Annotated in this window: 40 protein-coding genes and 2 tRNA genes (2 of these 42 only partly in view); 21 read left to right on the forward strand and 21 right to left on the reverse strand. The window is 41.3% G+C overall.

Annotation, left to right across the window (positions count from 1 at the left end; genetic code table 11):
* Positions 1-58: the 5' portion of a hypothetical protein gene (locus ACFSJE_RS10120; RefSeq protein WP_272609718.1), read on the reverse strand. The gene continues 290 nt to the left of window position 1, outside the view; 58 of the gene's 348 nt are visible here — the first part of the coding sequence; its start codon is at positions 56-58; its stop codon lies beyond the left edge, outside the window.
* Complete coding sequence (locus ACFSJE_RS10125; protein WP_379830855.1) at positions 45-1271, reverse strand: HEPN domain-containing protein; 1227 nt, start codon at positions 1269-1271, stop codon at positions 45-47. Before ACFSJE_RS10125 ends, ACFSJE_RS10120 begins: the two co-directional genes overlap by 14 nt.
* Before the next feature lie 144 nt (positions 1272-1415).
* Between ACFSJE_RS10125 and ACFSJE_RS10130 the strand changes: the two genes are divergently transcribed.
* Together ACFSJE_RS10130 and ACFSJE_RS10135 are read left to right on the forward strand one after the other, a co-directional pair.
* The gene (locus ACFSJE_RS10130) at positions 1416-1829 is read left to right on the forward strand and encodes a helix-turn-helix domain-containing protein (RefSeq protein ID WP_379830856.1); all 414 of its coding nucleotides are present in this window, start codon (positions 1416-1418) and stop codon (positions 1827-1829) included.
* Between the two features lie 365 nt (positions 1830-2194).
* Positions 2195-4849, forward strand: coding sequence for a UvrD-helicase domain-containing protein (locus ACFSJE_RS10135; protein ID WP_379830857.1), 2655 nt, complete (start codon positions 2195-2197; stop codon positions 4847-4849).
* A 13-nt stretch (positions 4850-4862) separates the two neighbouring features.
* On the opposite strand, the gene mobB is transcribed toward ACFSJE_RS10135, so the two are convergent.
* From mobB to ACFSJE_RS10155, 4 genes are all read right to left on the reverse strand, one after another.
* Positions 4863-5885 (reverse strand): MobB family relaxase, encoded by a 1023-nt coding sequence (gene mobB, locus ACFSJE_RS10140; RefSeq protein ID WP_379830858.1) that lies wholly within the window; start codon positions 5883-5885, stop codon positions 4863-4865.
* Between the two features lie 5 nt (positions 5886-5890).
* Positions 5891-6475 (reverse strand): BfmA/BtgA family mobilization protein, encoded by a 585-nt coding sequence (locus ACFSJE_RS10145; protein WP_379830859.1) that lies wholly within the window; start codon positions 6473-6475, stop codon positions 5891-5893.
* Between the two features lie 286 nt (positions 6476-6761).
* Positions 6762-6983 carry a helix-turn-helix domain-containing protein gene (locus ACFSJE_RS10150; RefSeq protein WP_379830860.1) on the reverse strand — a complete coding sequence of 74 codons (222 nt, stop codon included), beginning with the start codon at positions 6981-6983 and terminating at the stop codon, positions 6762-6764.
* 230 nt (positions 6984-7213) lie between these two features.
* A complete protein-coding gene (locus ACFSJE_RS10155) occupies positions 7214-7876 on the reverse strand; it encodes a hypothetical protein (protein ID WP_379830861.1) in 663 nt (220 codons plus the stop codon).
* Positions 7877-8250: 374 nt separating this feature from the next.
* Between ACFSJE_RS10155 and ACFSJE_RS10160 the strand changes: the two genes are divergently transcribed.
* Both ACFSJE_RS10160 and ACFSJE_RS10165 read left to right on the forward strand, forming a co-directional pair.
* Positions 8251-8982, forward strand: a complete 732-nt coding sequence (locus ACFSJE_RS10160) for a hypothetical protein (RefSeq protein WP_379830862.1) — start codon at positions 8251-8253, stop codon at positions 8980-8982.
* A 79-nt stretch (positions 8983-9061) separates the two neighbouring features.
* Positions 9062-10243: a DUF3644 domain-containing protein gene (locus ACFSJE_RS10165; RefSeq protein ID WP_379830863.1), complete on the forward strand. Its 1182-nt coding sequence runs from the start codon at positions 9062-9064 to the stop codon at positions 10241-10243.
* Positions 10244-10432: 189 nt separating this feature from the next.
* Here the strand turns inward: ACFSJE_RS10165 and ACFSJE_RS10170 are convergent.
* Positions 10433-10506, reverse strand: a tRNA-Ile gene (locus ACFSJE_RS10170).
* A 58-nt stretch (positions 10507-10564) separates the two neighbouring features.
* Positions 10565-10972 (reverse strand): methylmalonyl-CoA epimerase, encoded by a 408-nt coding sequence (gene mce / locus ACFSJE_RS10175; RefSeq protein ID WP_379830864.1) that lies wholly within the window; start codon positions 10970-10972, stop codon positions 10565-10567.
* A 102-nt stretch (positions 10973-11074) separates the two neighbouring features.
* Between mce and rbfA the strand changes: the two genes are divergently transcribed.
* Both rbfA and ACFSJE_RS10185 read left to right on the forward strand, forming a co-directional pair.
* The gene (rbfA, locus tag ACFSJE_RS10180; RefSeq protein ID WP_379830865.1) at positions 11075-11470 is read left to right on the forward strand and encodes a 30S ribosome-binding factor RbfA; all 396 of its coding nucleotides are present in this window, start codon (positions 11075-11077) and stop codon (positions 11468-11470) included.
* 2 nt (positions 11471-11472) lie between these two features.
* Positions 11473-12684, forward strand: a complete 1212-nt coding sequence (locus ACFSJE_RS10185) for an ABC transporter permease (protein WP_379830866.1) — start codon at positions 11473-11475, stop codon at positions 12682-12684.
* Here ACFSJE_RS10185 and dusB read toward each other — a convergent pair.
* Both dusB and ACFSJE_RS10195 read right to left on the reverse strand, forming a co-directional pair.
* Complete coding sequence (gene dusB / locus ACFSJE_RS10190) at positions 12681-13673, reverse strand: tRNA dihydrouridine synthase DusB (protein ID WP_379830867.1); 993 nt, start codon at positions 13671-13673, stop codon at positions 12681-12683. The genes ACFSJE_RS10185 and dusB overlap by 4 nt on opposite strands.
* A gap of 51 nt (positions 13674-13724) precedes the next feature.
* Positions 13725-16145, reverse strand: a complete 2421-nt coding sequence (locus ACFSJE_RS10195) for an outer membrane beta-barrel protein (RefSeq protein ID WP_379830868.1) — start codon at positions 16143-16145, stop codon at positions 13725-13727.
* A 147-nt stretch (positions 16146-16292) separates the two neighbouring features.
* Here ACFSJE_RS10195 and lepA point away from each other — a divergent pair, with 147 nt between their 5' ends.
* On the forward strand, positions 16293-18089 hold the full coding sequence (gene lepA / locus ACFSJE_RS10200; RefSeq protein ID WP_379830869.1) for a translation elongation factor 4: 1797 nt from the start codon (positions 16293-16295) through the stop codon (positions 18087-18089).
* A 5-nt stretch (positions 18090-18094) separates the two neighbouring features.
* Here lepA and ACFSJE_RS10205 read toward each other — a convergent pair whose 3' ends face one another.
* Together ACFSJE_RS10205 and ACFSJE_RS10210 are read right to left on the reverse strand one after the other, a co-directional pair.
* Positions 18095-18790 (reverse strand): hypothetical protein, encoded by a 696-nt coding sequence (locus ACFSJE_RS10205; protein WP_379830870.1) that lies wholly within the window; start codon positions 18788-18790, stop codon positions 18095-18097.
* 101 nt (positions 18791-18891) lie between these two features.
* Positions 18892-20730 (reverse strand): cation:proton antiporter, encoded by a 1839-nt coding sequence (locus tag ACFSJE_RS10210; RefSeq protein WP_379830871.1) that lies wholly within the window; start codon positions 20728-20730, stop codon positions 18892-18894.
* A gap of 199 nt (positions 20731-20929) precedes the next feature.
* Between ACFSJE_RS10210 and ACFSJE_RS10215 the strand changes: the two genes are divergently transcribed.
* The 11 genes from ACFSJE_RS10215 (at position 20930) to ACFSJE_RS10265 (ending at position 33380) form a co-directional block, all read left to right on the forward strand.
* Positions 20930-21796, forward strand: a complete 867-nt coding sequence (locus tag ACFSJE_RS10215) for an MBL fold metallo-hydrolase (RefSeq protein ID WP_379830872.1) — start codon at positions 20930-20932, stop codon at positions 21794-21796.
* Positions 21797-21823: 27 nt separating this feature from the next.
* Positions 21824-23476, forward strand: coding sequence for a S8 family peptidase (locus tag ACFSJE_RS10220; RefSeq protein ID WP_379830873.1), 1653 nt, complete (start codon positions 21824-21826; stop codon positions 23474-23476).
* A gap of 3 nt (positions 23477-23479) precedes the next feature.
* Positions 23480-25330 carry a M1 family metallopeptidase gene (locus ACFSJE_RS10225; RefSeq protein ID WP_379830874.1) on the forward strand — a complete coding sequence of 617 codons (1851 nt, stop codon included), beginning with the start codon at positions 23480-23482 and terminating at the stop codon, positions 25328-25330.
* 130 nt (positions 25331-25460) lie between these two features.
* On the forward strand, positions 25461-26267 hold the full coding sequence (rnpA, locus tag ACFSJE_RS10230) for a ribonuclease P protein component (protein ID WP_379830875.1): 807 nt from the start codon (positions 25461-25463) through the stop codon (positions 26265-26267).
* On the forward strand, positions 26251-27882 hold the full coding sequence (locus tag ACFSJE_RS10235; RefSeq protein WP_379830876.1) for a S41 family peptidase: 1632 nt from the start codon (positions 26251-26253) through the stop codon (positions 27880-27882). Before rnpA ends, ACFSJE_RS10235 begins: the two co-directional genes overlap by 17 nt.
* 86 nt (positions 27883-27968) lie before the next feature.
* Positions 27969-28928: a hypothetical protein gene (locus ACFSJE_RS10240; protein WP_379830877.1), complete on the forward strand. Its 960-nt coding sequence runs from the start codon at positions 27969-27971 to the stop codon at positions 28926-28928.
* A 114-nt stretch (positions 28929-29042) separates the two neighbouring features.
* Positions 29043-29993 (forward strand): DUF2157 domain-containing protein, encoded by a 951-nt coding sequence (locus ACFSJE_RS10245; RefSeq protein ID WP_379830878.1) that lies wholly within the window; start codon positions 29043-29045, stop codon positions 29991-29993.
* Entirely contained in the window at positions 29981-31057 is a 1077-nt protein-coding gene (locus ACFSJE_RS10250) for a DUF4401 domain-containing protein (RefSeq protein ID WP_379830879.1), read from the forward strand. Before ACFSJE_RS10245 ends, ACFSJE_RS10250 begins: the two co-directional genes overlap by 13 nt.
* The gene (locus ACFSJE_RS10255; RefSeq protein WP_379830880.1) at positions 31044-31532 is read left to right on the forward strand and encodes a GDYXXLXY domain-containing protein; all 489 of its coding nucleotides are present in this window, start codon (positions 31044-31046) and stop codon (positions 31530-31532) included. The genes ACFSJE_RS10250 and ACFSJE_RS10255 overlap by 14 nt, the downstream gene beginning before the upstream one ends.
* Positions 31533-31546: 14 nt before the next feature.
* Entirely contained in the window at positions 31547-32788 is a 1242-nt protein-coding gene (gene dcm / locus ACFSJE_RS10260) for a DNA (cytosine-5-)-methyltransferase (RefSeq protein ID WP_379830881.1), read from the forward strand.
* Positions 32772-33380: a hypothetical protein gene (locus tag ACFSJE_RS10265; RefSeq protein ID WP_379830882.1), complete on the forward strand. Its 609-nt coding sequence runs from the start codon at positions 32772-32774 to the stop codon at positions 33378-33380. Before dcm ends, ACFSJE_RS10265 begins: the two co-directional genes overlap by 17 nt.
* A 129-nt stretch (positions 33381-33509) precedes the next feature.
* Here the strand turns inward: ACFSJE_RS10265 and ACFSJE_RS10270 are convergent, their stop codons facing one another.
* The 3 genes from ACFSJE_RS10270 to ACFSJE_RS10280 are packed head-to-tail and all read right to left on the reverse strand — an operon-like array spanning position 33510 to position 35311.
* The gene (locus ACFSJE_RS10270) at positions 33510-33950 is read right to left on the reverse strand and encodes a GNAT family N-acetyltransferase (protein WP_379830883.1); all 441 of its coding nucleotides are present in this window, start codon (positions 33948-33950) and stop codon (positions 33510-33512) included.
* Complete coding sequence (locus ACFSJE_RS10275) at positions 33950-34870, reverse strand: cation diffusion facilitator family transporter (protein WP_379830884.1); 921 nt, start codon at positions 34868-34870, stop codon at positions 33950-33952. Before ACFSJE_RS10275 ends, ACFSJE_RS10270 begins: the two co-directional genes overlap by 1 nt.
* A gap of 9 nt (positions 34871-34879) precedes the next feature.
* On the reverse strand, positions 34880-35311 hold the full coding sequence (locus ACFSJE_RS10280; RefSeq protein ID WP_379830885.1) for an RpiB/LacA/LacB family sugar-phosphate isomerase: 432 nt from the start codon (positions 35309-35311) through the stop codon (positions 34880-34882).
* A 593-nt stretch (positions 35312-35904) separates the two neighbouring features.
* Here ACFSJE_RS10280 and rnr point away from each other — a divergent pair.
* From rnr to ACFSJE_RS10295, 3 genes are read left to right on the forward strand one after another with little or no spacing between them, the layout of a single operon-like run.
* A complete protein-coding gene (rnr, locus tag ACFSJE_RS10285; protein WP_379830886.1) occupies positions 35905-38088 on the forward strand; it encodes a ribonuclease R in 2184 nt (727 codons plus the stop codon).
* Positions 38089-38140: 52 nt separating this feature from the next.
* The gene (locus ACFSJE_RS10290; RefSeq protein ID WP_379830887.1) at positions 38141-38818 is read left to right on the forward strand and encodes a head GIN domain-containing protein; all 678 of its coding nucleotides are present in this window, start codon (positions 38141-38143) and stop codon (positions 38816-38818) included.
* A gap of 6 nt (positions 38819-38824) precedes the next feature.
* On the forward strand, positions 38825-39493 hold the full coding sequence (locus tag ACFSJE_RS10295; RefSeq protein ID WP_379830888.1) for a LysE family translocator: 669 nt from the start codon (positions 38825-38827) through the stop codon (positions 39491-39493).
* Positions 39494-39522: 29 nt separating this feature from the next.
* Here ACFSJE_RS10295 and ACFSJE_RS10300 read toward each other — a convergent pair.
* The 6 genes from ACFSJE_RS10300 to ACFSJE_RS10325 form a co-directional block, all read right to left on the reverse strand.
* A tRNA-Cys gene (locus ACFSJE_RS10300) sits at positions 39523-39593 on the reverse strand.
* A 47-nt stretch (positions 39594-39640) separates the two neighbouring features.
* Entirely contained in the window at positions 39641-40003 is a 363-nt protein-coding gene (gene folB, locus ACFSJE_RS10305; protein ID WP_379830889.1) for a dihydroneopterin aldolase, read from the reverse strand.
* Positions 40004-40047: 44 nt separating this feature from the next.
* The gene (locus ACFSJE_RS10310; RefSeq protein WP_379830890.1) at positions 40048-41004 is read right to left on the reverse strand and encodes a PorP/SprF family type IX secretion system membrane protein; all 957 of its coding nucleotides are present in this window, start codon (positions 41002-41004) and stop codon (positions 40048-40050) included.
* Positions 41005-41029: 25 nt separating this feature from the next.
* The gene (locus tag ACFSJE_RS10315; RefSeq protein ID WP_379830891.1) at positions 41030-55303 is read right to left on the reverse strand and encodes a T9SS type B sorting domain-containing protein; all 14274 of its coding nucleotides are present in this window, start codon (positions 55301-55303) and stop codon (positions 41030-41032) included.
* Between the two features lie 2 nt (positions 55304-55305).
* Positions 55306-57381: a PorP/SprF family type IX secretion system membrane protein gene (locus ACFSJE_RS10320; RefSeq protein WP_379830892.1), complete on the reverse strand. Its 2076-nt coding sequence runs from the start codon at positions 57379-57381 to the stop codon at positions 55306-55308.
* Between the two features lie 2 nt (positions 57382-57383).
* On the reverse strand, positions 57384-57671 hold the 3' end of the coding sequence (locus tag ACFSJE_RS10325) for a T9SS type B sorting domain-containing protein (protein WP_379830893.1). Its footprint extends 1974 nt past the window's final position; the window shows 288 of its 2262 coding nt (coding positions 1975-2262); its start codon lies beyond the right edge, outside the window; it ends in the stop codon at positions 57384-57386.

A 57671-nucleotide genomic window follows, 5' to 3' on the forward strand; every position in this document is an offset into this window, starting at 1 on the left:
GATTGTTCCTCAACTGTTGAATCTCTTCCAAGGTCTTTAGCTTTTTATTCTTCTTCATAGTATGCCATTTTGGATTCATGATTGTATTTCGGTTCCGAAAGCAGTTTGCTGATCTTATCTAGAAATCTCATTTCATCATGGGGCATCATATCCAATACATATCCAAGCACTTCACGTATATTATGCTCCGGTTCTGGGACCACCCGATTGGATAACATATCGGATTCCATTGCCGTAATACATACCTTTATCAAGTTGGAAATCATGAATGAAGAGTCCAAATAGCCCTCTGTGGTGATATCTATGGTCTTGTGTCCGTTAAGGGACATCAAAGTGATAAAGTGTTCTTCCTCCCAATCTTTCAGTTTTCCCCAAAGGGATTCTTCAAGTTTATCCCCAACATTACGGGCCTCATTTTGGGTTTCATTAGTGGAACCCAAATCCTCGCCCTCTATTCGATTCATACAATGGTCATAGTGTCTCCTGTATACGGCCCATATTGCTTCAATAAATCCCCCTAGTTCGGATTGAATGGTTTGGGCCTGTGTTTTATCGATTTCAAATTCATTGCCGTAACGTGCTACGCTATAGGCGTGTTCCAACAGCAACAGTAGTTCGTTGTTGTCCAATTCCGAGGTTTTTGAAAACGGAACAATCGTTGGAAAGTAATGTCTGCAATAGTTTATATGGCTGATGATACTATGCGTAACCTTGCACTTTCCGATGCACATCTGTTCAATGAAGCGGAATCCAAGTTCAAAGGCTTGGTGCATGTTGAAGGTGGCAATGGCATAATCCCCTTCCTTTATCAAGATGTCGGCTGTATTGGCAAATGTTGTGACCTTCTTCATTTCCGAGTCATAGTAGCGTGAAGTTCTTTTGATGATATTGGTCAGGGTCATTTCAGGATAGTCCAAAAGGTTTGCACCCTCCATACGGGCATATACCGTATCCCCAAGGCAACAGTGTTCCAAGAAGTAAAGTGACCCACGTGAAAGACCTATCTCCGATTGTTCCTCGGTATAGATCCTTATCCTGAAATCGGGATGCTCTTTCCCAAGCTTAGATACCAATGCCAGTATCTCATTAGGAATGGGGTCATTATCAACATCTGTAAAGAGTGTAAGCATATGATAAGTAGTATCTCCCTCTATTTGTTTTCGTGAAAGAAATATAGCATCAATGGTAATCACGTTCAGCATGCTATCGATTAAATTGTAGAGTTCCTCAGCTCTTTCAAAGTTTTCCGGTATGTTTGTGTGGTACTTCATTAGTTCATGGTTTAAAAGGTTCGAGAATCACAGACCATATTAAGGCCACATTTCCACGTACCCCACTATGGACTCTTGTACTTTATTGTACCTGTTTTGTATTTTACAATCAGTTTATTGTACGAAACACCCTATATTTGAGATATGCAGACAAAGACCAAGAACAACCATATAGGCAGAAAGATCAGCAGGATCAGGGAACTCCGTGGAATGAAACAGGAGGCCTTAGCTGAGGAACTGGGTATCAGCCAACAGGCTGTTTCCAACATTGAGAACAGTGAAACGGTGGACGATGTTAAGTTGGAAGAGATTGCCAAGGCTTTAGGTGTATCGAAAGAGGCTATTGAAAATTTTTCTGAGGAATCAATGATCAACTATTTCAACACCTTTAATGAAAAGGTGTCCAGTAGCAACTTTGGCCACAACAATACTTGTACTTTTAATCCTTTGGATAAATTGGTTGAAGCTTATGACGAAAACAAGAAACTCTATGAGCGTCTTGTCCAAGCTGAAAAGGACAAAGTTGCTTACTTGGAAAAGTTATTGGACAAAAAATAACTCCTTTTCTTTAATAAACTTTCTTCTAAATTAAACTCAAAAAGCGAGCAAAACTAAGTTTTGCGCTGCAAGCGTCCCAAATACTTACCCCAACTTTTGCGCATGGATCCTATCGGGTTTTTGTAGTGTTCCGGTAGATAAGCGTGAAGCAAAAACCCGAAAGGGCGCAACCTACTTTTTGGATTTCAATAACCATTCTCCTAACAATTCCCCTGACCGTTTCCTCCCCCCTTCCAAGTGTCTTAATAATCGTGGTCACCATTTGAAAGAATAAAGTAATTATATTTAAGAGCAGGAGAGATTTCTCCAAAACACATAAAATTCTAGTCCACATTAAATATTCCAAGACCTAAACAGTGAATACGATGTTGATAGCCAGTATCATTTTGATTGTAGGACTGTTGTTATTTTTTCAACAATGGTTAGAAAAGAAAAAATACCAAGACCCTGAATATTTAAGAAATCTAAAGCAGGCCACTAAATTTCTTGCCCACATTCAAACATTAAACGACTACGTAACTTGGGTACAACGCGACCAAATAAAATCAGAGTATTCAACCGTAGGACAGTTCTTTGGAAACAAAACCAACTTCTACAAAAAAGAAGAAACCGTTAAACGTTTTAATCAAGTTTTTGGCAATTTTGACAACTACATAATCAGTTATAACCAAAATTATGTCAGGGCGCAAAAAGAAAAACTAAAACAGTATTTCGACAATATTGAAGGAAAAAAATTGGATGAACAACAACGAAACGCATTGATTACCGATGAATATTCAAATTTAATAATTGCGGGTGCAGGCTCTGGAAAAACCCTGACAATCCTTGGAAAAGTCCAATATCTTGTTGAACAGAAAAACATAAGACCAAAAGACATTTTACTACTGTCATTTACCAAAAAAACAGTTGAAGAATTAAATGAGCGACTAAAAAAGATTGAACTTGATACCGAGGCCACCACCTTTCATAAACTAGGTTACGACATAATCAAAAAATATCATCCTGACACTCCTGCCGTAACAAATGAAAATACTTTAAGTGAAGTAATCAAAACATATTTACAATCGGACATTTTTAACGATACGGAAGCATTGCAATCATATATCCAATATGTTGCCTGTTATATGAACATTCCGGAAGAGCATGAAGCCTTCGATTCATTCGGTGAAAAATTGGACATGGAAAAAGGAATTGATTTCCATACTTTGAAGTCAAAATGTGAACCATTGAATATAGTAGAAAGCCCTACACTGGATACGCTACAAGGTGAAAGGGTGAAAAGTGTGGAGGAACTCACCATAGCAAATTTTTTTTACCTCAATGGTATCGAGTATGCATATGAAAAACCGTATCCCCATGGACAAACAATGTACCGTCCAGACTTTTATCTAACTGACCACGATATATATTTAGAGCATTTCGGTGTGGACGAGCATAATCGGGCAAAATGGCTTACCTCTTTTAATGAGCAAAATTATGTAGAGGAAATGCAGTTAAAAAGGGAAACCCACATAAAACATAATACCAAACTATTAGAAACGTATTCCTACTACAATCGAGACAACATTTTGTTGGAAAAACTTAGGGAAATGTTGGAAATGGAAAACATTACTTTAAAGCCAAGGGATGCTAAAGACATTTATAAAAAAGTATCTGATAATGGCAAAAAATTCGGCGAAGAAATAAACAAGCTAATTGAAAGCTTTATAAACCTGAGCAAATCAAGACAATTGAACCATCATTCGCTGATGAATTTATTTTCTCATAAAACTAAAATCAAAAGTGATTTTATGCTTGAACGGCAGGACATGTTCTTAAAATTCGTGATTCCAATTCTTGAAAAATATGACAATGTCCTAAGAGAAAGAAATGAGATTGATTTCAACGATATGATAAATAAAGCTACTGATGTTATAACAATTAACAAGCCTCAATACGCGTATCAGTATATTATCATTGACGAATATCAGGATATTTCATTTTCACGTTTTAATTTGATCAAAGAAATTCGGGATTTATCTGGAGCAAAATTGGTTTGTGTCGGCGACGACTGGCAATCGATTTACCGTTTTGCAGGAAGCGATGTCTCCTTGTTCAGCAATTTTGGGAAGTATGTCGGGAAGTATGAGCAATTGGTAATCGAACAGACGTATAGAAATTCACAATCTCTTATTGATATCACTTCAAAATACATACAGAAAAACACCAAACAGATTTCCAAAAAACCTAAGTCCCGGAAGGAACCATTGGATGACCCTATTAAATTTGTTCATTACAAACAAGAAGAAATTGAACACGCTTTCATTGACCAAATACAATTACTGGTAAACAGATATGGCAATAAATCAATCTTGGTCTTGGGCAGGCACGGTTTTGACATCAATGACTTGATAAAACTAACTCCGAACAGCAAAGTAAAATACTTTGCAAGATCTGGAAAACTAGAAGTAAAGGGCTTTGAGGATGTTGACATTAAGTACCTTACCGTACATAAATCAAAAGGAACGGAAGCAGAGAATGTTATAGTGTTGAACCTTAGAAATCATTTGCTCGGTTTTCCCAACAAAATGACGGATGACCCTATTTTATCGCTTTTGCTCAGTGAGGATGAAGGATATAGATTTGCGGAAGAACGTAGATTATTCTATGTTGCATTGACAAGAACTAAAAATGAGGTTATATTATTAATTCCGTCCGAGGCTTCCTTATTTGTAGAAGAATTAATGATGGATAACAATTATTTATTATCCAATTCAGAAGGAACATTAAATACTACAAATTGCCCTTATTGCAAAACAGGAAAATTAGTTATCAGACAAAATCAGAGAAACGGTAATCAATTTTTAGGGTGTTCTCATTATCCTAGCTGTAGCCAGACCTTTAGCGATATAGTGATTTTAGAGGACAAATTCCTTTGTCCCGATTGCAAAAGTGGTTTTATGACAAAGAGAACAGGGCCATATGGGAACTTTTTAGGGTGTACAAATTATCCCAAGTGCAGAAGTACAATAAAATTATGACGCTTATTGGATTTCAGTAACCCATGTCCTCACCCGTGCCCCTAGCCTTATCGATAACCCTCCCAAGTGCTTTGATGATCTTGGCCGCCATCTGTACTTTATTGGTCGGGATACTTGGAGCTTTGACCCCCATGGTCTTAAGAAGTTTAAAGGCCATGTCCTTTTCCTTGGTAGGCAATCCCATCACCTTGGCAAAGAACTTGCCTGGTTCTTTGGCATGGGCCTTTCTCCCAACATAGGATTCCACATAGTTCCTCTTGAATCCTGTTGTCCGGTCAAAGGTCTTTTCGGCTGCTTGGTAAAAACTGTCTCTGTCAAACCCTCTCTTTACCGTCCTTCCGTTCAGCTCCACCTCGGATGCCTTGTGCTTGGCCATCGGGGAAAGCGTATAGGTGTTCGTCACGTCCCTTCTACTGACAATGATATGGATATGGGTCTGTGGCCCTTCTTTTTGCATCCCTGCGGCCACCAATTGTCCGTTCTGTTTGTGCGGGGCCAATCTTGTTTGTTCTTTGATCCTCTTTTCAAGTTCCTTGACATTCCCAACGGACTCGCCCCGTTCCACTTTTCGTATCTCGTTCCTGAGCCTAGCTATTTCCCCTCTGTAGGGCGCATTCTCCTTAACCTGCTTGTCAAATCCCCTATAGGTACGCTCATGTTCGATCTTGGCGTAATATTTCAGGTTCTCTACCTTGACCTCTTGGTTCCTATGGAAACTCTTGGCATAGTCCTCCATGAGCTTCCTTGTGTATTCCCTTAGCAGGTTTGGGTCATTGCTGATGGCCTTAAGCTCCCTTTGGTTGGGACTGACCACTATGGAATAGAATTTTGGGTCTTTCTGCCTTAATTTGGCCGTATTGGCATCTATTTCATCGATGACCGTTTGAGGGCTTACACTGTCATTTTCTTGGTCAAAGAATTCCTCCATTTGTTCGGGCAATCTGTCCTCGTTTTCCTTTTCCAGATAGTCCACATAGTTTCCTACACTGGAGTTATAGGTACTGCCCATTTTCTGTGCTGAGATGGTAAGGTACATATGCGTTATCTTAATTGATATTTCAGACTTTCAAAATCCCCGATGCCCATATTGATTTTCAAATAGGGCTTTCCCATCATGGGTTCCACCTTCTCCACATTATCTAGGATTTCTTTGCAACGCTTTTTATATTCATTGTATTCATGCAAAAGCCTATCATGCTCAACTTTTGGAACGGTATTCCTAGGCTCCAAAAAATCCATTCGCTCTTCCTGTAACTTAACGGGTTCACGTTTAGGTTTCCTCCCATCCTTTACGTATGCCTCATAAAGAATGAGCATCATTTCATAGGTCGGCCGGATACTGGTCTTTTCCATGTTCTTGATAATGGCTATGAGCCTATCGAATTTCTTCATCATCTGACGCTCCAATTTTTTGATACTGTCAAGAATGATCTTTGTTCCCTCTCCAAAAGGGTCAAGGTTGTTCTCCTTGAAGTATTGTATCATCCCATCCAATACCTCACTATGTGATTTGTTGAACCTTTTGGAATAGCTGCGAAAGCGTATGGCCGTTTCTTTCCTTACCGTGATGTTGGAATAACCACCGGTTCCTTTCTTGGTTCTGCCATTTGTAGATTGCTTTTCCATAGATTCGATTTTGTTTTTTAGTGAAATTGCGTCAATTTTTTCGTCAAAAATTTCCAGTGTTTATAGGGTTTCCCAAAGGGTTTACTGTAGATTTCGGAAAAGTCCACTGTAGCCCCTGATTTTGTACAGTACTCCAAAATCCATTCAATCAACTGGTTTTCAACTTGTTGAAGACCCGAAAACAACCGTGATGGCGCAATTTGCGCATCACCCTCTTGCTATTCGTTTTTTCACGCTCGCGTGAAAACCCAAATACTGCACATTAAGTGCATAGGCATTAATAAGTTCAGTGGTTTTTGTTCCTTTGAAGCTGTTGATTGAACTTCTCTTCCAGAAATTCATCGGATAGGTTTGGTTCGCCCATAAGCCATTTGTCAATAGTGTCCTTGTCAAAAAATATTTGCCGGATATGTTTGTTGTTGCTCATAGGAATGAGCTTTAATGAGGTAAGCTTGTAGATTTTGCTTTTAGAAAGTCCCGTATAAGCTGCGAGATCTTCAACGTTCATGACCTTCTTTTGGTGGCCAAGGATAATTTTGATTTCTTTAAGTAACGTTAACACATTCTGTTGCTCTTCCATAACTTTTGCTTTTTGGAATTAGAGAATATGTAAACGGCCGCTTACTTTATTGTACAAGACAAACATATATCACTTGATGCAAGTGAAAAATAGAGAAATGGAGATTGCGCTTTAATTGCCTTTTGTTTTCGGGGTTGGCACAAAAAAATCTATAGTACTTAGGATAAAGCCAGTGCTTTGGTTATTGCTTTTCGTGTATCATCATAGTCCCCTTCTTTGGTCTTTTGTGACCATTTGGAGTAACTCGATGCAAAAGTGTTTGGGTTGATTTCTGAACCGTCAAAGGAAAATCTTTTTTGAACCAAAGTAGAAAGTGAGTTCCTCGATTCCTTTCCCAGTCCTTGAATACCGTCTTCAATAATATAGTCCAAAAATGAAAAAAGAAACCTCAGATTACCAGATTGCTTGTTCTTTGGCACTTCTCTAATGGCAATCTTTTCTTTGGAAGGCAAAAGGTTTGTCAAAAGTTCTAGATTTTCCAAATCAGAGTCATCAAATCCAAAATATTCCTTATTTATCTTCTTAAATGATAGCTTTATAAATGAAAACCCTTCTACATCAGAATTTGCCATTTCTTTTGCCTTGAACCAGCCAATCACCACCACTAGAACTAGGATAAAAAGCAATACTACGAAAAGATAGCTTGCCAGAACCTGTGTCCATGTATAATCATTATGGCCCATGATAAAAAAGACCGTCAATGGCAACATACCAAAAAGTATGGTGATAAGGATTGAAAGCTCGTTAAGGGAAAGGTGTCCCAGCTTAGAATCTATACTTCTAAACACTGACTTTTGTCGATGGAGCCAAATTGCTAACATGTTGCCCAACTTTTCCATACCTCAAGATAGGGATATTTGATTATGTACCTTCATGACTGCATCATTAGCTTTAACTAAATAAGTGTTAGCATATAAATCGATATGTGTTCCCCTCTACTCTCGTATATTGTTAAGAACACAAATCTTGATTTATGTAAATTTCTTACATTTAAGCTCGGTATATGCTGATAAAAGTTGGCATAATTCACGCTAATCTTTACTGTAATACAACTGAAACAAAAACTAAATCATTAAGCGCAACTTAAATGAAGTATCTATAGTTTAATTAGTAAAACAGGAGACTTTTAAAATATTAAGCCGCATTAAAATCAATCTCCAGATGTTGGTGCAAATCCAACTGGATACACTACTATATGAGTCAATTAGATAACATTCAATTTAAATTAAGTAAGGGCACAACTTCATGGCTTGAATATGAGTTTTCTTGCGATAGAGGTAATCTTTTCAATGAAAAATACCTATCCTTTCCAATTGGTAATATTCTTAATAGTATTACCGACTGCATGGTCCTAACAGAAATTAACCATCCTACAATTAAAAAACTAAAAGTAGGTCGTCCATTACAAATTGACTTTGTTCTTCACGAGAAAGGAAGTAAATCAAAATGGAAATACGTTGTGGAATCAAAGTGGACAGGAACCACAGAGCCTAAACTGGAAGATATTTTTTGGGATTTGATTAGACTGCAAAACATTTTTGAATTTCAGAAAGATGTTAAATGCTACTTCGTGTTTTCTGGCTTTTTGAAGAAACTAAAAACCTCAAAAATATCCCCTTTATTTACTGAATCAAAAGATCCCCCATCAAAAAGTAGAGGCTCGCTAATTACCAGAAGTAGATCGTTTTACAAAATTGAATTAAACCATTTAGATAAAACAACAAAGAAAAATCTAAATGAAAAAAAGAACAAGTATGGGCAGTTTAAAATGTTTTCGGAAATTGTAATACGCACACCTCATATATTCCCAATTTTTGACATAGATAAGAAAGAAGAAATTAAGGGAATTATTAATATGTCATTGTTCACATGTGCATTTGAAGTAATGAAACCAAACGTCAACAAAAGGGTCCCTTTTATTTTATAAAAGGTATTTCTGACAAAATCAATAATAGTTGAGAAAGCCAAACCAAAAACAGAAATTGACTCTCTCTTTTCTTCAAAAAATGGAAGAAGAAGATAGGGAGTTCACTGATAAAGAATTGGCAAAGGCTTCGACCTACCCATTAGGAGCTTCACTCCGTGCTAAGCTCAATAGAAATGAATTCGGGCAGTTCATTCTCAAGCAACCGAATAGTATGTATAAAGCTCAACATACCATTGGAATTTCTCTGGATGAGTATGCGCTAAAAGTAAGTTCCAAATATCGTCACGCAAATCCTGTTAAACACTCCACCGGAACATCGCCCAGTAAACCTTCGGAACAACTAGTAGACAAAAGTATTCAAGCAGCCTTAGCAGCTATTGAGATTTACAATAAACCTGATTTTAAATACCGGGAAGAGACATTCTCAATCCTCATGATTAATGCATGGGAGTCTTTATTAAAAGCCAAGATTCTACAAGATGGACTTGAGCAAATGGAGGTACTCTACCTAAACGACAAGAACAACCCAGGAGGTTTCATTCAATCGCGCTCAGGAAATTTCAGAACAATAACAATTGGAGACTCCATAAAGAAAGTTAAGTTGGATCGAACTTTAAAAGACAACTTATTTATTCTGGTCGAGCTTAGAGATAATGCCGTTCATTTTCGAAACGATAGCCCTGTCCTTAACACAAAGCTTCTTGAGGTTGGTACGGCAAGTCTTCATAGTTATTTAGAAATGTGTAAAGACTGGTTCAAGAGAGATTTAAGTAAATACAACTTTTACATGATGCCGATGTCGTTTTTTCATGCCCATGAGTTGAAGAGTTATTCGGTTAATTCAGAATCGGTTCAGACCCAGAATTTATTAAGATATATCGGGAATAAGGAAAAAGAGCACCCCCATGATCCACTCTCAGCTCACAGCATCTCCCTTAGACTTGAAACTAAGTTTGTTAAGAGCAAGATGCTTATTGATCCTAATGACCCAGATGCAATCTCAATCACAGTCGATGAGGACGATGCCTTTACTAAGACATTTGTTTGGGAGTGTAGAAAAGATCTCTTGCCACGTTTAACAAATCGATACTCTGATTTTAAACAGACCCCACAATTCTGGAGCTTACTAAAGGAGCTTAAAAAAAATCCAAAATTTTGTAGAGTTCGTTATTTAAATACGAAAACGAAGACTGGTGTAAAACAAGAATTTTACAACCCGAATATTGTGCAGGAACTAGACAAGCACTATACAAAGAAATAAAGTGAATGGTTAATCGAAGATGGGGTTGACAAACTGTAGCTGCTATTACAATACCTCCTTGCATATAGGAAGACGGTTATGCCTTCTTCTATGAGGTGGGACGAGTATTTTTGAAGTGTTGTACCTATGTTGTACCCATATAAAAAAGAAAAACCTTTCAATTGCTTGAAAGGCTTATCTTTGTTGAAGTGGTCCCACCTGGGCTCGAACCAGGGACCACCTGATTATGAGTCAGGTGCTCTAACCAACTGAGCTATAGGACCAGATTTTGCGGATGCAATATTAGTGTTTATTTTGCTTTACCGCAAGGTTTTAACGACGCTACCCCGCTTTTATTTCCTGACAAAGCTCTACCAATACCCCGTTTGTTCCCTTTGGGTGCAGAAAGGCTACTAGTTTGTTATCTGCCCCCTTTTTGGGTGTTTCGTTTAAAACAACAAATCCTTCTTCCTTCAATCTGGCGATTTCCGCTACAATATCTTCTACCGCAAAAGCAATATGGTGAATCCCCTCGCCCTTTTTTTCCAAAAACTTGGCGATGGGACTTTCGGGGTTGGTCGCTGCCAGTAATTCCACTTTATTGGGGCCTGATTTAAAAAACGAGGTCCTTACCCCTTCTGAAACCACCTCTTCTGTTTTATAGTGTTGAACGCCTAAAAGTTTGGCAAACAAACTGTTCGATACTTCCAAATCCTTTACAGCAATACCAATATGTTCAATCTTGTCCATGGCTGGGCTTTTTAGGTTCAAAATACGATCCTATTTCCAAAATTATATCGTGTAAAGGTATCATATCATGAGGATAGTCAGTATTTCGCTTACTTTTGCAGTATGGAGGAAACACAACGGCAGAAGAAAATAGCGGGAATTATTCAGAAAGATTTGGCAGATATCCTGCAACGAGCGGCCACGGATGGCGGACTAAAGGGAACCCTTATCTCGGTTTCAAAGGTTTCCGTAACCACCGATTTGTCCATTGCCAAAGTGTATGTGAGCATTTTCCCGAATAAGAATGCCAAAGAATTGTTGGATGGCATCAAGGCTAACCAGGTGGCAATTCGGCATGACCTTGCTTTCCGCACCAAGCATCAATTGCGACGCGTTCCTGAACTCAATTTTTATCTGGACGATTCCTTGGAATATATTGACAAGATTGAAAAATCACTCAAAGGCGAAGAAAATCCCATTGAAAATAGGGACTTGCTTGATAAACGAAAGAAATCCTGATTTTGAATTTTCCGCTGTATATCGCTAAACGTTATCTGCGCTCAAAGAGCAACCAAAATGCGGTAAACATCATCAATTTCATCACTTTTTTGGTGATTGTCATCGGCTCGGCAGCGTTGTTTATTGTGCTTTCGGCCTTCGCCGGATTAAAAACATTCAGCCTCTCTTTTTCCAACACTTTCGACCCCGATTTAAAAGCTTTACCCACTACGGGAAAATATTTTTCCATCACAACTGATGAAGAAAACGAATTAAAAAACGTTCCCGGTTTGGTCAATTATTCCAAGGAGTTGGAAGAACGGGCCTACCTCACCTTCAAAGAGAAAAGTTGCATCGCCTACATTAAAGGTATTGATGAAAATTACCGAGCAGTTACCGGAGTGGACAGTACCCTCTACTTTGGCAATTGGGGTGAGATGGAATATAACGGCGTCATGGGAATTGGTATATACAATCAGCTCGGCGTTCCCATTGACAATTACCGAAATCCCATGACTGTTTTGGTGCCCAAGCCTGGCAAGGGATCCCTAGCTCCGCAGGGTCTTAATGCCTCCAAACCTTATAACCAACTTTCTTTGGTGTTGAGTGGGGTATATGCCGTTGAGGAAAATTTGGATAAAAAATATGTGTTTGCACAACTCCCATTGGTTCAAGAATTATTGGAGCGGGATAGCACACAAATTTCAGGTGTCAATTTTAAATTGAATGGCGAAGCGTCTGTTGATGAAGTGAAAAGTTCTATCAATACCATTTTGGGGGATAAAGTTTTTGTGCTTACGCGGCAAGAACAGAATAGCACACTCCACCGCATGTTGAAAACTGAGAATTTGGCCACGTATCTCATATTTACTTTAGTATTGATCATTGCCCTTTTTAATGTGGTCGGAGCTATCATCATGATGATTTTGGACAAGCAACAGAATTCCAAAACACTGTTCAGTCTGGGCACAACGTTGAAAGAATTGCGACGAATTTATTTTATCCAAGGGCTTTTGGTGACTTCGTTGGGTGGACTTATCGGCGTTTTGATCGGTTCCTTGCTGATTGCTTCCCAATTGGCGTTCAGTTGGTTGAAAATCACACCTTCCTTAGCATATCCGGTGGAATACAACCTTATGAATGTGTTATTGGTATTGGCCACCATTGTGGTTTTGGGCTTTATCTCGTCCAAAATTGCGAGCAGCCGAATTACCAAAAAACTGATAATGGATTAGGCAAATTGGAAATCGCCAAACTTTTCCAACACTTCGTCAAAAGCAGCAAAAACATCTGCGGAATCATCACTGGTCACCATTTTCATACGATAATCCTTAAAGTGGGGAATGCCCTTAAAGTAATTGGTGTAGTGTCTTCGGGTCTCAAAAACCCCTAGCTTTTCACCCTTCCAATCAATGGACATCTGCAAATGCCTTCGGGCAGCATCTACCCGTTCTTCCATGGTGGGGGGTGCCAAATGCTCACCTGTTTTAAAATAATGCTTCACCTCTTTAAAGAACCAAGGGTAGCCAATACTTGCTCTACCTATCATGGCGCCATCCAGGCCGTATTCATCGCGCATTTTTACAGCGGCTTCGGGAGTGTCCACATCACCATTGCCAAATACCGGAATGCGCATTCTTTGGTTGTTCTTTACTTCAGCGATAGGACTCCAATCGGCTTCGCCCTTGTACATCTGTACTCGGGTGCGTCCGTGGATTGAAATGGCTTCAATCCCCACATCTTGCAGCCGCTCCGCAACCTCAACAATTTTAATGGAATCGGAATCCCAGCCCAGTCGGGTTTTAACAGTCACAGGAAGTTTGGTCCGCTTTACGATTTCCTCGGTCAATTTTACCATCAAAGGAATATCTCGTAAAATTCCGGCTCCGGCGTTCTTGCATACCACCTTTTTTACAGGACAGCCAAAATTGATGTCGATGATATCCGGATTGGATTTTTCAACGATGTCCACGGCTTGAAGCATGGAATCCAGCTCCGCTCCAAAAATTTGAATACCAACGGGACGCTCCTTTTCATAAATGTCCAATTTAATGACACTTTTGGCGGCATCCCTAATCAATCCTTCGGAAGAAATAAACTCTGTATACACCACATCTGCCCCCTGTTCCTTGCACAAAGCGCGAAAGGGAGGATCACTCACATCTTCCATTGGTGCTAGCAACAACGGAAATTCTGGTAGTTCTATGTTTCCAATTTTTGGCAATTCTTTTGTTTTTTGGACTGCAAAAATACAAAATACCCGAAAATCAAGGCATTACTCTTCCCTTTCCAATCGATTTCGTTCTTTTTTCTCGATGGCCCGTTGGTTGTCTTCCAATCTAAAGTTTCCAAAGTTATAGGTAAAGCCTACCCGAATAAATTGGTATTCCGCCCGTCTTCGATAAAAGTTGTCCTGATTCAGATAGTCAGAACGATAGGTGGCCACCCATCTTTCCAACAGATCTTCAGCCGCAATGGAAATTACAGCCCTGTTATTGAACAACGATTTACGAAGGCCAAGAGTTAGGTTCAGCTGCTCATCGGAAATATAGGACCCATATAAAAAGTTGGAGATGTAGGTCATGGTGACTTCGCCGGTAAGACTACCATCTTTGGAAAGTGTTAGATAATTGGCCAAATAACCATAGACTCCGTCAACCTTATTGGTGAACTCCACATCGCCACTCTCCACGGCCAAAAAGGTCTCTTCCTCATGAAATAACGAAGTGTAGGCATACACAAACCAAGAGGGCAAAATGGTCTTGCTCAACGTAAAGTCCAGCCCATAAGACTTGCTTTCCAACACATTTTGTTTGAGCTCCACTAAGGTTTGATTATCATTGTCCTGAAAGACCAAGTAGGCAATATTGCTGCCATTGTCGCGGTAATACAAATCGAAGAAATACTCACTGTTCAGGGTATAGTTCAGGTTGAAATTGTTGCTGAAACTTGGCCTCAACCGAGGATTCCCCTCTTCGTAATCGTTCTCATTGAAGAAAAACCGGAAAGGATTAAGGTCGTTGTATTTAGGTCGGTCCACATTTCTACCATAATCAAAGGAAAAGCTATGCTTGTCCGATGGCGAATAGAGTAAATACAAGGAGGGAAAAGGCTCAAAAAAGTCTTGGGTATTGATCTCGTTTAAGGTCAAAGAGACTCCTTCAGCTTCGGTAAGCTCACCCCGTAATCCCAACTTCATGGACCATTTATCCCAGTTCTTCACAAAGCTGAAATACGCCGCATACACACTTTCATCATAGGTATAGTCATCAGAAAGGGATGTGTCAACCGTATTGCTGGAGCCGTTAAAGTTGAAAAAGTCCACGTTGCTCTCCGAGGTAATAGAGGAAATCTTTGCTCCAGTTTCGATGGAAGCATTTCCCATCGGTGTTGAAAAATCTACTTGCCCAGTGTAAATCTGAATATCCTGTTGTGCGTCTGAATCAAAACCAAAATCCCGCAAAAAACTGCCATTGGAATCAAAATAGTCAGAAGCTAAATTCTGAAAAGAGCCCCCATCAAAATAAGTGTAATGACCGTTGAAACTCAATCGAGCCCCGGGTTTTTTCAGTTTGTGGACATAGCTAAGGTCAAAAGCCAAATTGGTATTGTCCATTGTGGTGTTGTTCACAGTGGTGAAGGTGGAATCCAACTGAAATTGGCCAGTGCGCATGTCGTTACTCAATCGGGTTTGCTGCTCCTGATTGGGATTGAACATTAAGTTGGAAGTCACATTGATGCTGTTCCTGTCATCAAAATCATAGTCGAGGATAAGGCTTCCAGAATGCGATTGGGTTCTTGTGACTTGGTTATATTGTGTATCCCAGCGAGAAAAAACCGAATTGGTATCATCCATAAAATTGATGCCCTTTTCCGTTTTTCGTAATTCCTTTTTCGGATTGATGGTGTAGTTGGCAAATAAGTGGAGCTTGTCCGTTTTGTAATAATGGCTTGTCCCTAAATTGAATTTAGGAAAGACCGCTTGGGTGTAGGTTCCGTTAACGCTACCCTTATATCCCGGGATAATATTCTTGCTCGTGATGATATTAAGAATGGGGCCACCCTCAGCATCATATTGTGCCGGTGGATTGATCATTACCTCAACCGATTTTATGTTTACCCCGGAAAGTCCCTGCAATAAATCTTGCACTTCTTGACCTGACAATTGAACGGCTCTTCCGTTCAAATAGACCCGTGCGCTTTCGCCCCGTACAAGCAGTCGGTCATCATTAACTATGACCCCTGGCGTGCTTCTAAGAATATCCCATGACGTTCCCTGGGAAACAATCGTATTTTCAACCGAAAAGACCAGTCTGTCTGGAAGTCTTTGAAGTTTTGGGCGCTGTGCAGTAACCACCACCTCGTCCAGTTCATTGGTCTCAAGCGGAATGATCAACGCTCCAAGAGATACGTTCGTGGCAATATCCAAAGCTCTGGGCTCAGAACCCCTCCCTACGTAGCTGGCCTGCAAAAGATAGAGGTCCGGTTCAACTTCGGAGAGTACAAAAAAACCATTGTCATCCGCAGAGGTCCCCTTTACGAAGGTGGTATCGGACGCCTGTAACAAGAGTATATTGGCGAAAGGAATCACCTGGTTTTGTTCATCTACAACCTTTCCCGTAATCTGAAAGGTCTGACCACTCAGGTGGTTGACCATAAAAAACACCAATAAAACAATATAGGTGAGGTTTTTCATTTAAGTTGGGGTTGAACATCAAATCTAAGAAAATATTTTAGAGCGGATCAGCCCCTTTTTCTTATTTACAAAAAACCCTTCGCAGGTAGTTAAAACAATTATATTTGCAGTTGCTAAGCAGGCCACTTTTGTTGACCAACTGTTGATATGGAGAAGATTAGGAATTTTTGCATCATTGCGCACATAGACCACGGAAAAAGTACGTTGGCTGATCGATTATTGGATTTTACGGGTTCGGTTACCGAGCGAGAAAAACAAGATCAGTTGTTGGACAACATGGACTTGGAACGCGAACGTGGAATCACCATAAAGAGCCATGCCATTCAAATGGAGTATGTGCACGAGGGGGAAACTTATGTCCTTAATTTGATTGACACTCCCGGCCACGTGGACTTTTCGTATGAAGTGTCCCGTTCCATTGCTGCCTGTGAAGGAGCACTTTTGGTTGTGGATGCCGCACAAAGTATTCAGGCTCAGACCATTTCCAACCTTTATTTGGCCTTGGAAAACGATTTGGAAATCATCCCTGTACTCAACAAAGTGGATTTGCCCAGTGCCAACCCAGAAGAAGTTACTGACGATATCGTGGACCTTTTGGGTTGCAGACCTGAAGAAGTAATTCCCGCCAGTGCCAAAACAGGAATTGGTATTCAAGATATCCTAACTGCCATTATTGAGCGTATTCCTGCTCCAAAAGGAAACTCAAACGAACCATTGCAGGCCTTGGTTTTTGATTCGGTCTACAATCCATTCCGAGGTGTGGAAACCTATTTTAGGGTCATCAATGGCGAAATCAAAAAAGGACAAAAGATAAAATTCGTTGCCACAGGTAAATCCTATGAAGCCGACGAAGTCGGTACTTTAAAATTAAGTCAGGTTCCAAAAAACAAGATTTCTGCAGGCGATGTAGGCTATTTGATCACTGGAATCAAAGATGCCCGAGAAGTGAAGGTTGGGGACACCATTACCGACGCCATCAATCCCACCAAGAATGCCATTGAAGGATTTGAATATGTAAAACCAATGGTTTTCGCAGGAATTTATCCTGTGGATACCGAGGATTTTGAAGAACTCCGTTCTTCCATGGAAAAATTGCAACTTAACGATGCTTCACTGGTTTTTACTCCAGAAAGTAGTGCCGCTTTGGGCTTTGGGTTCCGTTGTGGGTTTTTGGGAATGCTCCATATGGAAATCATCCAAGAACGTTTGGAGCGTGAGTTCGACATGACGGTAATCACTACGGTACCCAACGTTAGCTACCATGCCTTTACCACAAAGGATACGGAAACTCCTGTTATAGTCAACAACCCTTCTGATTTACCAGACCCTTCCACTCTGGACCGCGTGGAAGAACCTTATATCAAGGCTACCATCATTACCAAATCAGATTTTGTGGGGAACGTAATGTCACTTTGTATTGACAAGCGAGGGCAAATTGTGAACCAGACGTATTTGACCACGGAGCGCGTTGAACTTATCTTCGATATGCCCTTGGCTGAAATCGTTTTTGATTTTTACGACCGATTGAAAACCATTTCAAAAGGATACGCCTCTTTTGACTATTCGCCAATAGGAATGCGAGTATCCAAACTGGTCCGAGTGGATATACTTTTAAATGCCCAGCCCGTCGACGCTTTATCCGCATTGGTCCATTTTGATAATGCACACAACATTGGAAAGCGAATGTGCGAAAAATTGAAGGAGCTCATCCCCAGACAACAGTTTGATATTCCTATTCAAGCTGCGATAGGCTCCAAGGTCATTTCGCGTGAAACCATCAAAGCTCTGCGTAAAGATGTAACGGCCAAATGTTACGGTGGGGATATTTCGCGTAAGCGAAAACTGCTTGAAAAGCAGAAAAAGGGTAAAAAGCGTATGCGCCAAGTGGGCAATGTGGAAATTCCTCAACAAGCGTTTATGGCTGTACTTAAACTGAACGACTAGCGCCCTCACCTTTTTTCATCTTTTTCAACGGAACTTCCGGCCCAATTATATTGGTTAACTGCCTCTATTCCCACCGTTTTTATCGTTTCTCCATCACGGCCTCGATTGGAAATGGCGTGAATTATCTTATCGGGCTGTCCAAATTTTTGATTTGGAAAAATATATTCCTCCAAGGGGTCTTCAAGAGCGCAATGGGATCCTATTAATGCAGGTAACTTTATCACTTCGCCATCATTCCTAAATATGTAATATTGGGATTTATAATCGGAACAACATACTACGTGTGTCATTTGTAAACGAACGACTTTATCAACATTTAGTAGGCCTGGGTCCGACAGTTGAACTATTTCTGTTCCAAAAAACAGTTCCATGTCGTAAATTTTTTGCTTATCTATAACCTTGCCATATTTGTTTCGTAAGGAAATCGTCAAAGTGCTTGGTTCGTCATCTCCATACGCTCCGGATCGGATTTTCTCCATTTGTTGCGCAGTGATTCCATCAATATAAAATTCTTCTGTTTTCTCAAACTCTTGGGTAAATCCAAATGAAAAAGACAAAAACAGAAAAAAAATCAAAGCAAGTCTACGGATTTCAAAAAATGAACCTGAAAATTCTTTTGTTCGGAAATGTATAAGCCTATTCTTAAATTGGAGGGATGCGAAAATCACACCCGAAACAGTGACAAGGGAACAGGTTCTCATAGGATACTGAGTTGGTATTCACTAAAAGTATGAGTTGTGAGTTTTTTGGGGCATTGTAAATTGACCATTGCCCAAATTCAATTGATGAATAGGTAAACGATTTAGGAAGTCTCCTTCTCCACGGCAATCCGTTTTCCCAAATAAACAAGCTTGTATCCTTCGCCCTTCGGCTCAAAATCCTTGCTGTTGGCCGGAATGATTTCAATACTGCCATTCGGCGATTTGGTGAAAAGTGGAATAATATCGCTTTCCTCTTGGGTGATGTCGATGAGTTTGTCGTAATGTTCTTTATTTTCTAGGTCAATCTCATGGATGGCCGGAAACTTACGGACGGTATCCATAAGTTTAATAAAGTCATCTGAATGTGAAAATAGTCCTTCTTTGGGGTTGTTGTCCGGGTCATTGACTTCCTCGGTATTCACTAAACGAAAGGCTCCATTTTCCCCAAACTGTTTTTGAAACTTGTTGATGGCGAATTTGTTGATGTCCGAGTTCCCCGTCAGTGCCATCAGATAGCCCATATCATTAAGTTCGATGTTATCTGTAAGGGAATCAGAAAAAATGTTCGCGGTAATCGCTTCCAGCCCCAATTTTTTGGCTTTTTCCACATTGGTTTGGTTGTTATCAATCAACACCACATGCCTGTTGTTCTTTCGTAAATAGTTGGCAATCAAACGCGAAAGTTTGGACGCACCAATAATCAATATTCCTTCTGATTTCTTCAAGAAGACCCCTACCAATTTTGCGAAAATTCGAGCTGTGGTTGCATTCAGAAGCACCGTTCCCAGCACAATCATAAACACCAATGGGGTAATGTACTCTGCCCCTGGTTCACCTCTTAAAATCAATTTAGAACCAAAGAGTGAGGCAATACCAGCTGCCACAATACCTCGCGGACCCACCCATCCAATAAACAGCTTTTCGTTGAACTTTAAATTGGAACCATGAGCACTCAAAAATACGCCCAATGGCCTAATAATGAACACGATAACAGCAAAAAGAGCCACGGTGTCCCAGTTATAGATCAACTCCATATCGCTAATGTTGATGTTTGCCGCCAGAAGAATAAAGAGGATGGAAATCAACAATACGCTCAACGATTCCTTAAAATACAGCAGTTCCTTGATGTTGGGCAAACTCATGTTCCCCAAAACCATTCCCATGACCACTACGGCCAAAAGTCCGGATTCATGTGCGAAGATGTCCGACTCCACATAAACCAAAAGGACGGCGGAAAGCGAGACCACGTTCAAAAGGTAATGTGGAATCAAGTCCCGTTTTATGGCAAAGGCCAGAGCATGGGCGAATGTGAACCCGAAGGTAGTTCCAAAAAGTAAAATCTTACCAAATTCAATCAATGCCGTTTGGGTATAGGTATGCCCTTCCCCAACACTGATGAACTCAAACACCAATACGGCCACCAATGCACCAATGGGGTCAATAAGGATCCCTTCCCACTTTAAAACTGTGGAGACGTCCTTTTTAAGGGGAATATTTCGCAAAATGGGTGTGATTACCGTTGGGCCTGTGACGATAATCAACCCAGAAAAGAGGAACGATATCTGCCATGAGAGTCCAAAAATATAATGTGCCGCCACTCCTGCCCCAAAAAATGTGACAACAGTACCGATGGTAATCAATTTTGTGATTACGGGACCAACGTTTGATATTTCAGCGCGTTTTAAGGTAAGTCCCCCTTCAAATAGAATCACGCTAATGGCCAGGGACACAAAATAATAGAGTCCTTCGCCGGGGAAAAGTCCTTTCTCGCCATTCCAAATGGGCTCAATAAGTTTTAAACCATCATCGGTGTACAACGTGGAAATCGGACCCACCAAAAGTCCAATCAATATTAATGGTAAAATGGCCGGCAATTTAAAGCGCCACGCAACCCATTGTGCAATAATGCCAAGAATGATTATTCCCGCAAGTTCCAGCATTCTTCAAGTTTTGTTGAAATTTACAGTTTTTCTTTTAGATTGTCCCCAATCCAAAAACATAGAGTTTGTAAGGAGTGCGACACTGAGGCTCTCCAAAAAGTTTCCGATGGTCAATATTGTTAAAATACGGCCAATAAATTCCTATTTTTTAGCCATTTGCATTGTGCTTTTCTTATTTTGCATGCCATTTGCTTTCTAAATGACAATTTATCCTGTAGAGACTGGTAATTTTAAGTTGGACGGCGGCGCTATGTTTGGGGTCGTTCCAAAATCCATTTGGAACAGAACCAATCCAGCCGATGCCAACAATATGATTGATTTGGGCGCCAGATGTCTCTTGATTGAGGACGGAGACCGACTTATTTTGGTCGATAACGGTCTAGGCAACAAACAGTCGGAAAAGTTTTTTAGTTACTACTATCTGTGGGGTAATCACTCTTTGGATGGTTCACTGGAGCAGCTTGGATTTCAGCGGGATGATATCACGGATGTTTTTTTAACCCACCTCCATTTTGATCACTGTGGTGGAAGCATTCAATGGAACAAAGACCGCACAGGCTACGAGCCCGCTTTTAAAAATGCCAAGTTTTGGACCAATACGGACCATTGGGAGTGGGCCACCAGACCCAATCCACGGGAAAAAGCTTCATTTTTAAAGGAAAACCTGTTGCCCATGCAAGAAAGTGGGCAGCTTTATTTTGTGGAACAGAATGGTGATTCTTTCATAACAGATTCCGAATTGGATTTTGGAATTCATTTTGTGAATGGACATACGGACAAACAAATGCTTCCACATTTAACGTATAAAGGCAAAACCGTGGTTTTTGTGGCCGATTTGATTCCTACGGTTGGGCATATTCCATTGCCTTATGTGATGGGATATGATACCAGACCTTTATTGACCATGGAGGAAAAGGAAGCATTCCTATCCAACGCGGCTGATAACAACTGGCTTCTGTTCTTTGAGCACGATGCCCACAACGAACTGTGTACCCTAAAACAAACAGAGAAAGGGGTTCGCATGGATGAAACATTCTCTTTTAACGAAATATTCAACACGCAATAAAGTTTTACATACTATACATTACATTTTATGAATCGCACATATAGAAAATTAGCTTTCCTATCACTTTCCGCTTCACTGTTCCTGATGGGCTGTGGAGCCACTTCATTGGTTTCCACCCCTGTGGAAAATATTGACACCGTCCCACTCAAGGTTAGCGACCTTACCGAAGTTGAGAAAAAAAGTTGGGGGCACGCCGACCTCATCACGGATACTATTCCTGGAATGAGCGTTGACAAAGCCTACAAGGAAATCATCAAAAACAAAAAAGGAAAAACCGTCATTGTTGCCGTTGTCGATTCTGGAATTGACTTGGAACATGAGGATTTGAAGGGAGTACTCTGGACCAACAAAGGGGAAATTCCAAATAATGGAAAAGATGATGATGGCAATGGTTATGTGGATGATATTCACGGGTACAACTTTTTGGGTGATTCCTATAATGAGCAATTAGAGTATGTGAGAATGCTGCGTCTTAACATTGGTGATGCTTCCGAAAGGGCCCAAGCGCGACTGTTGTTGGACAAGGAATATCCTGAGGCGCTTCAAAATAAACAGCAATACGAGCAAATCTATCAAGTGGTGAAAGGTGCTGATGCTGCGGTTAAAGAAGAATTGGGCAAGGAAACCTATACCAAGGAAGATTTAAAGTCCATTGAGCCCAAAACCGCTGTTATGGAACAAAGCGTTGCGGTTCTTACACAAATGTTCACCTATGGTGATGATATTCCGAGTGTGCTGGACGAACTCAATGAAGGTATTACCTATTTTACCGATCAGGCCAATTATAACCTCAACAAGGATTTCAATGGAAGAACCCCGGTGGGTGATGACCCTTATGATATTACTGATGTTCCCTACGGGAATGGAAATCCTAAAAATCAAGTTGAATCTGAAAGTCATGGAACCCATGTGGCAGGAATTATTGCTGCTGAACGGGACAACGGCATCGGAATGAACGGCGTTGCTCAAAATGTGGAAATCATGAGCGTTCGTGCCGTGCCCAACGGTGATGAATACGATAAGGACATCGCCTTGGGAATTCGATATGCAGTGGATAATGGCGCAAAAGTCATTAACTGCAGCTTTGGAAAGGCTTTTTCGCCCGAAGCGGAGTGGGTCTATGATGCCATTCAATATGCGGCTTCCAAGGATGTGTTGATCATTCATGCCGCTGGAAACGATGGCAATGACTTAGACGACCCAGAAAATCCAAATTATCCCAACGATGCCAAATTAGGCCAGAGCTCTGAGTTTGTGGATAATCTCATAACCGTCGGTGCATTGACCAGCAGTTATGGTTCTGATATGGTCGCCACATTTTCCAACTATGGAAAACAAAACGTGGATGTTTTTGCGCCTGGGGACCAAATCTACTCCACCATGCCTGAAAATAGCTATGAATTTCAAGGTGGAACCTCAATGGCCGCTCCAGCAGTTGCAGGTGTTTCGGCCTTGGTTCGGTCGTACTATCCAGATTTGACCGCCGCACAGGTTAAAAGCATCATCATGCAATCTGGATTATATTCCAAAGCATCTGTTATTGTTGCGGGTGATGAAACCAAAGCAACTACCTTTGATAAAATCTCAAAATCAGGAAAAATGGTCAATGCCTTTAATGCGCTACTTTTAGCGGATAATATTTCTAAAGGTAAAATGACCTTGGACAGCAATTCAAAATAATATATGAAGCGTTTACTATCATTCTTTTTTACGGCAATTTCGGGGGTGGCCCTATTATCTGCCCAGAATACTGGTTATTGGCAACAACATGTGGATTATACCATGGATGTTGATATGGATGTAAAAACCTATCAATATACTGGAACCCAAAAGTTGGTCTATACCAATAATTCACCCGATGTTTTGAATCGAGTTTTTTACCATTTGTATTACAATGCCTTTCAGCCCGGCAGTGAAATGGACATTCGGTTACAGAACATCAAAGATCCAGATGGCCGGATGATGGAAAACGGAGTAAGTAGAATTTCAACTCTGTCCGAAAGTGAAATGGGTTATCTGCATGCGGAGACACTTACCCAAGACGGGCAAGCGGTTTCCTTTACCGAAAAAGGTACCATCCTTGTGGTGGATTTGGCTAAACCCATTCCCGCTGGCGGAAAAACCACCTTGGAAATGACCTTTAAAGGTCAGGTTCCCTTGCAAATTCGTCGTTCTGGAAGAAATAGTAGTGAAGGCGTGGCGCTTTCCATGAGTCAATGGTACCCAAAACTTTCCGAATATGATTTTGAAGGATGGCATCCTACACCTTATATCGCCCGTGAATTTCATGGCGTTTGGGGAAATTTTGATGTAAAACTAACCTTGGACAAAACATATACCGTGGGTGGTACGGGATACCTTCAGAACCCTGACGAGATTGGTCATGGTTACGAAACTCCCGGAACAAAAGTTAAAACCAAGGGCAAAACCCTTACATGGCATTTTGTGGCCCCAAATGTGCACGATTTTATGTGGGCGGCGGACCCTGAGTACATTCACGATACCGTAAAAATGTCCGACGGGCCAACACTTCATTTTTATTACAAAAACAATCCAGAAATCATTGAGAACTGGAAAAAATTACAACCAAAAACAGAAGCCGCCATGCGGTTTTTCAGTAAAAATATTGGGAAGTACCCCTATGACCAATACTCTGTTGTACAGGGCGGCGATGGCGGTATGGAATATGCCATGAGCACCTTGGTCACTGGAAACCGTGAGTTAGGAAGTTTGGTAGGTGTAATGGCCCATGAAATGGCACACTCGTGGTTCCAACACATTTTAGCCACCAATGAATCTGAGCATGAATGGATGGATGAAGGTTTTACAACTTTTATCAGTAGCCTGTGCATGAATGAAATCATGGAGCAGGACCTTCAAAACCCATTTGAAAGCACCTATAGAGGCTATTATGCCTTGGTGAATTCTGGTCTTGAAATGCCACAAGCTACCCATGCAGACCGATATACCACAAACTTTGCTTACGGCATTTCTGCCTACAACAAAGGATCTATCTTTTTGTCGCAATTGGGGTATGTCATCGGGCAGGATAAGTTGATGGAGACCATCCGAACCTATTTTGATGATTTTAAGTTCAAACACCCTGTGCCCAATGATGTAATTCGTACCGCAGAAAAGGTTTCCGGGTTTCAGTTGGATTGGTACTTAACCGATTGGACCAAAACCACCAATACCGTTGATTACGGCATTCAAGATGTAGTTGCCGAAAATGGCAAAACCAAGGTCACCATGCAGCGAATTGGCGAAATGCCCATGCCTTTAGACCTTTTGGTCGTTGGTGCAGATGGTACCCAAGAAACATATTATATTCCGTTGCGAATGATGTTCGGGGAAAAGGCGAATCCCTACCCCGCTTTGGAAAGAACGGTATTGAACGATTGGCCTTGGGCATATCCTACCTATGAGTTTACCATAGACATGCCCATTGAAAATGTAAAAGCCATTGTAATTGATCCCTCCCAGCTTATGGCCGATGTGGATGCAGAAAACAATGTGTATCAACCCAATCAATAGGCATCTAAACTTTCAAAACTATTCTTTGAAAGTAATGTCCCCTTGAGGGGACCTTAGGGGTGTAACGTTATATTTGATTAATTTGGCGCAGTCTATTTCCCTTTTGGGGAAATCATCTTAGCGATGCCCTGTGAAAAATAAAATCATTCCATATAATCCCAAGCTCAAGGAATTTGCACGACAGCTTAGGAACAATAGCACATTGCCTGAAGTGCTGCTATGGCAGAAAATAAAACAACGGGCATTGGGGGTTCAATTTCACAGGCAAGTTCCGTTGTTGGAATATATTGTCGATTTTTACTGTCACGAATTGAAACTGGCCATTGAAATTGATGGAAAATCCCATGAGTATATTTATGATGAAGATGCATGTAGACAGGGTCTTTTGGAGAAATTTGGAGTACAGGTACTACGATTTTCAAACGAAGAAATAAAAAACAACATATATAGTGTTTTGTTGATTTTACAAGAAGCAGTGGACAAACTATATCAAGATAAATCTACCCCTACCCAGGGTAAAACACCCCTAAGGTCCCCTCAAGGGGACAACGCCACAAACAGCTTCCCAAAAAAGGAAAAACTTAAGAGCAAACCATTGTTCGAGGCCCTTTTTAATGAAGGTAAAAGTGTTCAGCATTTTCCCCTGAAATTAATTTATCTCAACACAGATTTTAATGATGGTGCCAAATTCAAGGTCGGCGTTGTGGCGCCCAAGAAAAAGTTCAAAAGTGCTGTTGACCGCAATCGAATAAAGCGTCTTTTGCGAGAGGCCTACCGCAACAACAAACCCCTTATTTTTAACAACATAGAGGGCAACTTTGCGTTCTTATTTTTATACCTTGGTAGTAAGATGCCCGGTTATGCTGACATAGAAAGTGCCATGCAACGGCTAATGGAAGACTTTCTAAAAAGAGAATCCCATGAAAAAATTGATTAAAAAAAAGGTAATAGTTCCCGTCTTGGCAGTAGCCATTTTAATTGGGGCAAGTAGTTTTAGTTTAAAGAGCGATTTTTTTGAAATCGCAAAGCAGATTGAAATCTTCACTACGCTTTTCAAGGAGTTGAACATGAACTACGTGGACGAGACCAATCCGGCCGAACTTATGGATTCTGCCATAAAAAGTATGTTGGACGAGCTCGACCCCTATACCCGTTTTTTAAATGAGCAAGATGTAGAAGCCTATAAAATCAACAATGCAGGTGAATATTCCGGGATAGGTGCCTTAGTGCGTTCCTACGAAAGCAAACTGCTCATTGTAGAGCCCTACAAAGGCTACGCTGCCGATAAAGCCGGATTAAAAGCAGGCGATGAAATCATTAAAATTGGTGAAACCAACGTAGCCGATTTTGATGACGATGCCGGTGAGCTTTTGAAAGGTGCCAACAACACTTCGGTCAATGTTACCTTTGTTCGTCAAGGGCAAACCAAGACGGCTAATATCACCCGTGAAGGTGTGGAAGTGGATGCGGTTCCTTTTTATGATATGATTGACGAAACCACGGGATACATTGTGCTTTCCCGTTTTAACCAAAAAGCTTCCGATCAGACCAAATCTGCTATCCAGGACCTGAAAGGCAAAGGCGCAAAAAAACTGGTTCTCGACCTTCGGGGTAATCCTGGGGGGCTTCTTTCTGAAGCCATTAATGTGACCAATTTATTCGTCCCCAAAGGTGAATTGATTGTCACCACAAAATCCAAAGTCAAAAAATTCAACCAAGAATACCGGACAAAAAATCAACCTGAGGATTTGGACATTCCGCTTGTGGTTTTGGTCGATGGAAAAAGCGCTTCCGCCAGTGAAATAGTTTCAGGAGGATTGCAAGATTTGGATCGTGCGGTGGTGATGGGGGCCAGAAGTTTCGGAAAAGGACTTGTACAGCGCCCGTTGAAACTCACGTATGGAACACAGTTAAAAGTCACAATATCAAGATATTACACGCCTTCAGGGCGCTGTATTCAATCGTTGGATTATTGGAACAGGGATGAGCAGGGAAATGCAGTGCGCAATACCAATTTCCACGAGTTCACCACCAAAAATGGCCGTAAAGTTTGGGATGGGGGCGGTGTAATGCCCGATGTGGTCATTAATTCCCTAAAGACAAATTCCCTCATTAACTCCCTTCAGGAGAACAACATTGTTTTTGATTTTGCCACCGACTTCTATTACGATCATAATTTTTCCAATTTGGATGATTTTGCTTTTTCCGATGCCGATTACACCGCATTTAAAAACTACGCCAAAGAGCAAAACTTTACCTTTCAGACCAAGACCGAAGAGTTGTTGGAACAATCCATCAATGGCGATGAATCCCTACTGGGTTCAGAGGTCCAAGAAAAATACAAGGACTTGCTTTTGGCTGTGAACAGAGGGAAAATCAATGCCTTGGACACTTATAAGGAAGAGCTCAAAAAAGGGTTGGAAGATGAAATCATCACCCGCTACTTTTATCGTGAGGGACTCTATAAATACTATCTGAACCATGATGATGCCATTCTGGCTGCAACAGCGCTTTTGGATGATTCTTCCAAATACAACGAAATATTGAAATAGCCTGTTCATCAACTCGCAAGCGGTAACCGTCAAATTGTAGGACAAAACATAGCTTCTGTTCGTTATTTTTTCTAAAAATAGCGTTCATGGTCTACTCCATTCTTACCCTCTCTTTAATTGGCCTAATTCTGATTTTTTGGCTCATTAAGTTAATTTGTCGTTGCTTTTTTAGACCGTTTTGTCAATGGAAAGAACAAAATAACCCGTCGGGGCCTTCCAAAGAGGCAACCATACTATCCGTTAAAAAACTGAAAGAAGGAAAAGCCCCATTATTGGAGTTGCAACTTTTATTTGAAAATTTTTCGGGATATCCCATACATCGGAGCATACGCCTTTGGGATAAAAGCCCTCAATTAAACCGATTCAAAAAAGACGGTAGTGTTCGCATTATCCTTGACCCAGCCAAGAAGCCCAACGAGCCATACACATTAAGGGCGCAAAAGTCCCAAGTTTCTTTAGGCTTCTTGCTGCTTGGGAGCCTTTTGACCATAGCTTACGTAGCTGGGTGTTATTTTTTAATGGGTGAGGCCATTTCTAGAGTGTCCTTATCTCCAGAATATTATGAAAATTTATTTTCCTCAGATTCTAAAACCACTGAAACCTTTTTCATAATAAGCTTGACTTTGGTTTTTCTCTATTTTCTTTTTAAAAAATTAGGTCTGCTGTCAACCAAGGAGTCCAAATCGCAAAATTGGGACCTATTGTACTACGGACTCGGTACTATGGCCACTATAAAATCCTATTCGGACACCGGAGTTCTAATCAATGATAACCCAATGGTTGAGTTCAACTATACCTTTTTGGACCAAACGGGACAAATCCATGAGGGTAGCGATGAAAAACTTGTGGGTAAACTTGAAATCATAAACCTACCTGACATTAATGAACTGGAAGTTTTGTACTTGCCGAATAACCCTTCCATATCCCGCTTGGCAGAAAATCTTCAGGAACAAAGTTTTTCCAACCATATAAGGGGTCTATTCTTGTTTGTCCTTCTTATTTTTTCAATCTTCTTTATTGTATCATTTTGCCAAGATATTTTTTAACAACCAACTTCGATTTTTGAAACTCCAATTTGATGAACTGAAAAGTGTGCTACGTCAATTTAGGACTTGGGAATCTTTCAATTTTGGTATCTTTCCTAAAGTTCAACAACCAACATGGCCAAAATAGACCGTGAAGACATTCATATAATCTGCGACCACAGCAATTGGTCAGAACCCTGTGTCCGAAAAATGTTGGAGGAGCATAGTTATAATGATGTTTCTTCTTGGCAACGTTTTCTAAAACTTTTACTGTTGGCATTGGGCGTCTCCTTTACGGCGGCAGGGGTTATCTTTTTCTTTGCCTATAATTGGGCCGACCTTCACAAGTTTGTGAAATTAGGTTTGATTGAGTTCCTTATTGTTTCATTGATTTTAACTGCAGTTTTCGTCAAAACCAAACCTTTAATCAAGAAGATGCTGCTTTTGGCTGCGTCCCTCATGGTCGGGGCCCTAAATGCGGTTTTTGGACAGGTGTATCAAACAGGGGCGGATGCTTATGATTTTTTCTTGGGATGGACGCTTTTTGTCACCATTTGGGTGCTATTTTCCAACTTTGCAGCACTTTGGATACTTTTCGTCACCCTACTCAACCTATCTCTTTTTTTCTATGCTGAACAAGTCGCACATGAGTGGTCCGAATTGTTCTTGTTTTGCCTACTTTTTGCCATGAACGTTCTTTTATTGATGGGTTTCATTTTAATTCCGAAACCGCTTAAAATGGCCCCTTTTCCCTCATGGTTTATACAGGTCGTTGCCCTTGCCGCGGTCACAATTTCCACAATTGGTCTTTCAACGGGCATTTTTGATAGCCCTGAACCCTCTTTTTTGGTGTTGTTCCTTATGACAATGCTGTTTTACGGTGTTGGTATTTGGTATGGATTAAAGACTAGAAGTCTGTTTTACATTTCCATTATTCCATTTAGTGTCATCATTATTCTTTGTGCTGCACTATTGGATTTTTCAAACGAAGCCAGCATGCTATTTGCCATTGGCATTTTCATTGTGACCAGCATCACCTTGTTAATTAAGATTTTACTGAACTATCAAAAGAAATGGGCAAACTAGAACACATACAACAACACTTGGAAAACATTAAATCCTCGGAAGGGGATTCCTTTGTGTATGATGAAAAAGCCATTCTCAGTGAGTATGAAAAAAGAGATGGGGAAAATTCGAGCTTTATCATAAAAGTGCTCTCCATTTTTGGCGGAATATTGGCTTCCATTGCCTTTTTGAGTTTCTTGTTGCTTTTCGGACTAATTGAATCTGAAGCTACCATTCTATTTATTGGCATTGGTCTAATCATAGTTTCTCTTTTTATTACTAAAAAGTTTGATGCGTTGCTACTGGACACCATGGGCATATCACTTTTTGTGTTGGGTATGGCCCTGTTCATTTTCGGACTCTTCATGTTTGAAATTCATGAGAATGTTATCACGTTTCTGGTCATGGCCGTAGCCCTTTGTAGTTTGTTTGTGGTGCGAAACTCCGTTTTATCCTTCTTGGCGCTATTGATTATCAGTGGAAGTATATTGACTTTGATCATTACTACCGATGCGTACAGTTTGATTCATTTGTACATCAATCTACATGCCTTGGCGCTGACCTATGTTTTTCTTAATGAATCCAGCATAATTACTTCAGATTTTAGATTGGTAAAACTATACGACCCGTTACGTATTGCTTTGGTGTTTTCATTATTGTTTGGCCTTGTGGGCACCTCTAAAAATGGCCTTTTCTCTTTATCCAAAAGCTATTATTGGACCTCATCAATGGTACTCATCCTTATATTGATCTATGTGGTCTATCTGCTCTTGAAAGAATTTAAGGTGGAGTCCTCCAAAACCAAACTGTGGGTATATCTTTTGAGTGCGCTTACCCTGCTGCCTACATTGTTTGCTCCGGCCATTTCGGGGGCATTGCTCATTGTTTTACTGAGCTTTAAGGTCAATTACAAAACAGGGTTATCCATCGGGATTTTAGCACTGATCTATTTTGTGATTCAATATTACTATGACCTTTCGTATACCTTGTTGACCAAATCCATCATTCTGTTTTCTTCAGGATTGGTGTTTCTGCTATTCTATGTTTTCCTATACAAAAAGCTAAAATCCGATGAAAAAGTATAGAGGGCCCATCATTCTCCTAAATCTTATCCTTTTTCTCGGAATTTTCAATTATTCCGTTGTGCAGAAGGAGAACATCATGGCAGATGGACAACTAATTTTATTGGAACTGGCCCCGGTTGATCCCCGCTCGTTGATGCAGGGAGACTACATGCAATTGAACTATCGGATTTCCGATGAAGTATTTGAAATTGAAGTTCCCAAACGAGGCTATTGTGTGTTGACTTTGGACTTAGAAGGTGTAGCACAGGGTAGTCGTTATCAAAAAGAGACCACTCCAAAAAACAATGGTGAATTTCTCATTAAATACCGCGTGGGAAAATGGAACTCCATACAGATTGGTGCCGAATCGTATTTCTTTCAAGAGGGGGAAGGGGAAAAGTATGCCGAAGCCAAATACGGCGGTGTAAAAGTGGATGAAAACGGAAACAGCGTTTTAATTGGGCTTTATGATGCCAACCGAAAAAAGATAGAATAACCCTATTTTTGAACATGCAAAAACTTAAGGTCTGTGAACTTTTTGCCGGGGTAGGTGGCTTCCGTTTGGGTTTGGAAAAAACCGGTCACTACAACGTGGTGTGGAGCAATCAATGGGAGCCCTCAACCGTTACCCAGCACGCCTCTAGGGTTTACGAAGCCCGTTTCGGATGCAAAAACCACTCCAATGAAAACATCGAAGAGGTGGAGACCAAAGAAATTCCAGACCATGATGTATTGGTGGGCGGCTTTCCCTGTCAGGACTATTCCGTGGCCACTTCGCTTAAAAATTCCAAAGGACTCATTGGTAAAAAGGGAGTGCTCTGGTGGTCCATCCATCGCATTCTTTCCGAAAAAGAGAATAAGCCAAAATATCTATTTTTTGAAAATGTGGACCGCCTTTTAAAATCCCCGTCCACCCAACGGGGACGAGATTTTGCAGTGATGCTACGAAGTTTAAATGACCTAGGTTACGCCGTGGAATGGCGCGTAATCAATGCGGCCGAGTATGGAATGCCTCAGCGCCGAAGGCGGGTTTTTTTTCTGGCGTTTCATGAGTCCACACAACTGTTCAAATCTCTTCAAAAAAGCACAGCAAAAGACTGGATTCTGGACGATGGTGTACTTTCCGCCGCGTTTCCAGTGGACAAAAACACGCAACTACCTGTTTCTTTTCATTTAGAGGAAGACTTAGTATCGCTAACCGATAATTTCAATGCCGAAAAGGGCCTTTCTCCATTTTTAAATGCTGGAATTTGCGAAAATGGCGCTGTTACGAGCTTAAAAGTAACCTCGTCGTATAATGGTCCCCGTAGGTTACTTTCCGATATCTTGGAAAATGGGTCAGCTCCCGAACACCTTTACATTGCTGAAACTGACCTGCCCAAGTGGGAATATTTAAAAGGCGCCAAGAAAGAAATCCGCAGGACCAAAGCGGGTTTTGAATATAATTACAGCGAGGGAAGCATGGTGTTTCCCGATGCGCTTGATCAACCTTCCAGAACTATTATTACCGGAGAAGGGGGCGCGTCTCCCTCTCGGTTTAAGCACGTAGTCCAGACCAAAAATGGACTTCGAAGACTTTCTCCTGTTGAATTGGAACGGTTGAACATGTTTCCGGACAATCACACTTTATTGGAAGGTATTCCCGATGCCAAACGGGCATTTTTTATGGGAAATGCCTTAGTAGTGGGTATTGTGGAACAGATTGGCTCGACCCTGTTCCAGAAAATATCCGAACTTGAAGAGCAAATTTAAAGCTGACTTATCCAAAGAACACCGACTAACCCCTTTACTTGATGTTTACTATCAAAAGCACCTAAAGCAATATACTTTTGAACGCGTTGTTGACTTAGAACAACAGCTTTTGGGTGTTGATGTTATCCTAACTGATAAAAAAACAGGTGCCACCTATTTTGTTGACGAAAAAGCCCAGCTGGATTATGTCAATGAAAATCTCCCAACCTTTGCTTTTGAACTTTTCTACGAAAAAGCTAAGATTAAAAAAGGGGGATGGTTGTTTGATGCTTCTAAAAAAACGGATTTCTATGCTTTGGTCACTAGTATCTTTTCCGATGAAGAAGACCGTTTTACCTCTTGCAACATCACTTTTGTGAATCGGGAAAAACTGATACAACATCTATCCGTTTTGAATTTGACTTCAGAACGATTTCAAGAAATTGTTCTGCAACATAGCGGCCATCATGGGAAATTGGGGCTCAAAAAACTACATCCTTTGCATGAGGGATATCTGTTCTTTTCCACCCAAAACAAGGCGGAAAAACCTATAAATTTAATTTTAAAACTGGATTATTTAATGGCTATTGGAGTGGCCAGGCGGTTGGTTTGATTCAGTTTTCATTCTCGACCAAGCGGGAATCTAGTAATAAAACACCCCTAAAGTCCCCTCAAGGGGACAATTAAATTTCTTGCTGTAACCCTAGGCGTAATCGAAGGGTAGCGGGATAATAACAAAAGCCTAATTAAAAACCATTCGAATGTGTGGAATTCCATCCTCCAAATATTCTTCACCGGTAGCAGTAAAACCCAATTCATTGTAGAATTTTAGTAGATATTTCTGGGCAGAAATTTCAATAGTGGCGGTTGGAAATCGTTGTGCTAAAGCCGCCATGGAAACTTGCATAATCTGCTTGCCAAATCCATATTTTCGCTGTTCCTGGGCAACTACTACCCTACCAATGCTAGCATTTTCAAAATAATCCCCTGGTTTGAACATTCGGGTGTAGGCGACGATCTTTCCGTTTTTCAGTCCCAAAACATGCAGTGCTTTTTGGTCCTTGTTGTCCATATCTTGGTATACGCAGTCCTGCTCAACAACAAAAACCTCACTTCGCAAACGCAGAATTTCATACAATTCTTGGGTGGAAAGTTCATCAAATGTTTTGATAACCGCTTCCATTAATCTTGAACGATTACGTGTTTGGAATCACATTTATCAAACTCAGGTTGAATATTAACATGGTTGATACCGTGCTTGTGGTAGACATGCTCCTCTATTTCTTCCAAAATAGAATCAAATTCGGAAAGTTTAATATCCTCCGTAAAATCTATATGGGCCTCCATGTGCACTTCGTCTTCATTAAGTTGCCAGATATGAACATGGTGCACATTCTTGACTCGGTCAATGGTGCAAATGGATTCAACAATGTCTTGTACAACAATGGTTTTTGGGGTAAACAACATCAATACTTTAGTAGATTCCTTCAACAAGTCATATCCCATATAAATTAGATAGATACCAATCAACATGGTCAAAACTGCATCCACCCAATATATTTGAAAAAATTTCATCAGAATACCGCCAATTAAAACGGCAACGGAAGCCATCATATCCGTCAATAAATGAAGATATGCGGACTTCATGTTCATATTGCTGTCCGCGTCCTTTTTCAACAAAAGCACACTAAAACCATTCGCTGCAATGCCCAAAATGGAAAGCCAGATAACCAAGCCAGATTCAATCTCCTGTGGGTTGAACAGTCGCTCCACGGCTTCTTTCATTAAAAATAAAGCAACGACCACCAAGGTGGCGGCGTTTACAAAAGCGGCCATTATCTCCGCTCGTTTATACCCAAACGTTTTATGCGCCGATGCCTTTTTTCTACCAAAAACTGCGGCTACGTAGCTTATGACCAAAGAAAGTACATCACTAAAATTGTGAAGCGCATCTGAAAGCAGGGCCAAGCTTCCAGAAATAAGTCCGCCTATCACTTGGGAAGCAGTTATGGCAATGTTTAAAACAATAGAAATGAGGAGATTTCTCCCTTTTAAATCATTGTGTGCGTGTGAATGACCATGATGGTGATGGTGGTGACCCATGTGTTCGGTTTAACTGCAGGGAATTTTTTCGATTCGTCTCTCGTGCCGGCCCCCTTGAAATTCCGTATTCAAAAATGTTTCAACCATATCCAACGCTTGCGGAAGGGAAATAAAACGTGCAGGAAGACTTAGGATATTGGCATCGTTGTGTTCTCTGGCCAATTGTGTGATTTCCTTGGTCCAGCATAGCGCGCCTCGAACCTTTTGGTGTTTGTTGATGGTCATGGTTGCCCCATTACCACTTCCACAGATGACAATACCAAAATCCACATTCCCCTCTTCTACATCCGTGGCAACGGGATGTGTAAAATCTGGATAATCAACACTATCGGTACCATCGGTACCATAATTAATGACTTCAATTCCTTTTGACTTTAAAAGTCCTATAATGGCTAACTTGTAATCGGTTCCAGCGTGATCGTTCCCTATGGCTATTTTCATGGTTATGGTATTAATTTGATGCCTTACAAAGGTACAATTCTTTTTGAGTGCCCATGTTGATAAAAAACAATGAATCCTTGCAGAGGTTTGTAAAACAAGGGATTATAATTTTCACCTTTTTGTTAATGTTTTTAAGAAAACTAAGTGCAATTAAATTTTGTTATTTCTGAAAATAAATCCATTACTCAAATTTCTTGATGTTGAACTGATAATTCCTTAAAAATTAATCAACCCAATAGGAACAAAAATTACGACTAGTTAACATTAAATCAATCTTAAGTTTTCAATAAATTCATGTTGAAAACAGTTATTAAAAATCGTTCATAAAAATGGTAATGCATTGATTTCGTTATCTATTTCCATCTGAAAAACTGTGAACAAAAAATTCCATCTGTTCAAAGCAAGAAATCAAGAAAAAAATTATTCCACATTTCAACAATCTATCATCATCATCATTTTTTTTAAATTCAAAAAGAAAGAAAAGATGTTATTATAGTAATTGTTGATAAAACTCACTTATCGTTTCGATTACTTCACCTTTCTTGGGCTGTCAAGAATTATAATTCGTATTTTTCAAAAAAATAAGGACGTTAATGTCAAAGAAAAAGAAGAGGAACAGGAGTCAGCGGAAGAATGAAATCACCAGAGGCATTTTCACAGTTCTAGAAAAGGATCCGAACCAAAGTTTTAACTACAAACAGATAGCCTCAAAATTGGGCATAACTGATACCCAAGATAGAAACGAGCTTATCAAACGTTTGGGGCAGCTCAAATCCACCGATAGAATTGTAGAAGTGGAGCGGGGCAAATACAAGAAAAAACCAAGTTTGCATACCTATTTTACGGGTAAGGTTGATATGACCTCCAGTGGAAATGCCTATGTGATTATTGAGGATGTGGATGATGACATCTTTGTTCCATTCAATCGGATTAACAAAGCATTTCACGGTGATATTGTGGAGATTTTCTTAAAACCAAAACGAAATGGGAAACGCCCAGAAGGTGAAGTTTCAAAAGTTTTGGAACGAAGAAAATCATCGTATGTGGGCATTGTGGATAAGCAAAAGACCTTTGCTTTTGTCCGTCCTACAGACCCTAAAATGTATACGGATATTTTTATTCCGTTGGAAAAGCTTAAAAAAGCAAATGATGGCGACAAGGTCTTGGTACAACTTGGAGATTGGCCAGATGATGCCGATTCGCCTTATGGTGAAGTAATCGAGGTGCTAGGAAAACCAGGGGAACACAATACCGAAATTCATTCCATTTTGGCAGAATATGGGTTGCCCTATGAATTTCCATACGAAGTGGAACAGTTTGCCAAAACTTTGGATACCTCCATTAAGGAATCGGAGATTGCCAACCGAAGGGACATGCGTGATGTGCTTACTTTCACTATAGATCCCAAGGATGCCAAGGATTTTGATGATGCCCTTTCATTTCAAAAATTGGAGAATGGCAATTATGAAATTGGTATCCATATCGCAGATGTTTCCCATTATGTTGTTCCCGATACGGTTTTGGAAGATGAAGCTTTTAATCGGGCAACTTCGGTGTATTTGGTGGACCGGGTGGTTCCCATGCTTCCGGAGGTCTTGTCCAACAATGCTTGTTCGCTTCGACCTAACGAGGAAAAATATACGTTTTCGGCCATTTTTGAAATGGATGATAAGGCCAAGTTGGTCAATCAATGGTTCGGAAGAACAGCCATTAATTCCAATGAGCGATTTGCTTATGAGGAGGCGCAGCATGTCATTGAAACCAAACAAGCGGGTATTCCGAAGGAGATTTCCATCAGGGAAGATGCTTACACGGTTTCGGAGGATGTGGTTGAAGCCATTCTCAAGTTCGATGAGCTGGCCAAAATTATGCGAAAAGCTCGCATGGATGCCGGAGCCATTTCTTTTGATAAGATTGAGGTTCGTTTCAATTTGAATGAAAACAACGAACCGGAAAGTGTTTATTTCAAAGAAGCGAAAGACGCCAATAAATTGATTGAGGAGTTTATGCTTTTGGCCAATAGGAAAGTGGCTGAATTTATCGGGAAACAGAAGAAAACATTTGTTTATAGGGTGCATGATGAGCCAGATGAGGAAAAATTAATGGCCTTGAACGGCGTTATTTCCAGATTTGGACACAGTATTAACCTTAAGGACAGAAAGAGTGTGAATCGTTCGCTAAATCAATTATTGGAAGACGTAAAAGGAAAGAAGGAACAGAACCTGGTAGATACCTTGGCCATACGTAGTATGAGTAAAGCGATTTACACTACGGAAAATATTGGCCATTATGGTTTGGGATTTGAGTACTATACCCATTTTACCTCTCCAATCCGTAGGTATCCAGATGTGATGGTCCATCGATTGCTGCAGCATTATTTGGATGGAGGCAAACCACCCAAAGAGACCATTTATGAAGAAAAGTGCAAACATTCTTCGGATATGGAATTGTTGGCGGCCAATGCAGAAAGGGATTCGATCAAGTATATGCAGATTAAATTTATGGAAGATCACAAGGACCAAGAGTTCTTGGGAGTGATTTCTGGAGTGACCGAATGGGGTATTTATGTGGAAATTGTTCAGAATAAATGTGAGGGAATGGTCAGGATTCGCGATATTAAGGACGATTACTACGTTTTTGATGAACGCCAGTATGCCATTATTGGTGAACGAAGAAAGAAAATGTACCAATTGGGAGATGAAGTTTATGTGATGGTCAAAGACACCGATTTGGTAAAACGCCATTTAGACTTTTCGTTGATTGGTAAGAAGGAATGATACTATTTTGGAATAAAATTTGTTATTCTATTGAGAACCAAATTTTTATAGTATGAAAACCTACATGATTCTTTTGTTATGCCTGTCTTTACAGGCATTGACTGCACAAGAGGAATTTACCGTTGAGCTTCAAAAGTTTACTGAGGTAAAAGCTTTTGATGGTATTTCTGTGCGTTTAATTAAATCAAAAGAGAACAAAGCAGTTATAAGCGGGGCAAACACACATAAAGTAGCTGTTGTGAACAATGATGGGGTTTTAAAAATTAGGATGGAAGTAACCAAAATGTTCAGTGGTTATCGCACGTATGTAGATTTGTACCACACAGAAACCCTTAAAGTTATTGACGTTAATGAAGATGCGCGAATTTCCTCTGATGAAACTTATGTGCAGGAGGTATTGGAGCTAAAGGCTCAGGAAGGTGCCCAGTTGGAAATCAATTGTCAAGTGGACCAGTTGTTGATCAAATCGATTTCTGGAGGTGAAATCTTGGCCGCAGGATTTTCCAACATTCAAGATGTAATCATCAACACCGGAGGTGCCTACAACGGAAGAACGTTTAAAACAAAGTTTACCACTGTTACCGTAAATGCAGGTGGAAATGCCGAAATCTATGCAACGGATTATGTAAAAGCCAATGTTAAGGCCGGTGGTGAGGTATTGGTCTACGGTGACCCAAAAAAGATGGATGAAAACACCGTGTTTGGCGGAAAAATTAAAAGAATGCAATAGGGTGAAATGATTGATGATATCCAGGCAGCCATACCGTTAGGATTTTTACTGAGTTTTATGATTGGGCCTGTTTTCTTTGTTTTATTGGAAACAAGTGCCACAAAGGGATTCAGGGCAGGGGTATCTTTGGATATTGGTGTAATTCTTGCCGATATTGTTTTCTTGATGATTGCCTATTTCAGTAGTTTCCAACTATTGGAAAACCTCAGCAACCAACCTGGACTTTTTGTTTTTGGAGGTATGATTCTCTTGGTTTATGGAATTGTACTTTTTGTGAAAAAGGATGGCAAAAAGGCAAGTATCAGAGCAAAAAAAGGAACCTACCTTACCCTAATGGTCAAAGGTTTTTTATTGAACTTCATCAATATTGGTGTGCTGGCGTTTTGGTTGGGTCTTATAATTGTAGTGGGTCCAAGTTTAGACAACAATCCCAATCGAATGATGGTCTTCTTCTCTACCGTGCTCATTGTCTATTTCTCTACAGATCTTGTAAAAATTATATTGGCCAAGCAGTTAAAAAAATACTTGACCCAAGAGCGTATTGTCCTTATAAAAAAAGGGCTTGGAATTGTCCTCATTATTTGTGGTATAGTATTGATTACCAAGGGATTTCTTCCAAAAGATGAGTTCAATATCAAAAAGGAAATTGAACGGATAGAACACATGAACCAATAAAAAAACCCAACAAATCTGTTGGGTTGCAGAGGCATCGAGCGGATTCGAACCGCTGTACAAGCTTTTGCAGAGCTGTGCCTAGCCACTCGGCCACGATGCCATTTTGGAGTGCAAAGGTACTACTTTTTTTAGGTTACCCAAACGATTTTATTTGGGCCTTTCCACATCTAAAATAACCGTTACACTTTCCACATCACCACCAATAGGTGGATTGATTTTTGAAACTTCGACCTTTACTTTTGAAACTTCATTTATTTCTAAAAATATACGGTCAATGATTCGTTTGGCAACATGTTCCAAAAGGTTGGAACGTATGGCCATTTCTTCTTTTACAATATTGTTCAAATGGACGTAATCTACGGTCTCCGTAAGTTTATCTGAAGCGGAAGGCAGGGATAAATCAGCTGAAATTTCCAAATCTACCCTATAGTCACTCCCAATAAGCATTTCTTCCTTTAAACATCCATGATTGGAATGTATCCTGATGTTGTTTACCCTAATCTTTCCCACACCTTTGATTTAAACAGGGCAAAAATAGGGTAAAAGCAACGAAATCAATACATACATCTACAGTTGCTTATCCCTTGGAAGAGATCCATTCCAATGGTAACAACGTGGGTACCTATATTATAACCGGAAATTTCATTGGTCAATATTTGGTAGGAGTAGCCAAAATAGAGATTGTTTTTCTTTATGCCTGCCATTGGAGAAAGGTAAAGAGGAGTCAATGGTTGACTTGGATCATTCAAGAAGCGATAAGTGGCACCAACGTAATAATAATCCTCAAAATCATAAAAACGGAATTTGGCGTTTAAATCGGTCACGGACCTACTATCACTTTCAAACCATTGGAAGAATACGGATGGTTCCAACTCGAACTTACTGTTCTTGTTTTTCTTGATACTGTAACCCGTATATACATAATAGTTTCTAAGGGTATTAGGTTCAAAGATTGGATTAAAGCTCTCTAAGTTTTTAGGCAATATGTTGGCTGCATTGATACTTAAAAAGAAACTGTTTTTACGATATAACACACCAACATCAAAGTTGTGGTTGGTTGTTGCTTTATCATCCACGGGAAGCTGGCCATTTTGCTCGGTAAAATTTTCAGTATCAATGCGGAATTGATTAAAATTATAGGAAATACCAAAGGATAAAAATTGATCTACATAACGATCAATGGTCAAATGGTGTGCAAATGATACACGCGCACCCCTTTGCTTGGTAAATCCATTACTGTCATTATATAGAAACATACCCAACCCAGAGCGGTTTCCAATCCTGGCATCAGCAGCCAAGGTTTGTGTATCCGGTGCATCTTCAATACCTACCCATTGGGTCAAGCCATTCAAGCGAACCTTAATATGGTCACCAATTCCAGCATACGTCGGAGATATTAGAAAGGGGTTGTCAGCATTATACTGGGAGTGTTGAGGTAGGGTCAACTCTTGACTCCTGACACCCATGGCCAACAAGACCAAAAGGATTAATATGTATGCTTTTTTAAACATTCTGTTCAAGTAGGTTATGCTATTATTATCGATATAGGGTAAAGTGGCCTACAAATTCCCGATCGTCATTTTCACCATTAAGGCGAATCACGTACCAGTAATCACCCGTGGGTAATGGTTTGCCATCGTAATCTCCATCCCATCCAGCGGTGTCTCGAGTCATTCGTTCCACTACTCTACCATAACGATCGTAAATGATAATTAGTACGTCTGGGAAGCCTTCAATATTGTCTGGAATCCACATATCATTGAGGCCGTCGCCATCTGGGGTAAAGAAGTTAGGCATCTCAATGTCATAGAATTCCATGAATATCTGAGCGGTTACCTCACATCCATTCTGATCAATAACTGTAACTGTGTAAGTATCAGTCCTATTGATGTAATACGTATTGTCCGAACCATTGTTCTGGTCATTGAAATAGAAGGTATATTCCTCAACCCCACCTTCTGCCACTGCAGTAATTTGGTTGATGTTGTTATTTTCAAGAACCAAGGTCAATGGCTCGTAGCCTTCAATGGTGAAGTCATAGGTGGTCATACAACCATTGGCATGTGCAATGGTAATATAATGGTCACCAGGTGTCATATTTCTAAAGTCTGCGGACAACTGCATATCGGCAGGATCTGTTGAATCCAAAGCGTACATGACATCTGGCTCAACAGTTGGGTCCTCAAACACAATACTCAAATAGTTATCAGGGATATTTCCAGTACACTCATACATTGGAGTTACTTCGGCACCAAGATTTACTCCGGGCTCTATTTCCACAAAGACATTGGTCTCACATCCTTGAGCATCGCGAACAAATACCACATGGGTTCCTGCTGCAAGGTTTTGGAATACCGTTTGATTTGGCACAAAATCAGCATCAGCGTTGGAGTTCAAAGCAGTCTCGTAAGGAGCGGTACCACCAGTAATCTGAAGTTCAAAAGAACCATCAGCGCTATCAAAACAAACTTCGTGCATGATGTTGATGGCCTCGGCCTCAACAGGCTCTGGTTGAACAATGGTGAACTGGAATGTCATGAAACACCCGTTAATGTCTTGGGCAATAACGTCATATACGCCAGGCGCCAAGTCTGTAAAGGTATTTTCCGTATCAAACTGGTTAAGGTTAGGTGAAATGGCATAGAAAATCTGACCTGTTCCTCCTGATACCTCAACGGTTATGGTACCATCGTTCATACCTGCACACGTAACATCGGTAGAATATTGGTTATCCACTTGTAATGGTGCAGGGTCTATAATGATAATCTCTGGAGAGACCTCAACACAATCATCACTGGTCACTCGTACATAGTAGCTTCCAGCAGGAAGATTGTTAAAGGTTCCATTGCTTGCTGGACCACCCAATAGATTGGTAAGGGCAGCATCACCAAATAGTTCATATTGATAGTTACCTAAACCACCAGTGGCTTGAGCCCTAATACTTGCGGTTGATTCACCCATACAGTTGATAAAGGCTGCAGAATCATCTATGGTAAGGGTCAATGGTGGTACCATATCAATACTTACCTGATTGGAGATTTGAGCCTCACAACCACTAGGAAGATCACGTACGTAGTACTGGTAATCTCCAGCACCTACAGCGATAATGGCTGTATTACCGGTCATTGTTGTCCATGTAGCCTGATCTAAGCTGTATTCATACGAACCTGAACCGCCAGCAGCTGTCAATCTAATCTCAGCTTGATTCAAACAGGTCAAGGCACTTAATTGCACCAGTGATGCGGTTACTTCGGTTGGTTCGGAAATGGTAATCGGCAATGTTTCCGTACCACAGTTCCAACCATCGGTTACAGTAATACTATAGATTCCAGCGCCCAAATTGTTGAATGTATCTGAAGATTGCTCACCAGAAGTGAATACAATTGTTGTTCCAGATGGATCATAAATATTCAATTGATATTCATATACACCTTCTCCACCAGCTTCATTTTCAGCCCAAACGGACGCATTATTATCGCCATAACAAGTCAACATTGTGGCTGAAGCAGCAATATCCGCGGTGATATCCATAGGTCGCACAAGCGTAATTGGTTCATTGATGATACATCCGTTGGCGTCTGTAATTTGAACATCAAAAACACCCTCAGACAATCCACTGAACAAATAGCTATAGACATTGTTGACCGTGTACACCTGTGTTGTGGTCGTATTGGTCAAAACAACATCGTAAGGAGGATATCCACCAGTTGGAGACACAAGCACTTCACCTTGGTCATTGGTACAGGTAACACTGGCTAACTGCTGTGGAGTCACCATTAATTGTGCACTTGGCGAAATAATGGTTATGGTGTTTGAATCCTCCACACACAATGGGTTGGCAGTTTCTGTAACTCGTACAAAGTAATTTCCACCTACCAAAGCAGGGTCTGTGATGGATAACGGATTTGTAGAGGTATTTGCGCTTCCAGTGATACCCGTTGTGGTACCGTTGGAGCGGAATACTTCGTAATCGTACGTTCCTGAATATCCAGTTACATTGATTTCTAGGGTACCGGCACCACCAAAACATACCGCTGGCGCTGTGGCCGTGGCCACCACGTCAATCAAGTCGTAAGGAGCAATGATATATGGTGTTGTGGTTACATAACAGCCCGTTGCATTATCCGTAACTCTGAACGTATAGGTTCCAGGAGCGGTCAATTCAAAAGTTGCAGTAGTGCTGGTCAATACTGTTGGAGCAGAACCATAAGGATTTCCAATAGGCAACAATTCAAATGTGTAGGTATTGGACACATCTCCATTGTCAGAAACTGTCAACAATACTTCCTCAGGATTGGCACAACTAATGGCCACGTTCTGGGTAACATTTACCGTAAAGGTGTTTATTGTAGGTATGAAAACGGAAGCTGTTGTAGTACAACCATTGGCATCTCTAACGTATACGGTAATATTTTGATCAACTCCAGAATCAATCACAGGGAAAGTGTTTGCTGTTTGGAAGTTGATATTGTTCAAACTATACGCATAATCCGCAGTACCTCCCACAGGAGTAACTGTGATGGTTGATGTGTTTACCGAATTGTTCGGATTACACAGAAAATCCGTAGCTGTAGCCGTTGCCGTTAATACGGTAGGTTCGGTAACAGTTTCATCATAAAAATCTTCACAAGCTCTTGATGAGATTACACGAACACGATAATCTCCGGCAGGAAGGTTGTCAAACACAGGACTGTTTTGCGCAAAGCGGTAAGGCGTCACCAAGTCTGACATTTGGTATAACTCATACGTATATACCGGATCTACTACAGTAGCAGGATCTAATACAACGGTTAAACTACCATCAGAACCACCAAAACAGTTTACAGGGTCTTCTATAACATTGGCAATTACTGGATCTACCTTATCATCCAACTCTTGGGTAACGGTAATCGTACATGGAGTTCCAGTATCGTTATCCGTAATGGTGAAGGTGTATATTCCAGGCTGAGTCAACCCAGTGAAGACACCCGTAGCATTGGTCAATGTAGTTGTAGCATCAGGGAAAATAACATCAAAGGTAAGGTTAGACGAACCTCCGCTAACATTCACCGTGATTCTTCCTCCTGGATCTACCGTACAGTCAATAGGCTTAACAACGGTTGTTGTGGCCGTCATGGCATCCAAAAGAACAACAGGCCCTACAGTTGTTGTACAGGTCCATTGATCGGCAACAAGTACCTCATATGAACCAGCACCCAATCCAGAGAAAATTGGACTGATCTGTGGTGAACCGACATTGACTCCATTTCGGATAAGCTGGTAGGTATAGTTACTACCCTGTCCACCTGCGGTACCCACTACTTCAATTTCGCCTTGAAGATTAGTACAGTTATCCTGATTGATTTGTAGCGTAGCTGTTATCGGAGTTGGATCTACCAATACAATGTTGTTCTGAACCATTTGCTCACAACCACTGGAGTCCATAACCCAAGCTTCGTAAGTACCAGGAGCCAACGAATCAAAATGGGCGCTAGGCAGATAGTCACCAGGTCCAGTTGGTGCCGAGGTTCCAACATAGTAGGAGTATCCTCCCCATCCGCCAGTTACGTTGATGATATCAATAATACCATCATTACCAGCACAGGTAATAGGGGTAACTTGTGTAGTTCCTGCAATAGGAGCGGCAGGACCAGCAATCGTGAATGATTCTGTATATACACAGGCCGATCCCGGAGGATTGGTATCTGTGACTTCAATATAATATGTTCCAGCAGCAAGTCCAGTGATGGTAAAGTTACCATCAGCATCAGAACCGGTGGTAACCACATCGTCACCTAAATTGGTTGGCGTGTTGTTAATATCATAGTACAAGGTGTAGCTGGTAGCACTGGGATAGGTAATGCTGGAAGCATCTACCAAGTTCAACTCAACCTCGCCATCTGTAGCACCAAAGCAGGTAATGTCTGTGGTGCTTACCACATTTAGATCCAATACTTCAGGGTCTGCAACAGTGTGTGATACCACAATAATACATCCAGTAATGGTATTTCTTACCTCAAAGTTATGTGTCCCAACACTCAATCCGGTGAAGCTGCCAGAAGCTTGGAAAGAACCAGAAGGCAACAATCTGAACTCATAATTAGCAGGATCTGTGGTTGAATTGGTGATGGAACCTGTTGCGGTAATGGTAATGTCTTCACCAGTAACACAGGTGGCCACAGCATCAACAGTAACAGCCGCAGACAACAATTGATCAAAAGGAGCAATGGTTTCCGTAGTGGTTCCCATACAGCCATTCTCATCATATACGTTGATAATATAGCTGCCGCCTACCATATTGGTTTCAATATAGACGTTGTTAGATCCTGTTTGGACCACAACATCATCACCTGTAGCTGGGGTACCTTGATCATTGATGAACTCATAAATCACATAAGTACCACTTCCTCCTGTAATAGAACCTGAATCCACAGTAATGGTGGCGTTGTTCCTATTGTTTCCTAAAGTACAACCAAACTCAACAACATTGGTGTTAATGTTGGCGATTGGGTCAGGTTCAACAATGATGATATCAAAGATGTCCACAAAACAGCTGTTGGCACCCACACCACGAACGCTATATGTTCCAGCAGGAAGATTTTCAAACGTATTTCCATTCAATACCGCACCGGCGGGCATTGGTGAAAGTGTATATGTCAATGGGTTGATTCCAGTATCGGTTTCGATAAGGGTTATTGTACCATCATCGGAGCCATTACAGGTAACATCTGTATGAATCTCTGTAAAGCTTGGCAGAGGAGCATCAGGAACCTCTACATTAATGGTTCTTGAGCAATTTGGCGGAGCGGTACCCATATCAAAAACAATTACCTCGTAGGTTCCTGCAGCAGCAGCACCTGTCCAAGTAAATGGATTTGAAGGAAGGGTTGTTCTTGCAACGTCGTTTGTACCAGGGCCATCAATAATATATTCATAGTTTCCAGATCCGGAAATGACCTCAATTTCAATTTCAGCATTGGCAGCAGCACCAGGTTCACAATCCAAGGCAACAGTTTGTATGGCTGTAAATTCCAGCGGAGCATAAACATCGATGACGTCGGTATCGATACATCCATTGCTGTCAATGATCGAAACATTGTAAGTTCCTGGAGCAACATTGTTAAAAATACCTCCATTATTCAAATAGGTGGTACCTCCATCCAACGAATAGAATATCTGTGCAGCTGTACTAGTGGCATTTATTTCCACTGAAATAGGAGTTGTACAGTTGTTGATCACAATGCTATCAATAGTTGGATTTGGAGTCAAATCTAAAATCACATCCCCCAATGGCATAGCACAGCCATATTGGTCTTCCATGGAAACAGAATAGGTTCCCGCAGGAGAATTGGCTGGAATTTCAATAGGATTATCAGATGTGGCGGTTATCGTTGTAAATGGAGCAGGCCCGGTTACGGTATAGGTGTAAATACCACCACCGCCAAGAGGGTTTTGCACTTGAATAAGTCCTGGAGCATTACAGCTTATGTCTTGAAGCACAATAGGTGTACCGCTCAATGGATCTAGTTCTATGAGTAGTTCATTTTCTGTTGCACCCACACAACTATCATTGTTTGAACCATCTACCTCAACCACTTCAATGAAATAGTTTCCTGGAGGTAAATTGTTAACGGTAACGTCCTGTTGAGGAGTTGAAAACGGAACGATTCCTCCACTATCTGCAACCAACACCGCGGAACCAGAGCTCATGTCATAAACAGACCATCTAAATTGTGTTTCAAACGGAGCTTGATTATCGGTTACGGTATAGGTAATGCTACCATTGTTTGCTCCATCACAGCTTGGTGTTATACTTGATGTGATTTCAAGCGGCACCGTGATGATATCATTTACGTTCACATTACTTTGTCTAACACAACCAGCGTTATCCCTTACATAGAAGGTATAGGTCCTACCAGGAACCAAGTTCGTAAAGGTATGGGTTGTTCCTAATGGTAACGGAGCGGTCCACGCCGCTGTAGCTGGGTTAAAGTTGGCAGGATCGTCTGAATATGCATATTCATAGGGTGCTGTACCATTCTGACCCCTCACGGTAACCTGTAGTTCATTACAATTGACCACAATAGGCAAAATGGTAATGTCCAAATCATCCAAAGGATATGGTATGATGAAGGGAGGAAGGTCGGTCTGGCAAATTGTATTATTTGAGCCGTCTACAGTTCGCATGGAAGGATAAACGGTCTGACCTGAAGTATATCCAGTAAATTGATCTGAAGTTCCAGGGTTGGAATTGTCCCCAATCCATGTGGCACCTCCATCATCACTAAATTGAATGGTTCCCAATGTGGATGGATATCCAGAGAATCCAAACCCAAAGTCACTCATTAATCCAGTACACGTTGGGGGTGTTATTCCAGAAACAACCCCGGTCAATTCATCTGGATTGTTAATGGTCTGTGTATCCGTAATGGTACACCCTGTGGCATCGGTCACGTTAATGGTGTAATCACCGGGCATTAGGTTGTAATACGTTCTGCTTGTGGCCAATACGTTGGTATTGGTTTGGTCTGATGCACCACCGTTATCCACATCAATAATTTGAATGGTATATGGGCCAATTCCTGAGGTGATGTCCACCAAAATGGATCCCGTTCCATCATGACACTCAGGGTCTGTTGGAGTAACGGTCATGGTCAATGGAACAGCAGGGTTCACAGTGACTGTTTCCATATATTCGCAATAAGGACTTGTGGCCGAATTGTCTCGTACGTAAACATCATAATCACCCTCATTACCAGCGGTAACAGGGAACACATTGGTTGTGGAGAAATCCCCAGAGTTGGGCGTAACTCCGGTCAATACGAAGGCATATTCCAAATTAGGAACACCTCCTGATGCTGTTACCGTGATACTTCCATCGGCACAAGAGCTGATATCCACAACATCCACAGAGGCTTCCAAAGCGTCCTCAATGGTAATATTTTGTAGGGTGCCCACACATCCAAAACCATCTCTAACATTGATGGTGTAGTTTCCAGCTGTAAGACTGGAGAAGGTATGCGTAGTTGATGCCGCTGGGCTTGGGGTAATCCAAGGACCACCGTTCAAGCTAAATTGATAGTTGCCGTTACCACCGGTAACGTCTACGGTAATAGTACCATCATTATTTCCACTGTAACAAGCGGTTGGAGTAGAGGTAAATGCAATAACTTCTGGCGCTACTATGGTAATGGCAGCATCAGTAGGATCTTCACACAGGTTGGTGTCCCTGGCACGAACAATATAGTCACCAGGAGCAAGTCCTGAGAAAATATTGGATGACTGATATCCGATAAGGATACCACCTCCATTGTCTTCCAATTGGTATTGATAAGTAGGTGTTCCACCAGTAGCCGAAGCGGTAATGGTAGCGCCTCCATTGGTACACGTCATCACACTGGTTACCGAAGCGGTTGTCACCAACGGATTGGGTTCTGTTAATGTCTGATTTATAGTAACGGAACACGCTGGATCTCTAAGATCAACAAGGGTGATGGTATGTGCACCAGCTGCTAAACCAGTTATGGTTATTGGGCTTGCAAATTGGGCAACAGAAACAGAACCACCGTCTACTTGATAGGTAAATCCTGTTCCGGGCTCAAAGTTTTCAACTTCAAAAGTTATGGTGCCATCCGCAGCGCTGTTACACGTAAGGTTGGAAAAAGCGGTAATTGCACCATCAAATGCATGTCCGTCCTCAACATTAACGTTAAGTGTCAATGTTCCCGAACAAACTTCTGGGGTTTGGAAAGCCTCAATATCGTCAATAGCGATATCGTTTCCTCCGGTTACAGCAGAGTTGGTTCGGATGACAATATCCAAGTTGCTATTAGCCCCAGGATTTAGGGTCACACTGTAATTCTGCCAGTCATTGGCACCATTGTTTTTTGGTACCTGCCCAGTAGTTGTACTTGCAATTACGGTTCCAACGCCATCCACTAATTGAATGTCAATGTCAGGGTCGGCCCCACTTGTTCCAACACGCAAAAGGTTGAAAGCCCAAAGTGAAATGGTGATATCCCGGTTTGGAACCACTTCAATATTTCTTTTTGCATAGATGATACCATTAGGACCTACGGCACCACCAACGTTCATTGCCAAAAATCTACCATTGGCCATTCCTGAATGGTCATTGGGATTTTGCCAAGTACCATAAGGATTTACAATGGATTGTGTTACCGAGTATTCGCCATCTTGTATATGAGTATCTGTACCAAACCCACATAGACTTGTACTTCCATCCTGAGGTTCATAACAGTAGGCGGGATCCACTTCAGATATGCTGGTGTTAGGCCCAGCCCCAAAAGTTTCCAACAATAAAACACTTGGAGTTGGCGCAGAGTTGCTGGTGTAATTAACGGTAACAGTGTGAGCACCAACAGGAACATTATTGAACATGTTTAGATCAGCAGGAGTGTTTGGAGTTCCATCCAAAGCATAGGTATAGTCAAAATCTGGACTATCTGGAGTCAAGGTAATGATACCTTCACCATCACATTCGTAGTCAATGGCAGGGGTAACATTGGGAGGTGTTGGAACCGGGTCAATGGTTACCGTCATTGGATAGGTACACAGATTTGCATCGCGGATGTAAACGGTATGTGTTCCGGGCAATAAGTATCCAATTGAACTTGAACCATAGGTTGTTCCACCATTAAAACTGTACTCATACGGAGCAGTACCGCCAATGGCATTGGTGATTCTAACTTCAGCGCCCAATCCCGGGTTACACTCTGCCAACTGCGTTACAGCAGCAGAAGCCGAAAGGGTAAAGGGCTCTGTAATATTGTAGATTTGATTGATGATACAGTTGTTCGCATCTCTAACTCGGATGTTATAACTACCTGCAGGTTGATTTACAAACGTATTTGAGGCCTGAAATGTAGCTCCATTGTTTATGCTGTATTGGTAAGGAGCCTCACCTCCTGAAGCCGTAATGGTAATAGTGGCTTGCGATTCGCCGCTACACAAGATTCCAGTGTCAGCCACAGAAATGGCCAATGGCGGATCTTGGCCAATGGCAATGTCATAAGAGGCCTCACAGTATCCGGCAGCTCCGCTATTATCGCGAACATATACATCATAATCGCCAGCACCGGTGACACTTATAGGATTGGTTGCGGAGAAATCCCCAGCGTTTGGAGTAACGCCATTGGCAACTACGGCATACACATAGTTTCCATCACCACCAGCGGCGGTAATCGTAACATCGGTGTCCGTTGCACAGGCAGTTATGTTAGGAGCGGAGGCAATAACACTCAATTCTGGATCAATGGTAATTGAAGCTGTATCGATACAGGTATTGCCATCCCTAACTTGGATGGTGTAAGAGCCAGGGCCCAAGCCGGTAAATACATTACTTGCACCAAATGGACCTCCATTTAGGCTATATTCAAAATTACCATCACCTCCCGAAGTAACATTTGCAGTCAGGATAAGGCCTGTGGCATCATCATAACAAATGTCGTTTGGCACAATGGCCAAAACGGGAGCAACGGCTTCGATAATATCGAAAGTATCGGTGAAGACACAACCATTTGCATCTGTAACGGTATACGTATAAGTTCCGCCGATGGTCAAGTTGCTGAACAATCCATTGGATTGTGGAGCAGGAAGAACATATCCTGCAGGACCAGCGGTAATTTCATAGCTATAACTTCCCCATCCTCCCGATGCAGCAATGGATACAGATCCAGGAGCTGGACACGTTGGTTGGGTAACGGTTTCAGTAGCCGTTAAAGCAGATGGAGGCGCGTTAATGGTCACATCTGCGGTATCGGTACAATTGGTAAAGTTATCGGTTACTGTAATGGTATAGGTTCCCTCGGCCAATCCGGTCAAGGAAATGGTTCCGTTGGTCTGCGCACTTCCAGAGAAGGTGGCTGGACCGGTTACGGAGTAATCATAATCTGTGTTGAAGTTGCTAACGGTGTACAAAAGCTCGCCATCGGCAGCACCAAAACAGGTGATATTTGCCACCAATTGTCCAACAACTGCAATTTCCGTAACAGGAGCAATAGTAAAAGACTCATCATAGGTACAGCCTTTATCATCGGTTACCCTGAACATATACGTGTCCGGAGCCAATCCATCAAAAGTCGCAGTTCCCGCTAAAATAGAGGTAGCGGCAATTGCGGATGGCGCAATAATTTCAAAAACAAACGGTGTGTTTCCACCAACCACGGTTACGCTAACGTCAGAAGTAAACGTAGGACAACTTGGATTGGTAGCCGTAAAAGTTAAATCTGTAGGTGGGTTTAGCGGATCTAGGGTAATAGGGTTGGTATCGAATGTACATAGATTAGCATCCCTGATGGTGATAGTGTACGTACCATCGGTAAGTCCTGAGAAAGTTTCAGCTCCTGGACCACTTACAAAGTTTACCCCATCAATACTGTATGAATACGGAGCAGTTCCCCCAGTTACATTTTGAGCCTCAATGATACCATCCTGCAAACAAGTGTAATCCTGAATAAGTGCCGCAGTACCTGAAATGGCAGCTGCTGGCGCATCAATGGATTGATACTCAAAATAATCACAGGAAGCACTTCCTTTTCTTTGGTTAACAACGATGGCATAATCACCATCGGTAAGTCCGGGGAAATACCCTGAAGCGTTGGTTGCCAATGCATCGGCAATATTGTAGTTGTTCTCGTCAAAACCAGTAGCATCAAACAAGTAGTAGGTAAGTTGGTAGCCGTTGTCGTCAACAAGATTAAATTGTATGGTTCCTGAGGCCTCGCCATTACACAACACATCATTTACGGTTGTGGCATTAAACTCGGCTTCTGGTCTAAGTTCTATGGTTACTGTATTTGAAATGGCTGTACAGTTATTTCTGTCTACCACCACAAAGGTGTAGTCCCCTGGAATTAGAATGTCAAATATTTGACTAGTTTGATAGGCCGAAGCGGGAATGTCATTTACTGTAGGATAAGAAATTTGAGTGATTCCGTTGTTGTCCACAAAAGACCAAATAGCATAGGTGTGTGGTGTTTTTCCTCCTGTGGATTCCATCAAAATATTTCCTTCCCTACAGGTAATATGTTGGGAAATTCTAGCCTCTAATTCAAGGTCTGTGGTGTTTTCAATGGTAACCTGTTCTGTATAATCACACCCATCATCGGTTGTAACGGTTACATCATAAACTCCACTGTTCAAGTTTAGGAAGGTATAGTTGTTATCTGAAGTAGGGCCATAGGTGTCCACAACGGTTCCACCAAGAGAAACTTCGTAGTAGTATTGGGGCTCTACATTCAACACAGAAATGGCAATTTCACCCAAGCCATTACAATCCACTTCCTTGGGAACGATATCCACTTGGAAATCCCTTCTAAGGATACCAATGTTTTCCAAAATGAAAACACAGCCATCGGTAACACCTTGTTGTCTCATTTCAACGGTATAGGCACCGTTATTGGCGATGTTAAAAGTTGGGCTTGTTTGATAAGGGAAAACCTCTGTTCCAGTAGATTGGTTAATTAAACGATACTCATAACTGGCCGGCATGTTGGTCACAGTGATGAATCCATCCGTGTCACAAATAATGTCTTCTGAGGTATATTGTGGGTTCAAAGGGTTTTTGTAGATGTTGAAATAGAACCTACTAAAACAACCGTTTTGGTAATTGATTACCAAACGATATTGACCTGAATCTGAAGCCAAAAAGTCATTTCCGGTATCCACGGTATTCCAGGTACAACCACTGTTTGTGTTGGCACAATCTTGAGTTGAAGCAGCACAACTGGCTTCATCCAATTGTTCCCAAACAATGCTTTGGGCATCGGGAATGTTAACTTGAATTAGCTCTGTGTCGTTAAGACCACACAAGAAGATTTCTGGAAGCTCGCTACCATCATTTGGACAAACCACAATTTCTCCATCAATGGTGTTGGAGGTATCATTGATCAATGCGGTAATTGGGTTGGACTGAACGCTTCCAAATAGCTCAACAACAATGATTTCCATGAAATCTTTACAAGGGTCAGCCACTTGTTTGTCCACTAAAAAGGTTCCTGTTTCAGTCACCAAAAGTGTACTTGGGTCACCATCTGGATCACCGTCTGTAATAACAGTGTCGGTACCAACATCAATTTGATTGTTGCCGTTTTCGTCACGGTACCAAACATAGTTGTCAAAGTTGTCACCAGCATCCAAGACCACACTGGTTCCGCACAATTGTACAGTTCTAGTGAAGTTACAGGCACTCAAGTCATCCAATAAGAAGTTGGTTGCACCGGGCGTACCGAATCCACAGTCATCAAAATCATAGACACTGGGGTCATCGGTAATCTGATTATCGTTAATAATCCCTTCATAGGTGGAGTATGCCAAGTTTTGAATTACATCGGTACAAGCATCAACAAAATCAAAACAGTTTTCAGCCACCTGAACTCGCATCCGAATTGCGGAAACGGGGTCTCCTTCTTCAACCAGGTTGTCTGGAATGGTAAAGGTTACTTCCCTAGTTGCTGGGTTATAAGTGTAGGTTGTTCCTGTGGGCATTACAATGGAAGCCTCATCCAAGGTGACGTTCACCGGAAGTACATCTCGGATGACATAATTGGTTGCATCATCATTACCGGTGTTTCGGAAGGAGAGTACATAATCCAAATATTGACCGAGGTTTACCCCGGCTCCGGTAATATCGTTTCCACCAATGTCCTCTACAGTTTTTTCCAGTACAATGTTGGGCTCAATTACCTCAACACCAAAGGTCATCAAGAATGCACCAAATGCATCACCTTGGGTATAAAGCCGAAGGGTTGCATCTGTTTCTCCGTTTGCTATGACACTGTTAGAGGGGTTGCTGATTTCAAAAATATCCGAATCAAACCCCAATGTATTGGTGGCATAAATGTTTCTTGTGTTTACGTCTACTCCATCAATGGTAATGTTGGAGTTAAAAAAGTTGTTGGCCGGGTTGGCTCCATTGGAAAGACTTGTAAACCCTGGATTCATAGGGGTTTCAATCCTAAAGGCATCACCTGTCAATCCTCGGTCTCCTTCCACAACACTGGCTCCTAATCTGGCTCTTACGGGCCCGACTGGAATTGTGTTGAATCCAGAAATGGAAATATCCGCAGTTGCGGTACCGGTTACACCAGCGTAACCATCAAAAACCGAAATGTATTTTCCGGTCAATGTTGGGTTTTCATAGATAACGACCAAGGTCCATCCACCAGCACCACCAACACTAACACCTCTTGTTGCCCTTACGTTGGCTACTGTGTATTCCCCGTCTGGGTCGGCTAAGGCCTGTAGTTCACCAGTTACGTTTCTAAAACAGGTATAAGGTGAATCTTTAAAGGTAACATCGTCATGAATGATGGCATCTTCCTGCCCCACGGGGTCGGGGTTATTATCGGCCACAATATCAATGTAGCTTCCACCGGGCACCTTGAATTTAATCGCAGTAAAATCAAGTCTTCTGGTATCATTGGCCGGAAGTCCAGAGATTTGCGAATTGTTCATTACCTCTTGTTGGTAGTTGGCCGACCAATAAAGTCCGGCCCAGTAAATTCGGGAACAATCAGGTAATGACAAGGTAGAACTACTGGAGCTGAAGGTTGATGGGTCTCCATCAATATCTATATAATCTCTATGGAAACCGTTGTTGTTTCCGCTTCCGTTATAAGGGTCATTGGCGGTGTTGCTACCATCAACTCGGTTAATAATACTGTTTGATAGAAACGTATAATCTCCTTTTATGTTGATATACGAATTGTCTAGCCTAGGAGTAAAGGGAACCTCTACCTGGGCTTGACCTGTATAGCCAACAAGCCAAATGCCGATAAGGCATATAACTGTTTTAAAGATATGGTTGGTCATGGTTAACTGTTAGTGTTTGGTTTGATACGTATGATCCACATTTCGTCGTCATACGAAGCATTTAGTTTGGAGTAGTATGAGGTTAGCGCATTGTTCCAAGTCTCGTGCTTTTTCAAATACACGTACCTGTGGTTGTCTTCTGGGTTTATGAAATAACTGGCATTTAAGCCTTTGGCGTTCAATTCTTTCACAAAGTGGTTGGCACTGGATGAGTTTTCAAACACATTGGCAATGATGTAATATCCAGAACCAATACCACCAATTTTATAGGTGTTGTAGGATACGTTTGATTTACCTCCCTTGTTTTTGGACACGTTTTTATGGAGCACATTGTTTCCATATTTGGAATCGTTGGCACTGGCCATGGCCGTAAATCCACCAAAACCGGAGTCTTCATCATTCACGTTCATCACCCAAGCGTCACCTGAATACGTTCCATTTAGGTTGGTATGATAGGCAGTCAAGGCTTCTTTTTTCTCTTTGTATCCATTTAGGTAAACGTAGTTGAGACCATTTTTAGGATTGGTAAAGTATCCGGCATCAATTCCTTCTGATTGTAACTTTTCTACAAAAGCAGTTGCGTTGTCCTCATTTCTAAAAACGTTGGCAATCAAATAGTGACCACTGGAAACGTTTGGTATATCGTATGATTTAAAATGGGTTTTAGATGTTTTTTTAGCGCGATACGTCTTATCCTTCTTAACCTCTGAAGTACTGGCCACTCGGGTGTCATCGCCATCATCATTCAAACGAATGACTTTCTTGGCAGCCGTGGTATTGGAAAGCCCATGATTGGCCAAGGGCTGTCTTTTTGTGGTCACCAAATCAGCGGTATCCGCGTTGGCAAAATAGACTTCCTTGGCTTTTTCTTCCAACTGTGGATTTTCCCCACGGGTCTCACGACGGACCATTTTCATAACGGTTTCAAACCGTTTCTCCAAATCTTGCCTACGTGTGGTTTCAATGGAGTCTTGGCGCATTAAAAGCTCGTCCAAAATGGCATCGTTTTCAGCCAATTTTTCTTTTAGTTCAGCGATTTCAAGATCTTTGTCCGTGATGTTAAGACTGTCTTGGGGAACGTTGTCATTTTCAACTAGCTCCTCCCCTTCTTTTTCAAGCATTACGCGGTCTTCTGTAAGATTTGGCGTAAAGGAATAGGCCAATGAGATTTCATGACTGATACCAAAATTTTCAAAATTATTGGTCAATCCTTTTTCAACCGTATATCCCAATGATAGGTTTTTGTTTAGGTTGAATCCTAAACCAGCCGATGCTCCGTAGAAATCATCGTATCCTGCTTGAATCCAACCCAATTTTGGTAAATCCAAGATGAGGTTTCCCCCTAGAACAAGGTTTTCATCACCTACTTTACGAACACGTGCCAAAGGCATCAATCTGGCCTGTTCCATGATGCCGGCACCATTTTCAAACCGATGGGTATATTGTAGGTGTCCTGAATAGGTTTTCTCTGCAAAATCAGTCACTGATTCACTAGTTTTCAGGTTATAATCAAATAAGTTTTCGGCAAAACCACCCACATCAAAATTTCCAAAGGAAAGGTTGAATCCGGGTTGAAAGCTTACCAAGGAACTGCTCTCCAATGTATTCAAGAAAGGGTCATCCTCAACCGCATTGGCCCTATCTTGGTTGAAGGCACTTTGGTAATAAGAAAAGTTCGCTCCGAAGGTAAATGTAGTCTCCTCACCCAAACGAACGCCATACGCATAGTTGGCATGCACACCAAAGTTGTTGAACAAACCTTCACGATTGGTGAATAAGCTTAAACCAACACCGCTCCTATCACTTACCCGACCACTATAGCTCAAGAAATATACCTGGTTGTTGTCATCAAAAGAAACCGATTGGTTTCTGTGAAACAAATTGATATATGACTTGTCCTCACGAACCGTTGAGAAGGTTGGGTTCAATAGGAATCTATTGAACTTTAACAAGTTCTGTGAAGGGATGTTATAGGGCACAAAGGGATCTTCTTCCTGTCCGTGAACCACAGTTGTGGCAGCGGAGAAAAAAAGTAGCAAGAAAGATGTAAATAATAGTATCGGTTTTTTGGTCTGCATCGCTATTTAATAACAGTTATGGTGCCCTGCTTCAGGGCTTTTCCTCCCCGCGAGATCTTGTAATAGAAGATCATACTGGGTTTGTTGAACGCCATGGTGGATTGCGGCCAGTTATTTTCATATGCCGTTTGACTGAACACTTGTTCCCCTCTTTCATTAAAGATGGTTACAAGTACATTTTGGTCTCTGGAATATGTATTTGGTAGAATCCATAGGTCATTTATTCCGTCTCCGTTGGCAGTAATCACGTTTGGAATCGCGAACATATCACGGTAAGCAACGGTGATAAC

Origin of the sequence: Flagellimonas iocasae, from assembly GCF_042682725.1 — a bacterium.
GTDB lineage: Bacteria > Bacteroidota > Bacteroidia > Flavobacteriales > Flavobacteriaceae > Flagellimonas > Flagellimonas iocasae.

Bases quoted from the DNA above. Each gene is read 5' to 3' on its own strand.
- ACFSJE_RS10310 (WP_379830890.1), bottom strand. From the start codon at position 41,004: ATGTTTAAAAAAGCATACATATTAATCCTTTTGGTCTTGTTGGCCATG.
- ACFSJE_RS10275 (WP_379830884.1), bottom strand. From the start codon at position 34,870: ATGGGTCACCACCATCACCATCATGGTCATTCACACGCACACAATGAT.
- ACFSJE_RS10270 (WP_379830883.1), bottom strand. From the start codon at position 33,950: ATGGAAGCGGTTATCAAAACATTTGATGAACTTTCCACCCAAGAATTG.
- mobB (WP_379830858.1), bottom strand. From the start codon at position 5,885: ATGTACCTTACCATCTCAGCACAGAAAATGGGCAGTACCTATAACTCC.
- ACFSJE_RS10255 (WP_379830880.1), top strand. From the start codon at position 31,044: ATGAAAAAGTATAGAGGGCCCATCATTCTCCTAAATCTTATCCTTTTT.
- rbfA (WP_379830865.1), top strand. From the start codon at position 11,075: ATGGAGGAAACACAACGGCAGAAGAAAATAGCGGGAATTATTCAGAAA.
- ACFSJE_RS10245 (WP_379830878.1), top strand. From the start codon at position 29,043: ATGGCCAAAATAGACCGTGAAGACATTCATATAATCTGCGACCACAGC.
- ACFSJE_RS10315 (WP_379830891.1), bottom strand. From the start codon at position 55,303: ATGACCAACCATATCTTTAAAACAGTTATATGCCTTATCGGCATTTGG.
- ACFSJE_RS10135 (WP_379830857.1), top strand. From the start codon at position 2,195: ATGTTGATAGCCAGTATCATTTTGATTGTAGGACTGTTGTTATTTTTT.
- mce (WP_379830864.1), bottom strand. From the start codon at position 10,972: ATGGACAAGATTGAACATATTGGTATTGCTGTAAAGGATTTGGAAGTA.
- ACFSJE_RS10250 (WP_379830879.1), top strand. From the start codon at position 29,981: ATGGGCAAACTAGAACACATACAACAACACTTGGAAAACATTAAATCC.
- ACFSJE_RS10145 (WP_379830859.1), bottom strand. From the start codon at position 6,475: ATGGAAAAGCAATCTACAAATGGCAGAACCAAGAAAGGAACCGGTGGT.
- ACFSJE_RS10195 (WP_379830868.1), bottom strand. From the start codon at position 16,145: ATGAAAAACCTCACCTATATTGTTTTATTGGTGTTTTTTATGGTCAAC.
- rnr (WP_379830886.1), top strand. From the start codon at position 35,905: ATGTCAAAGAAAAAGAAGAGGAACAGGAGTCAGCGGAAGAATGAAATC.
- ACFSJE_RS10165 (WP_379830863.1), top strand. From the start codon at position 9,062: ATGGAAGAAGAAGATAGGGAGTTCACTGATAAAGAATTGGCAAAGGCT.
- ACFSJE_RS10295 (WP_379830888.1), top strand. From the start codon at position 38,825: ATGATTGATGATATCCAGGCAGCCATACCGTTAGGATTTTTACTGAGT.
- ACFSJE_RS10205 (WP_379830870.1), bottom strand. From the start codon at position 18,790: ATGAGAACCTGTTCCCTTGTCACTGTTTCGGGTGTGATTTTCGCATCC.
- ACFSJE_RS10125 (WP_379830855.1), bottom strand. From the start codon at position 1,271: ATGAAGTACCACACAAACATACCGGAAAACTTTGAAAGAGCTGAGGAA.
- ACFSJE_RS10130 (WP_379830856.1), top strand. From the start codon at position 1,416: ATGCAGACAAAGACCAAGAACAACCATATAGGCAGAAAGATCAGCAGG.
- ACFSJE_RS10240 (WP_379830877.1), top strand. From the start codon at position 27,969: ATGGTCTACTCCATTCTTACCCTCTCTTTAATTGGCCTAATTCTGATT.
- dcm (WP_379830881.1), top strand. From the start codon at position 31,547: ATGCAAAAACTTAAGGTCTGTGAACTTTTTGCCGGGGTAGGTGGCTTC.
- ACFSJE_RS10220 (WP_379830873.1), top strand. From the start codon at position 21,824: ATGAATCGCACATATAGAAAATTAGCTTTCCTATCACTTTCCGCTTCA.
- ACFSJE_RS10235 (WP_379830876.1), top strand. From the start codon at position 26,251: ATGAAAAAATTGATTAAAAAAAAGGTAATAGTTCCCGTCTTGGCAGTA.
- ACFSJE_RS10150 (WP_379830860.1), bottom strand. From the start codon at position 6,983: ATGAACGTTGAAGATCTCGCAGCTTATACGGGACTTTCTAAAAGCAAA.
- ACFSJE_RS10320 (WP_379830892.1), bottom strand. From the start codon at position 57,381: ATGCAGACCAAAAAACCGATACTATTATTTACATCTTTCTTGCTACTT.
- ACFSJE_RS10160 (WP_379830862.1), top strand. From the start codon at position 8,251: ATGAGTCAATTAGATAACATTCAATTTAAATTAAGTAAGGGCACAACT.
- ACFSJE_RS10280 (WP_379830885.1), bottom strand. From the start codon at position 35,311: ATGAAAATAGCCATAGGGAACGATCACGCTGGAACCGATTACAAGTTA.
- ACFSJE_RS10290 (WP_379830887.1), top strand. From the start codon at position 38,141: ATGAAAACCTACATGATTCTTTTGTTATGCCTGTCTTTACAGGCATTG.
- ACFSJE_RS10210 (WP_379830871.1), bottom strand. From the start codon at position 20,730: ATGCTGGAACTTGCGGGAATAATCATTCTTGGCATTATTGCACAATGG.
- ACFSJE_RS10215 (WP_379830872.1), top strand. From the start codon at position 20,930: ATGACAATTTATCCTGTAGAGACTGGTAATTTTAAGTTGGACGGCGGC.
- ACFSJE_RS10225 (WP_379830874.1), top strand. From the start codon at position 23,480: ATGAAGCGTTTACTATCATTCTTTTTTACGGCAATTTCGGGGGTGGCC.
- lepA (WP_379830869.1), top strand. From the start codon at position 16,293: ATGGAGAAGATTAGGAATTTTTGCATCATTGCGCACATAGACCACGGA.
- ACFSJE_RS10155 (WP_379830861.1), bottom strand. From the start codon at position 7,876: ATGTTAGCAATTTGGCTCCATCGACAAAAGTCAGTGTTTAGAAGTATA.